Genomic DNA, 52881 nt, shown 5'->3' on the forward strand with positions numbered 1-52881 from the left:
GCCGCCGTCAGTGCCATCAACATGAATCAGAGCATCAGCATCAAGGGTTTTGAGCTTGCTGGGTTTCTTGGCTGAAAACTCCAGCACCTCCTCACCATGGTCGTGGTCGTGACCGTGATGGTCGTGGTCGTACTCTTTTGCCATGACGAAGGATAGTCGTGCTGAGTTTATACTAAAAATTAGAAGTATTTATAGCCGAAACATATCTGGCGCTAGCATTACATACCTCCAGTGATCCAATTGCCAATTACGACTGCCAGTAACGTTGTGTCAAGCGGAAAAAATTCGCGAGACCTATGAAATTCTGGTGATAACGCGCAAAGCGGGAATCTGCTTAATCACACAACGGAGATTTAATTTTATTCTGATGTTCAAGAGTAATGGCTTTCAGAAATGCCGATGTCCATCAAAAGCTGGTTGTTATTCTACCCTTAATGCGCTTACTTTATGAGAAGTTTAATTGCCGAGGTGACTATATGTAATCATTGTTAAATAACCATTTCAAGGCAAGCATCCCTCAAAAGGTTTGATTTTTTGGCGGGTTATTTATATATTTGAGTAAATCCAATGGTTTAATATTCTAGATTGGAAGTAGATCAAGATGATCTCCCTCTTGAAGTCCCATTTTTTCGATTGTCCCTTCGCGAAACTCCAGCCAATGATCTACCTTTTCAGAAGATTGGTAGGACTGGCATAGATCTGAATCAGTTTCTAAACAAATTGGCGTTTTTTCAAATAGGTCGATAATTGTTCCCTTCTTCAAGAAGACGATATCCAATGGTGCCAAACAATTATACATATATACAGATGCCTTATCGACTTTTTTGAGGGGAAACATCATCCCTCTTTTGTTGGGTAGTGATTCTCTTTGCATCATACCAAGTGATCGCTGGAATGGAGTCGTAGCCGACTCAAGCTTGATTTTTTTACCGTTCTCAAAAACAACTTTAAAAGTGGGCTTTAATCTCTGTTGTGAATGTAGGGAAACCTCGCTTGGGCTAACTGTTTCAATTGTCGTGTGGATATTCCGCTGCACTGTTGTTAATAACGTTCCTCCATTGTAAGGAAATCTGATGATATCATCATGTGTTGCGTGAACAATCTGATCACCTTCATTCGGATTGAAATCAGCAATAACATCATTCCCTTTGCTGATAATAAAATAATCGGCCCCTGCTCCCCCCGTTAAAGTATCGTCACCATCTTTTCCATCTAAAATGTCACTTCCGTGGCCACCCAGCAGCTTGTTGTTATTTTTGCTGCCGATCAAATAATCAGGAGAATTGCTTCCTCTGAGTGTCGTTTTTTGCCCCGACTTAACACGCGTGCGCTTGGACTGCCAAGAAGCTTTTGCCATGAAAATATCAGTATTAACTAATTCTAGCCCATCAAGATGAACATAGGCGGTTCGCAAGCATTCGACATTCTTCTATGGCTACAAGCCAACGACCTTTGCTTGTCACAAATCCCTGCTACAACGAATCGGTCACGATCTGCTGCAACGACCTAGATTGTTTTGGGGTCTTCACTTCGATTAGCTATGTCGGATGGATATTATTGCGGTTACAAAGTTTTTTAGCCCAGTGAACTTTGAACGTGTTCTCCAAAGGACAGAAAAAAAAGGTATGTACCCTATCTTTAATTGCAACTATCCTTCGACGGGCGGTGGTGAGATCAGTTTCAAGTATCCAGCGGAGCAATAAGCTGCAAGACGCCCACTAATTGATCTTGTTCGACTATGACGCGCAACGCCAACCTGCGCTTGAAGAAACCGATGCAGTTTTGCTGCTTCATTACCTCAGTGGTGAACAAGGACTCACTAGTAGTTAAACTCTATTGAAAATAATCAAATTTACCCTCTGATTCTAAAGAATTAATCCGCCATAGAGTTTTCGTCATATCACGCACCTTCGTCGTTTGAATTATCCCTGTCATTTTTTGTTTATTATGTTTCCTCTAAATATTGATCTTTTCTGTCCGTCATAATCTCATTGATGGTTGCTATCTTGCCCTTAATGACTCTGTCTTTGGTGTCATCTCAAGCGAATAAATGATTTTCTTGGTTGTGAATCGTACCTTAATTATGATTCCTTTTGAGCGTGGTGTTCAGGCTACCAACCTTCTTCTTGCTCCGACCTTTTGTTTTGCCACGGGTATGACGATTTCTCTTATCTTTCATTCTTTCGGCAGCCACGTAATTTGCAGATTTTGAGCTTGCCCAACAGCAGCAGCAACGCAATTTTCCATTGATGTCGGTTCTTTGCGATGAACCTGTCAAATGAACAATGATTCTTAGATTGTTTCTTCAGTTTTTCCATTTGCAGCTTTGACACTGGTATTGTTACTGTATTGATCTCAATCTTTGTTGTCTGTTTACTTCAATGATTCTCTAAGTTAATTCCGTTGGTTTATTAGTCTATGGACATATTTTTATACAGTGGTATCCAATCGTTGCTTGCTTACTGAATCCCTGTGACTGCATCCCTTTATGCTATTTTTGCTGGCATAGGCTAATTCCCGTTTCTAATTTAGCTTATTATTTCTCTGCTATCCGCTTCTCAAGGAGTTGGAAGGCTCTAGACTTTGTTGGCAGCCTTGCCATGAAATACTTGCATTAGTGCGAGAATCACTAGCTCGCTTGGTTTCAAGATAATTCTCTAATCTCTGTCTTGTTGAGTCACGATAATCACCATGTTCGTCAATGTTGTCCAATTACTAATGCGTTTGGTTTCAGCCCTTGGATCAAACTTGATCAAAATACTGGAAGTAATTCTCCAATTCAATCCAACTATCGCAAACTGGCTTGAATTTTTGGGTCATCAAACGATGTAGACGTTGATTTGTGGGATGAGAGATGAAGCAACCTGCTTTTACTGGTGAACCAGTTTGATGGATGTTGGATGATTCGTCATAGTGTTTAAAATGCGCTGACCGCATTACATCACAAAGAAGCGCTAAAGGTGCGCCCGTTGATTCCCAGCCAGGGTCAACCCATAGTTTTCCGTAGCGCAGCATATCCTGTGATATGTAGTGGCATATTAACCATCCAACAATTTGCCCATTTGATTTTAGAACTCTGCTGTATTTTATAGACGGTTTCCAATTGATAGAATCGTCTGCTGGATTCCATGGTATACCGTAATCGTTCTGCTCAGAATATTTAATTCGTTCTTCCCATTGATCAAATTCGTTCATGCTGTAAGGTTCGATTGTCCATTTCACTGGCTGAAGCATTCGTTCTGTAGATCTTTCCAGTCTTTTTAACAGAGGGCCTACTTTCTTGAGGTTTGAAAGCGTAACAACAATTTTCCCGGGGTACTTCATCCAATGACCTGTATTTCCGGTTAGCAAACGAATGAATTGACTATACGAACCTGAATTTGGACACCCAATATGAAAACCATCCCATGACATGGTTTTGCTGAAATTGGTTATATGTTTCAAAAAAATCAAACCAATTTCATATTTATTGTATTCACCGCTAATGGAGATGCATAAAATACTAAGAAGAGTTCTTTTTTTTCCTTCAGGGCTGCAGGATGTGATTATTTTTGCAAGTAGTACACCGCCATCGCTCGAAGTCCTTTGGTTACCTTTTCTTTGAAGATTGAGAGACCAGCCGATCACATCCCCTTCGGTGTATGTCGGCCCTGGGGCAAGTTTGTCCAGATAATTGCGAAGTAGCGGTGATAGAAGGCCTGCACACTGGTGGGCCGTCTTGGAATGAATCATCTCAATATTTGTTGAATGCTTACTCATTTCTGGTTCATCTGTTGTTCGTGAATGTTATCAAGATCAGTCTTGTACAACAACATCAGGTTGGGCGAGACTGCCAGAAGCTTCGACGGGTATGCGGTTGAAATAATTATATGGTTCTGAAATGAATTTGACCGCTGACGGTGAAACAGACTTCTTCATTTTTGAGGCCATCGGCGTAGTCTAGCAAGCAAATAATTGATTGGATTCGAATTGTGTATCATTTTTTGATGCTATAACATTGCAAATTGTCGGTTCCGTTGCCCAGACAGCAATCTTTTTCCCGCTCATGCCGCCAATCATTAAATTACCCAAGTATTCTGGCCTATAGGCTGATGCATTGATCATTTGTTTCCGGCATTGCTTGCCTTTATCAGAAAACGTCTGAAGGTGAGGTTGATGCGTGATGTTGAAATTTTTCGACGGGTCGGTACGCCATGCATCCAGGCCTGCTGACACCCTGGATGCATGATCAGAAGATCACCATCGTTCAAATGCAACGTGTGTTTTTCTTTTGCTTCTTGTTTGAGGCGTAGGCAAAAATCCCTGCTGGCGCCAAGTGAAAGTGAGGCGATCGGTTCCGCCTGGTTGATCTCGGGCTCGTCGTCGGCATGCCAACCCATGCGGTCGTCACCGCTGCGATACAGGTTGAGAAGGCATCCGTTGAACCTGGTCCCGCTGGCTGCGCTCACCTTCAACAGCAGAGGGATGAACCACTCTGGCCAACCCGTGCCCTGATGCACCGTGCCGCTGTAGCGGTAACTCAGTCCATCGGCCGCCAGGAACGCTGTCATTCGCGGGACTGGGTGTCGTCGCCCGTACAGCGTCACGATCGGTTGCTGCCAGTCGATCTGTTCCATCAATCGGATCCGCCACCATCTGGCTTCATCGGCTGGCAACCACGACATCTGAAGGGTCCATGGTTGCCCCCCTGATTGAGCAGACTGTGTCACGACGCAATTGATCTGCTGTGACGTCCACTCTCGTGATTCTTGGGGCGAGCCTTATGGATGCCGGCAATATTGCTGGTCTGGCCCCCGTGATCGGACGCGAGCCTTTTGTTGACTCGATCTATGACAAAGGGGGAAACGTTCGCGCCTCCGACGGCTCTGTGCTGGGTGAGCATTTCGTGCGGCGTATGGGTGGCGACCCGATGAATCGTCAGCTGTTTGATGTGCTCTCGATTGAGCCTGCGCAATCCGTCGATGTTCACAACTACGCCCATGGTGGAGCTCAGTCTGATGGAGAACCCAGTCAGTCGTTGTTTGGTCTCCGCGTGGGGATTGGTTTGGCCGATCAAGTTCAGTCCATGCAACAACGTGCTGACTTCTATCAATCGCATTCTGATGTGGATGTTTTGATTTCCTCCGGCGGCAATGATCTTCTCAACACCCTTGGTGACCTGAAACCTTTTGAACGGGTTTTATCAACAGAGAAAAACAATGACGACAGACGTTTCATGCGTTCCATTAGTCGTCCCATCAGCCGCAACATCATCCGTGCCGTTGATGACATCACAGGTCTCGTTGATGAGATGGTTGTGATTGGTACGCTGCCAATCAGCGAGACACCGCGGGCCCGCAGACGTGCTTCAAAAGTGAAAGGCGCACGACAGGAGGATGTTCTTGAACTGCTCGACGCCATCAGTCTTGATCTTCAACGACGGCTCGGCAAAGCCTTTGATTCACGCCCTGACGTGGCCTTGCTCGATGGCCGCTCCCTTTGGACGCAGTTGGACAATCCCGTTTTTTTGGATGATGAACATCCGAACAGTCGCACAAGCAAGCGATTCGCGACCCTTGCCGTTCCACTTGCCGCTGAGCAGTTGCAGAGCTTTGGATTCGATGCATGAATCACCAACGCTCCATGACGACCAGTGAAGCGTGTGGTGGGTTGCGGTGAGAAGCCTCATAGAGTTCTGCAATGGGCGCACGAATCACAAAAGCTGAGTTTCTCAAGCGCGCGAAGCAACGCTTCGGCGATCAGTACGACTACTCCGCCATTCGCTGGCGCAGTTTCAAAAGCCCGGTGAAGATTCGATGTCGGAACCACCCAGTGCAGGTGATCTCGATCACCCCTGAAAAGCACCTGCAGACCCTTGGAGGCTGTCGTCACTGTCTGCGAGAGCGTCGGATTGCTTCTCTGGAGCGCGAACTGAACCGCAAGCCTGTCGACCGTTGCCTGGTGAACGCCCCCTCGCCGTCAGGCGCTGAGACTCACGCGCTGATAACAGAACCAGAGCCACTGCTGGAACAGCAGATTCCTGTGTGATCTCCACAACGTCTGGGCCTGGTCTGGATTGAAATTCTCGGGAGGGGGCACATCACCCCGTGCCTTGTCACGCTCCATCTCCGTACGCAGGCGTCCCACGCTGTATTCGGGGTGACCGAGATGCATCAGTTGCCGCTGGTCAGGCGTTTCGAAGATGGTATATCCCACCCGCTCGCCATGGGCGAGCAAGCGCAGGCGGCCCTGACGCTGAGCGGATTCCATGGCGGCATCCTCAAGGCCGGCATGGCGGCTTTGTGGGCAGACGAAGCGGTCGTCCTGGGTGCCCATCAGTGAGTGGCCAGGCACCAGGCTGCGCAGTGGATAAATCCCAAACAGCTTGCGGTCAAAGGAAACCTTGTCCACGCCTGCCAGATAGGCGAGGGCAAACCCAGCCCAGCAAAGTCCGAGGGTGCTCGCGCAGTTGCGGCGCGCCTCCTCGATCAGTTCCACCAACTCCCGCCAGTAGCTCACCTGCTCGAAGGCGAGATGTTCCACAGGGGCACCAGTGATGATCAATCCGTCCAGTGGGCCTCTGGCCATCGCCTCTTCCCAGCTGATGTACAGCTCATCGAGGTGGCCCTGATCCCAGCTTTTGTAGGCGTGGGAATTGAGACGGATCCAGATCGGTTCGATCTGGAGCACCGACAGGCCGAGGGGGTGCAGCAGGTTGAATTCGTACTGCTTGCCCAGCGGCATGATGTTCAGGATGCCGATCCGCAGTGCGCGGATGTCCTGGCGTTCCGCCTGTTCCGGCTCAATCCAGGAGATCCGGTTGCGTTCGACCGACTCGATCTTGTGGTAACTGCGGGGAAGGATCAGCGCCATGACGGCTGGGTTGGCGTTTAGGTCAGAACAGCGAGGGCTTGCTCGAAGTCGGCTTTGATGTCGTCGATGTGCTCCAGTCCCACGGACACCCTCACCATCGTCGGCGTCACCCCTGCAGAGGCCTGTTCCTCCTCGCTGAGCTGTTGATGGGTGGTGGAGGCCGGATGGATCACAAGGGTTTTGGCATCGCCAACGTTGGCCAGATGGCTCGCCAGCTTGAGACTGTCAATGAACCGCACGGCATCGTCATAGCCACCGGTGAGGGAGAACATCAGCATGCAGCCCATGCCTCGACCGGTCAGGTACTCCTTGGCCCGGCTGTTGTATGGATCTCCAGCCAGCCCCGGGTAGCTGACATTGGCTACCTTCGGATGCCCCTGAAGCCAGCTCGCGAGGGCCATGGCGTTGTCGGTGTGACGTTCCACCCGAAGACTCAACGTCTCCAATCCCTGGAGGAGCAAAAAGCTGTTGAACGGGCTAATCGCCGGGCCCCAGTCCCGCAGACTCTCCACGCGAGCACGCAAAGCGAAGGCGACGTTGCGGTTGTCCGGAACGCCCAGCATCTTGCAGATCTCGCTGCCGAATCCGAAGGCATCCCAGTGGACGAGGCCGTGGTAAGCGGGACTCGGCTGGCTCATCAGTGGAAACTTGCCGTTGCCCCAGTCGAAGGTGCCGGCATCAACGATGACGCCACCAAGGCTGGTTCCATGACCTCCGATCCATTTCGTGGCACTTTCCACCACCACATCGGCACCATGGTCAATCGGCTTCATCAAAGCCCCGCAGGCACCCAGAGTGTTGTCCACGATCAGTGGGATGCCGCGTTCCTTCGCCAGTGATGAGAGTCCTTTGAAATCGGGAATGTTGAAACGAGGGTTGCCCATCGCCTCGACGTAGATCCCTTTTGTGTTGTCGTCGATCTTGGCGGCAAAGCTCTCCACTTCATCGCCATCGGCGAAGCGAACGTCGATGCCGAGGCGCGGGAACTGCACCTTGAACTGGTTGTAGGTTCCGCCGTAGAGAAATGATGTGGAAACAAAGTTGTCTCCAGCCTGCATGCAGTTGGTGATCGCCAGGAACTGTGCGGACTGTCCGGAGGCCGTTGCCACCGCTGCCATACCACCTTCCAGCGCCGCGACCCGTTTTTCGAAGACATCGGTCGTGGGGTTCATCAGACGGGTGTAGATGTTCCCGAATTCCTTCAGCCCGAAAAGATTGGCTCCATGTTCAGCGTCGTTGAACACATAGGAGCTTGTTTGGTAGATCGGCACCGCCCGTGCATTGGTGGCGGGATCAGGGGATTGGCCGGCGTGTAGCTGAAGAGTTTCGAAACGCAGGGACATCTGGCCGTGACGGTGTGCTTCTTTCTCTGTTCTAGACGTCGGAGAGGTTTCTAGGCCTCGGTGAGTTCCTCCTTGTCCGTCTCGGCCAGAGATGGGAACTGGCTGCGCATCACAGCCTGAATGTCCCGCAAAGCATTGCTACGGAATTCTGCTGCTGTGTCGGCATTCAGCACGGGGTAAACCTGGTCGCTCACCTCGTCACCCCGCAGGTGGCGCCACCGGCTCGATTCCTTCTCTTTCAAGGCATTGAGCGCGGCCTGAAAGTCGTAGTTGCGAGTGGATCCCAGGGCTGCCGCCTGACCGGCCAGTGTTTCGCGCACCGGCCCGAGGGCCTTTGCCTTCAGGGTGTCGGGCAGGCCGAGTACGGGTTGATAGTGATCGAGCAGCTGAAGCTCAACATTCAGCAGAATCGGCCAGGCCCCCTGCTCTCCCTCTGCGGTTTCCATCGCTGCTTCAGCGGCCTGCATGGCTTCGAGGTGGAAGACCAGCCAGCGGTAGTAGGTCTTGTCCTTGGTGGATTTCTTGGTGGAGCCCCGTCCTTTGACGATGGCTGGCAGCACGTGTTCAGCCTTGCGCAGAAACAGTCGGTCGTCCCGCTCCAGGTTCATGGCTCCCCAGCGCTGCCTGTACTCCCAGAGTTCGACGTAGCGGTTCACATCCGGCTCGCCCCAACCGAGGGCTTTCAGCTCATCACCGCGATGGGAGGTTTCCTTCGGCACCCGTTGGATCATTCACGCCAGTTCTCAGCGTAGAAGGCAGCCTTCTGGGGATCGACTTGGGGGACTCACTGCGGGGCCCTGCTGGACGGGTGCCGCCGCAGATAGTCCTGAACGCTGATCGGTGTGCGTTGGATGTATCCAACCGGGAGCCAGAGATCGCCTGTATCGGCATTGAAGTGAATCTCCCAGTGATAGAGGCCGGTGTAAGCGCTCGGGTCCTCTTCGATCAGCGAGGCGTACAGCATCACCGCCTTGCCGTAGTAATCACTGTTGTTGTAGCCCCAGAGGCCGCGGCGGATGTCCTGGAGACCACCGCGTCGCACCAAATAACGCGCTGCTGCCTGGATCGCGTCGTGGGGATCGCGGATATCCCCTTGTCCGATTCCTGCTTCAGCCCAGGTGGTGGGCAGGAACTGCATAGGCCCCTGGGCATTCGCCACCGACACACCATCGATCCGCCCCATGCCCGTCTCCACGAGATTCACCGCAGCCAGCACTTCCCAGGCAATGCCGGTGGCTGCTTCCGCTTTCTTGTAGTGAGAGATCAGCTGCTCGGCGGGTTCCGGTTCAATGATTCGCCAGGCCGGCAGTACCGAGGGGCGTCGTCCCCGGCTCATGCGCAGGAACTCTCTACGTGCTGCCAGGTGCCGTTCAGCCACACTTCGCCAGCGCTGGGGCAGTGCGGCAAGAACCAGCTGGGAGTGCGGAACATCGGCCGACAGCACCCGATAGATGACCTGCTGTTGGTGGCCAAGGTCCGGCAGCTGCTGCTGCGGTGTGGTCGGATCGCGAAGAGCTGTTTCCACTTCCGCCAGCAGGGTTGCCGTGCTTGTCGGGTCGGAGGGGACAACGGGGTAACGGCGTTGAACCGGATCTGCCTGAACAGGTGCAGCTGCCACGGACTCGACGGCTGTTGCGCTCCGCTGTTGACTGTGCAGAACAGCCATCGAGACTCCCAGAACAGTGATGAGGGAGGGGATCAGCACGATCGGACGGATCCGCATGGCAGCTGCTTGACGACGTTCGAACTTAAAGCCGCTCAGGGCTTAAGGAAGGTGCTGCGGCGGTGGAAATCGGCCTTGTCCTGGTCGTGGCGCAGCGCCCAGTGGCTCACCCCCAGGGTCTTCTCCTCCAACACAGCGGTGAGCGACATGTCTGGGCACAGCCCTGCTGGCCACCAGGAGCTCAAGGGCAGGCGGGCATCGAGTCTGAGTTGATGATGACGACGTTTCAGCCGGATGACGGGAGGACTGTCGAGCTCCTGATTGCGTTGTCCGTCGCGATAGCGATCGAAGCGGTAAACAGCCCAGTCTCCATTTGGAGACAGGTTGATTTCCCAGTAGTTCTCATCTCCTGGAATTGCCAGAAAGGCTTCACAGCAGGTGGTTTCCCAGAGATGATCCCGACGCTGCCCAGCGGGCTGCACACCGTCGATCAGGCCATCGGGAAGAACAAGGTCGCCGATGCCTCCAGAGGCCGGCATCAAAATGCCGTAACTGAGCTCAATCCATCCGTCTGAGCTCCAGATCAGTTCAGCGCTGAGCCGCACCTTCTCAGGCAGCTGCTGTTCAAAGGCCACGAGGCTCGACGCCTGGCGCAGCATGACTGCGGGACGAGCCACGTCAGGGATGCCCGGCTTCAGGTTTGGTCAGATCGTCCACCAGGCTGCGGATCGCAGGCAGCTGGGCTTCGATGCTTTTGGTGAGCTGAAATTGCACGGCGGCTCTGCGGAGGTTGTGGCCCGGGTCATCGGTATGAAAGTAGACGTCACCCTCCAGGTGATCGGTGAGAAAACGCAAACCCAGTTCAAGAGGAATCAGACGGATGCAGTCCGGCAGGTAATGCAGATCCCAATCGCTGAGAAAACCACGCGCCACGCTGAGATATCCCGCCAGGATCGCCTCACAGAGAGATAGGTCGAAATGTGCATCCTCTGGGTTGTCCGCTTCTTCTCCCGCTGGATTGCAGCAGGAGCGCAAACAATCCCCGATGTCGTAGTGGATCAGGCCTGGCTTCACCGTGTCGAGATCAATCAGGCCGACGGCCTGACCGGTGGATTCATCAATCATCACGTTGTTGATCTTGGGATCTCCATGGATCGGCCGGTGCTGCAGTTCACCGCGTGCCAGGGCGCTTTCCAAAATGTCGATTCCGAGTCGGCGCGTCTCGATGAAGCCGCAGGCCTGGTTCAGCAAGGCATCGCCAGGATCAGGGGGTTGCATGCTGACCACCTGATCGTAACGATCTAAATACGTTGGCGTTACGTGGAAGTTCTCCAGCGTGTCGGCGAGGTTGTTTGCAGGGAGGTCGCTGATCAGGCTGTGGAACATGCCGAGGCCATAGCCCACTTCGCGGGCGTGCTCACGGCCCCGGATCACATCGGTGGTGGTGGCTGCACCGATGTAGGAAATCGAACGCCAGAACTGGCCATTGTGTTCAACCCAGAGAAACTGTTGGCGACAGGGCACAACTCTGGGAACCTCCCAGCGCCTACCTCTCAGTTCCGGAGGGGGTACAGCCAGCCGCCTCTGGACGTGGTCGCCGAGAGCGACCAGGTTGCGCATCACGAGATCGGGTCGCTCGAACACATTGGTGTTCAGACGTTGCATCACGAAAGCGCCGTTCTGTCCGCCCTTGTAAGTGCCCTCATGGGTCACCAGGAAGGTTTCGTTGACGTTGCCGGAGCCAAGGGCTCGGATCTCAGTGATCCGTTCGCGCGGATGGAAGCGGTCAGCAATGGCTTCCAGGGCTTCGGACATCCTTGGTCGCAACGGTCTCAAAGAAGAACCATCGCGTCATTCCAGGGAGCGACCAGGGTTTGGTGTGCAGAACAGCAGCCGACTCAACGGTTTTCAAGACTCTTGGGGTGTGGGTGTTGCTGAGCTTTCGTTGGAACTGCTGATATGAGCAATGCACCAAGTATTGGAAGGAACTTCATTGGGTGCATTGTTTGAATTTTGTTGCCCAGGCATGCTGAAGCGCCTAATCAGAAATCTTATCTATGTACCGATCCTTTTACGCTTTTAAACAGGCAGTTCCGGAACTGATAAATTCGATTGATCCTGGCTTCTGAAGGGTCCTCTTATCTTCAATCGATACTTCGTCAACAGCTTTGAACGTGTGATTAATGTGGCCAATAAATTTCTGGCAATTGGTTTGACTTGTAAATTGGTGTTTAGAGGTTTTTGTGTAATGGGTAACGAATGGGAAATTGTTCTGAATGATTTTAATTTTGTTGCATTGATCGGGCCCAGAGCATCCACCTCTACACCACCCTCGATCGTTGCAGATTAGTTGAGGAGATCACGATTGGGCCAGTGAAGATGTTGTGGAGAGAAGAAACAAGCCGATGAGTGGCAAGAGTTTCATCGGTTGCATCGTTGCGTTGATCGGCTTCAGGTTTGATAGCAATTCGCTATGGATCACTGATGTTCATTTCAAGCAAAAATCGCTAGCGCTGGTGTTATTTTTTGTCGGTAGACGTTTGAAATTGCAAGCCGTTGTCTATCAGTAATGGCTAAGCTATTAACTGCTCCTACTGATGATCTAGCGACGTCTCGATGACATCCATTAATTTAAGATAAGCGGGAATTCCAGACTCTCCAGCTTCCTCTAGATCCACATCACGCCGCATGGCACTTCGGGCATTGTCGGCAATCACGGCATTCACCACCAGATCCAGAGCTTCAGGAACCTCCAGGTTTTGCAGGGCTTCCGCATAACGACGGCTGTGAATCGGCCGCACAGATTCCTGGCAGTAGTTCGAGAGCTCGCGGCTTTCCGTCATCACCTGGAAAGCTGTTTCCTTGACTGCAGGGCGTCCGTAGATCGCCATGTACAGCAGGTTCACCATGGAGCAGTCGTTGACGGGAATGGCATACCGACGGGCGATCTGAGGCCAGAAACGCAACGACTTCAGTCCTTCGAGGGCCCCACGCCTGAGACCCGAAGCCTCACACCAACCCTCCAGTTCCTCCATTGAGGCTGGGCAGCGACCCTGCTCTCGCATCTGCTGGGCCATGATCTGACCCGCTTGGAAGTTACGGGTGGGTTGGCCTGAAACAGGCAGCATCATGCTGCCGCGCACATCGGCCACCATCGCTGTTAGCTGGGTGAAGGTGTGGTCGCGCACCTTCTCGAAGTCCCCATCGCGCACAAGGGTGGCTTCGATGCGTGGAACGGCGTAACCGAGTTCGGTGAGCGGGATCGGCTGGCGGTGATAGAGCCTTTGACGATCGCTGCGAGCCATCGACACAGTGGCGGCCTGGTCGAGGCACTGATCCAGCAACAGGGTGAGCAGCGTTGGCAGCACACCGGGATTGTCCTGATGAAACCCATATCCAAACCCCGCGAACACCGAGGCCATGTTTTTAGCGGCTTTGATGTATTGCCCTTCAACGTTGTGAACCCCAGGTGAAACCTGAATGTTGGGAGAGAGGCGGTCCAGCAGCTGCGCCCCGAGCATCGCGGTCAGGGCATTGGGGTGGCAGAAGTTCGCTGTGAAGCTGTCAAAGGGGTTCCGCAGAGCACCGTGACGGTGGAACCCTGAGAAAAAGGCCAGGTTGGGCTGTTTCTCACACAGCACATAGGCACTGTTGCTGATCGGGTCATGGTTGAAAGATCCCGCCAGGCAAGCCAGAACGACCTGCTCGCGTCCGAATTCCTCTCTCAGTCGACAGGCTTCCAGCAGGTCTTCCTCGACATAGCTGCTGTTTGCACTCAGCACGACCAGGTCGCAACGCTGAATCAGATCGGCAAGTGTGTTGGGGATGCGTTCGCCGTTGACGCGATGACTGCCCATGTCGAGCACCGTCTCGACATGGCCGGCATCCATGCTGTCGGTTGCCTCCTGGGAGAAGGCCCCCAGCAGTTCTCGACCTGGCCTCACCGCCAAAAGCAGTCTTCCGGCCTCGTTCTGCATGGCGCAGTTGTACGCAAGCGAGGCTGGGTAGAGCCCAACGCTGTAAAAGCCAACCTTCGCGTTGTCTAACTCCAGGACCCGTTCCCGAATCGAACGGGCGTCCAGGCTGCGATCGAAGAAGGAATTCCGCATTCGTGGAGCCTACGAGGGCCCTGTTGGTGAGACTGGTTCTGCGCTCCCATTCCATGATGACGCTCACCCTCTACGGAGCCCCGCAGACCAGGGTGTCGATGCCGCGCTGGTATCTCGAAGAGAAGGGCATTCCCTATGAGCTGACGATGCTGGATCTTGCAGGTCAAGAGCATCGAAAGCCGGACTACCTGGCCATCAATCCCTTCGGCAAGCTGCCCGCGCTTGTTGATTCCGGCATGGCCGGGGGCGATGGTCAGCCGTTGTCTCTTTTTGAATCGGGAGCGATCCTGCAACATCTCGAGGATCACTACAGCGGCGAGCAGAGGTCTGCCGTGGAGCGATCGCTCACAACCCAATGGCTGCTGTTTGCGAATGCCACCCTGGCCATTGCTTTGTTTGTTCCCAGCAACCGGGAACGGGAGTTTCCCCGCCTCATGCAGGAGCTCAATCGGCAGCTGGCATCTGGTCGGCCGCTTGTGGGTGAGTCCTGGGGGGCTGCGGACTGTGCGGTGACGGCCTATCTCGCCTACCTACCGATTTTCTTCCCGCAAGAAGATCTTTCTCCATATCCAGCGATTCAGCAATTGATCGCTCAAACGCGTCAGCGTCCGGCTTATCGCAAGGTGATGGGCATGGACTGACGAGCGCGGTGTATTGCGGTTCAATGCATCGGTGCGATGTCCCGCGATCGCTCTGAGTTGCTACAGGTCTTCAGCATCGTTCTGGCGAGTGCTGCCTTGTGTATCGCTTGGCTTGCGATGCGGCTTCTCAGTCAACCAATTCCGATTCGGATCGAAGGAGGGTTGGATGTCGATCGACTTGTGATGCCAGCCAGCCTCACGATTGAGGCGAAACAGCCCTTGCCGGTGGTGGGCGTGGTGGACGTCAAAGATGAGGTTCGCATCGCCGATGATCCCCTCCTGTCGATTCGTGGTCCTGTCACCGTGCGCGAGATCAAGGCTCCACTACAGGTGAACGCTCAGGCCAGTGTTGAGGGGGCCGTGCAGATTTCCAGTCCAGACCCCATCTCGGTTGACGGTGATGTTTCCGTGGACGGGGTCGTTTTGATCGAGGGCAAAGTCGATGCTTAGGTGCGTCCCAAGCTGCTGCCCTGACCGACAAAGAACTGACCGTCCCAGCTCGGGTGTCTCAGCATGGGAGTCAGGGAAAGATGGGGATCTTCTGCCTAACGCGTGATGACGGGTTCGCAGCAGCAGCAACAGAATCCAGGCCCAGTGGTCGACTTTCGACCCACCACCCGTTTGCAATGGCTGTTCGCCTGTCGCTGGCCCTTGGCCGTGGTGATATCCAGTTTGATTCTTGCTGGTGCGTTGCTGCGGATTCTCAGTCAACCCATTCCGATCCGCATCGATGGGGGTGGTATCAACGTGGATCGTCTCGTGATGCCATCCTCCGTCACGATTCGGGCTGATGGGCCACTACCTGTGACCGCCGACGTCACTGTGGATGGGGACAGCAGACGTGATGGTGATCAGCCGATTCAGATCAGTGGCCCTGTGAGTGTCGATCGCATCGCATCACCGGTGGCCATCCAGGGCGATGTCGGTGCCCGTCTTAAAGGCACTGTTCAAACCACTGTCGATTCCATTCAGGCTCCGATCAGGCTCAAATCGCCAGTCTCGATCGCCACGGAGGAACCAATTCAAGTCAAAGGCGGAGTTACTGTTGATGAGCCTGTCGTTGTGGATGGAGCGGTTGATGTCAACGGTGAAGTTGACGTCTCAGGCGCTGTTGGCATTGATGGCAAGGTTAGAACGCGAATCGGGTTCTGATTTGGTTTCGGTCTACGACATCTTGTTGCGAGGTGCCTGGCCATCTCCAACGGTGAGACCCTTCTGCCAGCTGGCGGTTTGCTTCAGCAGAACAGCCATCAGTACAGCTATTGACAGTGCTGGCCATAACCAACCATCCCAGCTGATCAATGCTGCAGACGTCCACAAGCCTCCCCACAGCCAAGGTCTGATCGCTTGAATCCGTCGCAAGGCGGTTGCACAGCTGCGGCAGTTCACCGTGTGACTGTGATAGCGATCCATCAGGACGTCAGTCCCCTGTCTTGGAGGTAGTGGTTGACCCGCAAATGGCTCGCCACCATTGCCATTGATCCAGCGATGGAGAGCAGCCACATAGACATCGGCTCTTGTAGGCAGAAAAAAGGCGCGTTCGCTGGCTGCGCTGCCACCGTTCCGCTCAAGAACACGCTCCTGCCAATGCAGGAAGACCTGGTCGTCCTCGAGAACCTTGTGGTTTCCGATGTGCTGGAGCCATCGGGGCCGCAGGCCGATCAGCAGTTTCGGGGCAGCGGCCTGAAACTGGAAGGGAAAACGTGCAAACAGTCGGCATTCCCCCCGGCGGATCGGGACGGCGTAAACAACGGTGAGGATGCGTGCGAATCCCTTGGCCGTGAGGTCATGCCACATCAGCTGGGGTGCCATGAATTGGGTGGCCTGTGAACCGAGTGTTCCGCGACGTGGGCCCTCCTCCCAGTAGGCCTCGAATCCATGAGCGTCCTCTCGGGTGATCGTGGCCAGAACCGGAGATGCGTTCTCGCGTTTGCCCACGGTTTTGTGGTGTGTGAAGGGAACGTGGCTCACATCCAGGACGTTCTCCAGCAGGGTGACGGCATCCATTGGGAGATCGCGAAAAGTGTCCTGAATCGTCCAGCTCTCGGGCTGTTCCTCGAGGACCGGTACCAGTGGCAAGGAGGTGAGATCAGCCGCATCCGGAGAGCCCATCCAGACAAACAACAATCCCTGTCCGCTCGCGGTCGGCAAACTGGCGCAACGGGATCGTCGGCCCTCTGATTTGGTCCCCTCCTCCGCCTGAGGGATGGTTTTGCACTGGCCGTCTCCATCAAAACTCCAGCCGTGATAAGGGCATTCCAGTTGCCCCTCTGCGTTGAGCCGGCCTTCGCTGAGGGGAACCAGACGGTGAGGGCAGACATCCGGGAACACCCTCCAGCTTTCTCCAGCGCTGTCCCACCAGATCACGAGATCACGTTCCAGCAACGTGAAGCGACTGGGTTTTTTCGGATCAAGATCCTGCAGGTAGGACACGGGCCACCATTGCTCGGTCCAGGTGGGATGCATGACGTCCACAACGGAGGAGGATCATGATCGCGAAATGTCCTCCCAACCGACTTGAGGCATCAGCAGATTGCATTCGTGTTCTGTTGCTGAGCTTGTTGGGAGGCTGGCGTCGGGTTCCTGATGCTCAAATTGTGTATTCGCTTGGACTGTTCAGTTCTTCCAGGAGACTTGTCGATCCCAGGCAACTCAAGAGCAACAGGAAGACGCGCTCAGTCGAAATATCATGCAGATCAGACAGGTGATCGATTCCAATGGCTGCTCATCATGTGCATCCCCACTCCGGCAATGATGGGCAGCTCAAGCAACAGGCAGTGACGACCAACCCGGATGCTTTGCCTCTTGGCTTTCCCTGCAGCTTGCAGACGGATCTTTTACAGTGGAACGAACAGGTTGTTCAAAAAGATCAATTTGGAAAATGGAAGCTGATTCTTCTCAATGCTGAAAAGTTTCATGCTGGCAATGTTGCCATTCTCAAGCGTGGAAAGGATGTTGTTCTGATTGATAGCGGTTGCGCAAAAAACTATGAAAAGCTCGTCAAAAAGATCACCAAGCAGGATTTCGCGCCCTTCTTCCTGGTGAATACCCATGCGCATCCTGATCACACTGGCGCCAATGATGAAATGGTTGATCAAGGCGCCATTGTTCTGGCCCATCGCAACGCTCGCGAGCATATGGTTGGCTACGGAGTGCCAGGAGAATCTGGTCTTCCCGTTGTCACGTTTGGTCGCAGCATGTCGATCTATGCCGGTGATCAACGCATGCGCTTGATTGGTCTGGCACCAGGGCATGCCGATGGTGATTTGGCTGTGTGGGTACCGGATTTGAATATTCTTCATACCGGAGATATTTTTATGAGCAGCGACTATCCCCTGATTGACGCCAATAGTGGAGGCACAATCCTTGGCCTCATAAGATCAATCAATAGAGTGGTTCGTATTTCAGATAAGGATACAGTTGTGATTCCCGGGCATGGAGATCTGGCAGGGCGCAAGCAGCTTTTTCAGTATCAAAAAATGTTGAAAAACATCAGCGAGGATGTTCGAGAATATAAAGATAAGGGTCTTGATGTTGAGGCAGTCAAGGATCTTGATTTAACCAAAAAATATGATAAAAAGTGGGGGTCAAGGTGATTTGATCTCGGGTCGGCAATTTGTTGGGTTTGTCTACAATACATTGCCTGAGAAAAAAGCATCGTCATCGGAAAGGCTCGTTTCTTACAATAGCTTCAACAAGCAAGATAATGAGAATGCTGCTGCTGAGTTCGTCAGTTTGTTTGCAAAGAATGCAGCTCTTGTGCCCGGCGACAAAGGTCAGGCCTTGCTGAGCCTGGATCTCAATCAAATCGTTGATAAGACTCTCGATTCTGTTGGAATTGATGGTCTTACGGGCATATCATTACGCGACCATTCCCCAGGCAAAGATTTGATTAACTCAGCAGATCTATGCTCGCAAGTGCAGCTTGATTTTGAGTTGAAAAAAGCTTCGGCCGAAGAGAGTAGTGATGTCCTGGAGGGTCGTCTTGAGGGTGTGAATGTTCGCAAGAAGGTGGTTGAGCTTGAGTTTGTTTTTGATGCAGCTGACCTCAGTGATGAGCGTTATCTTGGTTTGGCTCAGACTGAATCCATTGAGCTTGAGGCTGTTCGTATTGGTCAGACTTATGCCTGCTCTGAAGCGGTTGTTTGAGCCTGTGGGGTAGGACTCAACTTTAGTCGTATTTTAACTTTTAAGCCGTAGGTTATATTGAGTCTGATTCTGGAAAGTCTCGATCAAAAATTAATTTAATCCCCTTAATGAAAAGCTTAATGAAAAGACTTTCACCTGAGCGTTTACACGACGAACTTGCTGATGTTGATGACCTGCTGATCGTGCAGGATCTGGACGGCGTCTGCATGCAGCTGGTCAAGGATCCGCTGACTCGGCAGATGGATCCCCAGTACGTCGAAGCGGCAGCACGCCTGCGTGGCAGCTTCATGGTGCTCACCAATGGAGAGCATGAGCGGCGCCGAGGGGTGAATCGACTGGTGGAGAGAGCACTGGGAAGCAAGGATCGCCCTGGTCGAGATGGGTTGTACCTTCCGGGATTGGCAGCAGGTGGCGTGCAGTTTCAGGATCGATTCGGCGACATGAGTCATCCCGGCGTGAGTGTCGCTGAAATGGATTTTCTCGCAGCAGCTCCACAACGGATGGAGTCGCTTCTGCTCGAGCGCTTGCCTGCCCTGCTGCCTGAGGTCGATCCAACCCAATTGGCGCAACTCGCGCATCAGGCCGTGTTGGACACCGAGGTGTCCCCAACGGTGAATCTCAATGGTTTATTTGGGCTGATCCCCAATGATCTGGAACGGCAGAGACAACTTCAAGGTTTGCTGGAAGCGCTGATGGAGCAACTGCTTCAAGAAGCGACGCAGCAGGGTCTGGACGGCTCATTTTTCTTACACGCAGCCCCGAATCTCGGCTGGGATGCCACCGGTCGTGAACGGATGAAACCGTCTGTGGCAGGTGATGTTGGCACCACGGATATTCAGTTCATGCTCACCGGTTCTCTCAAGGAAGCTGGTTTGCTGGTGCTGATCAATCGCCACATCGCAACGCGCTGGGGCGAGGCACCTCTCGGCAAGGATTTCAACGTGCGAACGGCGCCACGCACCCATCAAGCTCTGATGGACCTGGCCAGAGCAAAGATTCCACAAGAAAAGATGCCACGGTTGGTGGGTGTGGGAGACACGGTGACCTCCACTCCTGCGCCCGACGGGCAGGGGTGGCTGCGTGGCGGCAGCGACCGTGGCTTCCTCACCCTGTTGAAGGATCTTGGCCAATGGTGTGGTCAGAGCAACCGCGTGATTCTTGTGGACAGCAGTCACGGAGAGGTGGATCGCCCCGGCTTGGCTGATGAAACGCTGGCCGGGATCAGTGACCCTGAGGATCCTTTGCATCTCGATGTGCTGATGCCGTCTGGGCCGGAGGGCTACATCCAATGGTTTATTCACCTATCAGAGCGTCGCTCGCAGCGGGCTGCTGATTGATCCATTCCGTTGACGGGGTGACCTTCAGTAGAAATGGCATCTGGGTGATCGATGGTTTGCCGCCGCTCACCCAAACAGCCTGCTCCTCACTCCAGAGACGGGTGCCTGGAATGATCAGGCGGGACTTGGAGGCATGGTCTGGCAGGTAGGCGGCCAGAAAACCTTTCTGTTTCACAAATTGCTCCAGATCCGGGAAGTAGACCCCATCGGCCGTTTCCACGAGTTCCAGCTTTCCATCGGGGCGGAGGCCGTAAATGATCCGCACGTCGGCGAGCTTCATTTCCCCATAAACGCCTTCGTAAGACTCCGGAGGTTCACGTGTGGTGTTTGTAAACGCATGAAGTCCACCAATGAACAGTTGCAGCTCCTGCTCGAGCTCTGAAGTCAGGGGTCCATAGCCAAACTCCAGCTCTCCGTCCTTGGTGATTCCCATCCAAGCCCGTTCGCGTGCGGCCGTGAGGTTTCCGGCCCGCCAGGTGCCATTGGCCAGCATCAAGTCGCCATGCAGAACCATTCCGAGTTCACCGTTGCCCTGTCCACGCGCAAAGGTGGGGCCTGAGGTGAACAGCAACGCCTGCACATCTTCGTTTGCTTCCATTTCACGGTTCCAGCCGCCGAAGAAGTCGATCGAGATCCAACGCGGATCAAGCACGGCGCTGTGATAGCCGATCTCGACCCGCGTTCCGTCTGTTCGCAGCAGTTCAAGGCTTTGATCCTGCTTAAACACCACCAGTTCGTCCCGCGTGGGTGGCGGCGGCGGTGGCGGTTCAGGTTCCGGCAACAGTTCACTGATCACAGGTGAAACGCCTTGATCCAGTCCTCCCTGTGGATGCAACAGGACGGCAGTCAGGATTCCGAGCAACCCTGAGGCCAAGCACAGCAACACCAGGGGTAAGGGACGCACGAAGGGTGTGGAGACAACGCTGGAAAACAGGACCAGTTTGAATCGTTAAGAGAATCGAAGCAACGTTGGGGATTGTCTTTTTCTGGAAGGCAATGGCTTGCCGTTGTCTGTTCATGACGCGACATTCAGGCACTTCACTTGGAGATCCCCTTGATGAATCAGGCTCACCACGACACTGGTAAAGAGGGTTCTGTCGTTCCTGTCTTCAGGCTGAAAATCTCAGAACGACATATCCTCAAAACATTGAAAGATGCATCGCCAATGCTTCTCTTCTGATCGTCCGGGATTCATTCTTCCGGCAATTTCCTGCTGGTTTGAGGTTGATCAGTGAAGGTCATTGGATCGAGCCATCTCGCCCGTTGCAAGGTTGATCTAAATGAATGTCAAATAGATCGACTCAATGGGTTGGTTATCAGGGGGGCGATGGATCTTGATGACAACCAGCCTTGGCGTTCAGAGATTGATCTGAAAAAATAGGGTCCTCTTGTGTATTTCCTTTCTGTGGTGGCTGCTGCTCCTGCGTTTCCACCATTGCAACGCACGCGCCTGCGCACCTTGCAGTTGAATCTGGGTTACCGCTGCAACCAGAGCTGTTCCCACTGCCACGTGAATGCTGGGCCGGGTCGGACGGAGCGGATGGACGAGTCGCTGTTGGACCTGATTCCGACTGTGGTGCAACGACACGGCATCACCTGTGTGGATCTCACAGGCGGCGCTCCGGAGCTGCATTCCGGGTTCCGCGATCTTGTTCGGGCTCTCAGGGGCCTTGGCGTTGAGGTGATCGATCGCTGCAATCTCACGATTCTCTCGGAACCTGGCCAGGAGGATCTGGCCGATTTCCTGGCCAGTGAAGGCGTCACGGTGATCGCATCGTTGCCCTGCTACAGCGCCGACAACGTGGATCGTCAGCGAGGGGATGGGGTGTTCACACGCAGCGTTGCGGGCCTGCGTCAGCTCAATGCTCTCGGCTATGGAACCGAACCCCTGCCTTTGCATCTCGTCTACAACCCACAGAATCCCGTGCTGCCGCCACCGCAGTCCGGCCTTGAGGCTGATTACCGGCGGGAGCTTGCCGTGCTCGGCCTTCGTTTCAGCAGTTTGCTGACCCTGGCCAACATGCCGATTCAGCGCTTTGCCAGGGATCTGGAGCGGCAGGGGCAGCTGGAGAGCTATCAACTGCTGCTGGAACAGGCCCACAATCCCGACAACCTGGCCGCCGTGATGTGCCGGGAGTTGATCAGCGTTGACTGGCAGGGCAATCTCTACGACTGCGATTTCAATCAGCAGCTGGGGATGGAGCTGCAGGGACCACTGCGTCATCTACAGGACCTGATGACAGGAGAGCCCAGTCCGGAGGGGTTGCCGATTCGCACCGCCAGCCACTGCTTTGGATGCACTGCAGGAGCTGGTTCCAGTTGTGGCGGAGCACTTCAGGGCTGAGGGCTGTCGCTGTCGTCATCTGACGTCAGCCATTGCAGTCGCACGGACCCCGGAGAAAACAGCAGAACGTTTTCACCCACCCGCTGCTGTTTCCCATCGAGGGCGTGCACACCTCCAGAGACAAAATCGGCGGTGCGCTGGGCCAGATCGGGCGGCATGCGACTGAGATTGAGCAGCACGGTTTGCTGCTCCCGAACCGCCAGAACGGCCTCGAGCCCTTCTTCGAAGCGCTCGGGGGTGAACACGATTACATCGTGCCAGCCGTCCTGGGACGTGGTTTTCATGTGGCCATGATGGTGGGATTCTTCTGATCCGGGATGATCAAGATCACAGTTATCGCTGCTTTGGTTCTGATCGGATTTTCAGCAGCGTGTTCGAACGCTGGTTCAGGAGCGGGCGACCCGCAGCCGAAGCAGGCCATGTTCAAGACCCGTGAGGAGGCGGAGGCGGCGGCCGGGGGCTTCGGATGCAAGGGCGCCCACAAGATGGGGGACATGTGGATGGTGTGCGAGAAGCACGGTGAGGTCAAACCCAACCATGGGAATAACTGAAGATGGGTGAAACCGGCGGACACTGCGGCAGCAAGCCAAAACGCATTGCCATTGGTGTGGCTCCTCTGGCCACGATTTCGATCGGCATCGTGCCGATGGGCGTGATCTGCATCGGTGTGGTCCCGATGGGTGTGGTGTCGATTGGCGTCGTGGCGATGGGCGTCATCAATATCGCCATTGTCGGAATGGGGCTTCTGGCCGTCGGCGTCAACACGATGGGCGTGATCACGGCCGGGCCGATGAGCATGGGGCTGATCCAGATCCGTTCCACCACCAATCCCCGCTATCTCGCCTACCCCTCAAAAGAGCAGGCGGAAGAGCAGGCCGAGAAAATTGGCTGCAGCGGAGTGCATCGCATGGGTGATGTTTATTGGATGCCATGTGCTGAGCATCCTCAATAAACAGATCCCCATTCAGCCCTGGCAAGCCGGGCAGATCGCCCGGACGTTCAGGGTGGTTTCGATCAACTTGAACCCAAATCCCTTGGCCGCCTTCTCGCCAGCAGCCAGCACCGGTTCGCTTTCAAACTCTTCTGTGCGCCCGCAGCGGATGCACACCACATGGTGATGGTCGCGGTGGTCGTCAGCCGCCAGCTCAAAGCGTCTGCCCCCTTCACTGAGCTCCAGCTCCTGCAGAAATCCCATGTCTGCCAGTAACCGCAAGGTGCGGTACACCGTGGCCAGGGACACCTTCATCTGCAGTTGGGCCAACTGTTGATGAACGTCTTCTGCGCTGAGGTGATTGCCGGTGCCAAGACGCTCGAACAGTTCAAGCACGCGCTTGCGCTGCGGCGTCAAACGTCGACCGTCCTGGTGAAGTCCCTTCTGAAGGACGCCGTTCTCGGTGACTGTGGAGGGAGGAAGCGTCACCGGTTCAGAACCATGTCTTCTCAACAGTACCCACTAATGAGAGTCATGAACAGCGTCAATCGCCACTGTCGATACCATCCGTTGAATAGTCGTTCCGATCTTGGATCTCAACCTTCATCCCCATGGAGATCGCGCCCTTCTCAAGGAAGTTGAGGCGTTGTTGGCTGGCTCCTCGATCGTCGCCTGCATAGGAGATCGACTCACCCTCGCCAGTTTCGCCATGGCGGTTCCGATCTGGAGCCATCTTCTGGGCGCCGTCACCACCGCCGGAGAAGCGCTTGAGCGGGTGCGTGAGCACAAACCTGATCTCCTGATCGCCACGGAAGATCTCGAGCAGGGATACGGCATTGCCCTCGTTGAAGCGGTGGAGAGGCTCCATCCACCGACACGAACCCTCATCTTTCTCAAGCGTGAGAACCCTTTGGTGGTGAATGAGGCTCTCGAGGCAGGAGCGGATGACGTGATGTTCATCTCCTCGATTGGGCAGACGCGCGGGGACTTTCTCAAGGCCCTGGAGTGCACCCGCGATGGCGGTGTTTATTACCCCGAGGCGGTGAGGGAGATGGCCCGGGAGAGCAGCCCGGAAGACGCTGAAACCCAGACGTTGCTGAAGGATCTCTCCGAACGGGAACTGGATGTGCTCAAAGCCTTGACCACTGGTCTGTCCAACCGGGAAATCGCTGAAACCCTTTTCGTCTCTTCTGAAACCGTCAAAAGCCACGTCAGCGCCATCATCGGCAAGCTTGGTGTGCGGGACCGCACCCAGGCCGCCATCCTGGCCATTCGTCATGGCGGCGGACTGATCCCCTCAAGCTGAGGTCGTGTTGATGAGCTGGCACCCTGCCAAAGCTTGGACCAGCCGCCTGCCAGTGGATGGATACCGCCATTTCGAGCGTGTGATGCAGGGCGGCCGAGGCCCCCAGCGTTGGGTGGAACTCGCTCCCGTGCTGGCGCCGGGGCAACGCAGGCGTGTGGCCTGGGCAGAGCTCAGAAACCCTGATCTCTGGGAGAGTGGCTGGAAGCAGATTCCGGAGAGCGATGCGGCTTCTGCAGCTGAGTGATCCGCACCTTGTGGCCTCCGATCAGGCCTTGGTGAGGGATCGCCCGGCGCTGGCTCTCTGGAACCAGGCACTGGAGCAGGTGGACCGGCTTCAGCCCGATGCTCTCGTGATCACAGGAGATCTTGCCCAGGATGAAAGCTGGGGTGCTTACAGGCGTCTTCGGGATTCTCTGGCTCGCCTTGTGAGCTGTCCGGTGGCCTTGTTGCCTGGGAACCACGACCGCCCTTGCCTGATCGATGCCGTTCTGGGCCGCGCTCACCTCACAGCACCAGGGGAGCTGATGCTGAGCACTGGGCGGCTGATCATCCTGAACAGTCATTGGTGCGGGCATCCCGCCGGCCGTTTGGGGCCTCGGCAGCTGGCCTGGCTGGAGCAGCGGCTGCAGGCCATCGCGGCAGATCCAATGCCTTTAGTGGTGGCTCTTCATCACCCCCCGATGGCGATTGGGCATCCTGTGCTGGACGCGATGAGTCTTGTGGATCACGCCTCACTGCGCAGTCTGCTGACCCCCATCCCCTCACTTCGGGCGGTGTTGTTCGGCCACATTCACCAGCACTGGCAGGGGTGCTGGCCGGAACGCCCGGATCTGCTGCTGCTTGGCTGCCCTTCCACGCTGAAGAGCATGCAACATGTGCAGCCCTGTCCGATCAAACGGTCAGTTGATCCCGGTGGACGCTTGCTGGAGATCAACGCCCTCGGGGGCCTCGAGCAGCGGGTGCTGCGCTGGTCCAATCCCTGAGATCAGCGGTCCCTGGCCTGGGATTCCCGGAACGCTTTCAACTTGTCCATGTCCTTCTCCTCGTCGATGGTGTAATCCGTCAGGACGAGAGCCTTACCGATGGTGCCGAGTGCGTATTCCATTCGGTCGAGATCTTTTCTCCCCTCCTCGCTGCGGCGAGCGGCTCGGATCACATTTGGCGTGAGCCGGTTGGAGGCCTGCTCGATCACGGCGGCGATGCTGCTCGCCTCTTGAAGAAGGTCGCTGGGATCCAATGGCGGTGCAGGGTGCGGGTCAAAGAACTCTGCCAGGCCGGCTCGGCAGCAACAGCTAAAACCCTTTCGCCGACTTTCGTTGCGAGGACAGGGAGACGTTCCCGGACGGCGCCACTCCTGCCTTGTCCATGTCGACTTGAACCATCCCCGGTTGAACGGGGCTGGTGGCCTGCGGCTGGCCAGGGACGGCCACCACGTTGAAGGCCAGGGACCAGCGCTCCCCATCCCCCCGGAAGGGCATCACCGAGTGGGGTTGCCAGGCGGGGAACACAAAGAACTGCCCGGGGACCGGCATCACGTACTCCGCCATGCCGGTCCGGAACGATTGCATCTGCCATTCCTCTGGCCCGTGAAAGCAGAGCTGTCCATCGAAGCTGGCTGCGTTGATCTGAGGAGGAACCTTGAGGAAGATCACTCCCGAAAAACTGCCGCCATGGGTGTGCATGGGGTTGTAATCGCCGGCTCGCTGACAGTTCAACCAGAGATCGATCATCTGAAGGCGATAGCGACCGGGCACCCAGGGACCTCGGCCCTGCGGTGGCTGACGATCCACAACGTGGCGGATCCAGCGCTCACAAGCTGGGATCAGGTGCCCTGAGCAGAGATCCTGCACGCCGGGTTGCTGGGGCAGCAGTTCCCGCTGCTGACTCAGCTGTCCCGCGAGTTTGGCCGAGGCATCAGGGTGCTGATTTGGATCATGCAACACGCTTTCCGAGAGCTGAAGCAAACGCTTCAGCAACTCGTCCGGCAGGTTGCCTTTCAAGATTGATCGCGGGAACAGGTCGAGGACTTCCAAGCGTCCATGCCGGAGCTGCAAAGCATCGTGCCAGCGCCAGAGTGATGGCGACGTCCGCTGTGATCAGCCATGTCAGGTCCACTGTGGCTCGGGTTGTCCGTGCTGCTCAGCGGTTGCGCGCTTCAGCAGCTCAGCGTCCGACCAGAGGCTGTTGAGCTGGCTCAGGTTCAGGATCAGTCCCAGGCGGTTGTCCAGACCGTTGCGGCATCTCCGGCCCCGCCACAGCCAAAGCCAATGCCACCGCTGCCCGGTCAGGATGGTCCGACAGCGGAGTTGCTGCAGGGAGGGGATCTGCGCCTCACCCCCCGCCGCTCGGAGCAAACCTTTCCCGATGGCAATCGCATCTGGATGGTGGAGTTGCACCGTGGCGACAGGTTGCTTGCGCGCTGGAAGGCTGCCAGCGGAATTGCCCAGCGGCAGGATGCCGATCGGCTCTGGAGCCCAGGCAATGCGGCTCCTCTGCCTGCCGGTCGTTACAGCCTGGGACGGCCGGAGCCCTGGGGTGAGGACCTCTGGTTTGACCTGCAGCCCCGCTTCGAGACCAGCCGCAGTGCTTTGGGAATTCACCGTTGCTATCCAGGCACTGGTTGCATTTGCATTCCCAGCCGTGCCGAGATTGATGCTTTGGCGGCGTGGGTGCGTGCGGCGAATCTTCAGACGCTCTCAGTTGTGAACTGAAAGGTTCTGGACTTAAGCGCGGTGCGCTGGATCACCTGCAAGATTGCCGACCATTCCTAAAACAAAACGAACCCACCACCGACTTCGGCTTCATGGGCGATGTGAACATTTGGATGATCGTCGGCTTCCTCCTGGCGGCGTATTCCGTAGTGGCCAACGACTCGCTGCAGACGTTGGGCACGTACATCTCATCCAACAAGACCCGCACGCCAAAGGTGGTGCAGATGATTTTCATCTGCAACATCACCATCGCCGTACTGATGCTGGGCTTCTTCCTCAACGACGGTGATCCCGCCTGGGGCCGTCTCTAGAAGTTCGAGCTGCCGGAGACCTTTGGCTGGGTTTACATCATCCCGCCGATCGCTGTGTTGGCCCTCACCCAGTGGGGCGCTCCGGTGAGCACCTCCTTTCTGGTGCTCTCTTCGTTCAAGCCTGCCAACATCGGCAAGCTTCTGGGTAGCTCCCTGAGCGGCTATTTCCTTGCCTTTGCTCTTGGATTGGCCGGTTACGGCCTCGGAATGTGGCTGTTGGAGCGCTGGGTGTTCCGTCGCACCCAGGAAGGCAAGGATTTCAACAAGGTCTGGTATGGCCTGCAGTGGTTCTCCACCGGTTTCCTTTGGAGCATGTGGCTGGTGCAGGACCTGGCCAACATCTTTGTGTTCCTGCCCCGCAAGCTGGACGTCTTCCCGATGGCCATCTGCACCCTGGTGCTTTGTGTGGGTCTGTGCTTCCTGGTGGCCAGCGGTGGTGGTCCGATTCAGGCGGTGCTGCGCTCCAAGACCAACACCTCCGACCTGCGCTCGGCCACGGTGATCGACTTCTTCTTCGGTCTCTGTCTGCTTTACAAAGCCTTCCTCTCTACCTTCCCGCTCAGCACCACCTGGGTGTTCCTCGGCTTGCTGGGTGGTCGTGAGATCGCCCTGCGCATCAAGGAGCAGGAGTTCGAGTACACATTCACCAACCGTGAGAGTGGCAACCTCGGCAAGGTGATCGGCAGCGATCTCTGGAAGGCCTTCATCGGTGTTGTGGTGAGCCTGGTGATTGCCTTGGGCATTCAGCCCCTGCTTGCAGTCGGCTGAGCGGAACAGCCCCACAAACGACGGGATAGTCTCAGCAACGGGAAGCGACTGGCAACAGCCGATTAGGAGCAGCCGACTCGCTTCACTCCGGCGAATGATCTGAATTTCCTTTTAAAACACTGCCTAGTTCAACTCCCCATTCCCGTGACGCCGGTGGCCGTTTCCGCTCGAGTGGAGAGCCCAAGGCCAAGCCTGTTCAGATATGGCTGAAGCCCGATGTTCTGCAACGCCTTGATGCCTATTGCGCCCTGTATGGAATCGGTCGTGGGCGCGCCATCGGCCACCTGTTGAAAGGCGCCCTGCCTGATCCGAATTGGCTGCCCACAAGCCCTGAGTTGTTGGACAGCGATGGTTTGATGCCTGATCCCGCTGAGAGCGAGACGGTAAGTCACCAGCGGATGGCCAGCCAGGACGTGAATGGGCCTGAGCAGCTTGCTCCGAGCACCGGTTCGCGCCCTGCACCATGTTTTCGTGAGGGAGACAGCGTGACGAACAACAGCGGCACGCGCTGCGGCCTGATCGGAGACGAGCCGCCGCGTTGGGTTGCAGCCTCTCGTCTCGACTCCGGCGAGCTGCTAGCAGGGCATTGGAGCTACGCGGTTGCCTGGGATGGCCAGATGGGTTTCACGATCAACTACGCCGAGGATCTCCTGCGTCACGCCGATGCCAAGACCGACCAGGGAGAGGTTGGCTGAGCGTGGCCTGAACCCGTATTCGTGGCTAAGGCTGAGATAGCCAAGTCCAGTTATGGGACATCTTGTTGCTGCGATGGCTGCCGCCCCGATCCTCAGCCTGGCGGTCGCTGTCGTGCATGCCGGTGATCGGCTGCAGTTAACACCGCGACAGACGATTCTGGAAGCCGATCGACATCTGCTCGCGGACGGCTGGATTCCCGCTCCTCAGCAGACTCCCTCGGCGCGGGAGCGGCAGTGGGCCTCGGTGTCGCTGCGAAGCCTTTCGTCCTGCGCTGGAACGGGAGTTGGTTATTGCCGTTTCGATTACCAGCGCGCAAAACAACGCCTTTCGGTGGTCACCGTTCCCTCTGAACCGGGGCAACCATCCGTGGGCCGTGTGGATCGTTGGTGGTGATCAGGGGTTGAGGCGTTGAGATTTCCAGGTGTCTTCCAGACACCAGAGGGTTCGCTGATGGGGGTGCTGATTGAGATCCAACAACTCCACCCTGTGAAGGTTTAATCGCAGCACAAGAAAGTGAGGCGGTGTCGGTTCTGCCGCAGCAACCGCCTCTGGAAAAAAGGCGTCTGCTTCAAAGGGCCGGCCTGGGCGGGGCCAGTGCCAGAGACAGCGACCGCCGTCCGTGAGCGAACTCCAGGCCTGATTCGCTTGTTTCGGATCGCTCTCGACCGAGAGCATTTGGATAACACCTCTGAAGCGGTATTGCTGGCGTGCCTTCGGCAGCAACCAGCAGACTTCAACGTTCGGCTGGATGCTCAGCTCTTCGGCTTTGCTGCTGCGACTGTCGCTGTATAGATCGAGTTGGTCATCTCCTGCCCAGCCGCGAAAAACGACGGTCCGCACGCGGGGGTGTCCGTCCGCAGCAACCGTGGCCAGTTGAACCCACCGTGCGGCGGCTGCGCGTCCCTCCCGTTGGCGAGCGCCGCGGAGAAGTTGCCGCCAGGCTGGAATTGTCATGGCCGTAGAAAAATTCGGACTGTCAGCATGGGACTTATGACGACATCACCGTGCTCATGGCCGTCGAACTCAAAGATCGCGTGATTGATGATCTGCGGGCCTGCCGCAGTTCCGCTGAACTCGTCGCACTCGACGAAAGGATGACCGTTGATCATCGCGACAAGCCTCTGCATCGCGTGATCTGTGAAGCCTTGCGTGATCGCACCATCGCACCAGTTGAGGCTGCTCGTTGGTTGGCAGCCTTGATGGACCATCGCAATCAACAGCTCACGGCCTGTCTCAATCTCACCTGTCAGGTTTGAGTGCCGTCAGTCCCGCCGAAAGTAGGTCGATCTGGAGCCGGATCGAATCGTGCTTTCCCGCAGTGTTTCCTCAACGCCGATGAACACTGGTTTCAGCAACAGTGCGATGAGGCATCCGCCGAGGATCAGCAATGGGGCGAAGCGCATGACGTCGAATTCTTCGTCCTGAAACGACCTTAGAGACCGTGTAACCGAGCTTGCTCCAAGGCGGCTCTGAAGACCAGGGCGTGCCGCTTCACCAGTGGGGAGAGTTCGTCATATCCGCCGCCGATCACAGTTGCCACAGGGATGTTGCGTCTCAGGCAGGCATCCAGCACAAGGTGATCACGCATCAGCAATCCCTGATCACTGAGGCACAGGCGTCCGAGGCGATCATCCCGATGGGGGTCAACTCCGGCGTTGTATATCACCAGATTCGGCTGAACCTTGTCGAGCAGCTCTGGCAGCCGGTCGCCGATGGTTTGCAGGTAGTCGTGGTCGCTGGTTCCGTCTTCCATTGGAATGTCCACATCGCTGCTCACTTTGCGCAATGGAAAGTTGCTGGCAGCGTGGACCGAAAGGGTGAAGACCCTGGCTTCATCTGCGAAACAAGCGGCGCTGCCATCTCCTTGATGGACATCCAGATCCAGAAGCATCAGTTGTTCGACATCGCCCTGGTCCAGCAGCACCCTCGCGGCCACAGCGCAATCGTTGAAAATGCAAAATCCACTGCCGAATCCTGGATGAGCGTGGTGGGTGCCTCCGGCCAGATGGGATGCCACTCCGTGCTTCAGAGCCAAGCGTGCGGTGAGCAAGGTGCCGCCGACGGCCAGCCAGGTGCGCTGCACCAGAGGTTTGGTTGCGGGCAGACCGATCCGTCGCTGTTCAGGACGCGTGAGGTTGTCAGAGCTGAAAGCTTGGTGGTAGCTGCGTTGATGAATGCGTTCAAGATCCAGCCTGGACACGCTGAGTGGTTGATGAATTTGGTTCTCCCGGATCAGGTCCCGACTCAGCAGCAGCTCCCGTAACAGGCGGAATTTGGCCATCGGGAAGCGATGACTGGATGGCAGTGGAGCGGAGTAGAGGGGGTGGTAGATGACCGGGATCGACACGCTGTAACTGAGTCCGGCCTCCTGAGGGCAAGGAGCACCGAGCAAGATTCATCGTGAGGTTAGGAACTTGCCACCCCGGATCCGCGTCACTGGGTGCTGGAGAAGGTGCCCGTAACAACAGCATGTCCCGACGATCCAGCTTGTGATGAGAGTCGAATGCACGTGAATGGATGACCAGCGAAGTGATCAGGCTTTTGCTGACTGTTTGTATTGGATCAACATTTATGGTCTCGATACTCCGATTTATGTGGGACGACGCGATGAAAATCGACAAACTCCGATCTCACCGGTGAGATTTAACGGTAGCGGTGAATACTCAGCATGATTACCTATCTCTTTTAAACCGTAGTGTTGGTTTCAGTCGATTCAGTAAACAGATACTAAAACGAAGCTAATCGCTGATGACCAGTGACCATGAAGCTTGTCTCTCCGAATCGAACCAAGCAGTCGTTGCTAATTGAATCAGCTTCCGCTGAGCCCAAGCCGGTCCCCAAGCTCAAGCCACGTCCAGTTCGACCATTGAAAGGGATCGTCGAGACTCGTTGGAATGAGTATCGCTACGATTATTTCGGTTTGTATTAAATAAATGGTGGAAGTCTAGGTTTCTGTGCTGATAAAGGTTTAAAAAACGACTTAACATGCGATGAACCTATGTTGATGTGAAAATTTTTTGATCTGTGAAATCACTCCTTCCGTATGTTGTATCAATAACAATTTAATAGAGGGTTTGACTGAAGGGCTTGTTTGAGCATACATTTCAACCATGGCGCGCTGGAGTTGTGTTCAACGGTTCCTGCTGTTCCATCGCTGGACGAGTCCACCTGAAGATCAGCAAAATCGCAGCGGGCCTGCAACAGTGGGCCCATTGTTCTCTAGGAAAATCTTGTGAGCGACAAAACCTTGAATCAGAAGGATAAAGAGGCCTGGCGTGATTTTTTGCTTCAGGAGGTGGTTGATTATCTGCAAAGCAATAAGGACGAGATCATGAGCCGCTACTTCGATGGAGGCCAGTCCAAATTGACGCTTGCAGAGATTGAAGAGTTTCAATTAATGGACTTTGATGTGTCGATTACGTTGCATTGTGATAAGCATTCCTCTTTTGGGCTTGGCTTCGGCTTTTTCAAAGCCAATATCATTCGTTAAGTGTTGTTGGTTGCGTTGGGAAGTTTTTCGTTGTACAACCCATAGCATAAGTTGTTATCAAGTTGTGCATGGATACGCAATCCATTCTCACCATCGCCGCTCCATTTCTGGTCTTCGGAGCTGTTTTTCTTACTCTTGTCGTCGTCTGGGATAAACGCTTTCCCAAGGACGAGGGTTGATCAGGTCAACCGTCGCTCCAGCAGCCATTGATTGAACCCGCTGTTCTCCAATTCAGCGATGCAGTCCTGAATCTTGCGCAAGTGGCTGCGTTTGACACGGGTGAGTCGGCTTCGTTCCTGCTCCTCCAGCCCCTCCTGGAGCCGCTGCTGGTTCAGAACAGCCATCTCATGGTCAAGGTGTTCCATCAGCTTCAGGAGGGAATAACCGTGTTGGATCTGTTGCTGATCAAGCGTGGCTTCAAAACGCCCCATCACCGCTTCTTAAGCATCGCTTTAACTCTCTCACGGTGAGTCTCTCCCATCGCGCCTTCCCGGTGGTGTTGGCAAAAAAAAAGGCCCCCGACTGGGTCGAGAGCCTTACGTCCGTGTGTGAGGGGTGTCTCAAGCCCCTGCGTTCATTCTGACCTGTCATCGGCCCGAGGGGGTATCTGGGATGTGGAAGACCGTGTCTATTTGTGACTAATGCGGATCACAGGGCGAGTTCAGGCAGCTTGATCTCCAGTCTGGGTGAGCTGATCGTGGTGCCGTCTTGGCTGCTGCGAACGATCAGTCCGTAGACGAAATCATCGGGTAGTCCAATACGAACGTTGCAGCTTCGCGTTGTGATGCCCTCCTTGCGACGGTCCGTACAGCGCCCGCGTCGTTGAACCTCAATCGTGCGGTTGTCCTCGAGGCGCAGGGTGAGATCGTCACCGGACACCTCCACGCGGCAGAGACGCTGCTGGCCGTTGAACAGGCAGGAGGTGGTGTCTTCGGCTCGGCTTTCAATGGCGATGAAGGACTGCAGTGAGATGCCGATCAGCAGGCCAACGATTTTGTTGGTGGATGTCATTTGGAAATGAAGCGGTCTGTCACGACACAACGAGCCCAGGCGCTTTTCGGGAGGTTTGGATTGTCGCGATCCGCGATCTTGTAAATGAGCTTGAAACGACAGAATCCTCTGTTGTCCTGCAAAGGCGGGACCTCAACTCTGACTTCAGGCAGCTCAAGACGGAATTGATCTGATTGCTTGGGCTTGGAATAGAAGGTGGTGCCCGGTTGAACGGTGAAGATTGCAGCACTCGCAGGAGCGGCGGCTGCACCTAACAACATCAGGACAGCCAGAAACGAACGCATTTTGCGCTGGAAAGTCGTGGAACCGTAGGCATGGCGACCAAGGGAGTCAATTCCCGGCCACTGCTTTGCGGTGTCGCCCCTTGATCTGTCCACGCCATATTTGGCGCACAAAAAAACCCTATGCATCGCACAGGGCCGGGTGATGGGGACATTTCTATTCTGCATGACCTGGTCAACACCAGATCTGGTGGTTTATCAGTGGCTGGCACCAAACATGCAGGTCAAAAATCCATAGGCAACCAGGCTGATCATTCCTAGAGTGTTAAGGCTGGGCGATGGGGATCGTTCGACTGTGACAGGAGGACTTCAGTCATTGTCCTCAGATAAGGTGAATTGGGTGTTCGCAGGACTGGTAATTTTTTAATTTTTTGAAGGTATTGAAAGCCTCAGAAGCTGGTTCGTGATCTTCAGGACACTTCATCCACGACAACGACGACTATGACTGCAAGGATTGCTCACACGCCGCTTGGCCACACAATCGATGTGATGGACAACGGCCACTACTGGGTCTGTGACCAGGATCAGAACTGCCGCGAGATTTCAGGTCTCTGGGAGGCGGAGGAGTACATCCGCGAGCGCGAGGTGGGTATTCGTGACGTTTAAAGCGTCAGGGCAGAGGCTTCTATCAATCAGAATGCTTCAACCCTGATTGATCAAGACCTCATCAAAAAACCCCTCTGCTGAGCAGAAGGGTTGAACTGGAGTCTCGGCGTGACGTTGAAACTACTTAAAGCCAGTTGTCTCGCATCGCCTGGTGGGAGACGTCATGGCGATAGGCCGAGGCAGGAATGGAACTGCTGAATAGGCGATCGACGGATCCTTCAGATCGAGCCATCAGGAAGCGTGCAGCCTGAAGCCGTTGTTGCTTTTGGAGGCTGCGCTGAACTTGGACGAGAGGGGACATGGCAATCCTCTACAGCGGACCAGTCCCCGTTGCCTGACTGGACTCTGACTGCAGCCCGAATTTCGAGCTCAACGTTTTTAAATATTAAACGATGAGAGCCAAACCTGTGAGGCGATGGCGGTGGTGCCAATCCATTGATTCATCGACTGTCAAAGACAGCCTTGTGACATTCACCATTTGGGATCGATCAGAGGGCTGTTCTTACAAGGGGCTGTTTTTACAGAGGGCTGTTCTTGATCGAGTCTTTGCAAAGGCCATCATTGGAAGCAGATTTTTTTGGCGTTGTTGATTGTTTTGGGGGGACTGATTGAGAGCCGTGCCGGTTTCACCATGTCCATGCCTGATTCAAGCCCTTGCTCGGTTTACGATTGTTGAACGTAGGGATCCTTGATGAACGTCTCCCCATTGTTGATTGCCATATCGTTCCTGTTCGCTCCTGTTGCGGCCCGTGCTGAAGAGCAGTTCGAAGAAGCTTATCTTTCTGGGCTCAATGCTGGAATTCTGATGGGGGGATGTATTCTCTATACAAATCAACGGCTTGCTCGCGAGGATCTTGATTGGCTCTATCAAGATATACGGTCGAGCAATGCCGGTAAAAAGTATAAGGAATCTGTTGACCAGGCTGTCGTCGCCTGCAAGAAAAATGGTGTCTCATTCTCAGAATGAGGAGTCAACAGTTACGCCTTATGAACGCTTCAATTTTCTATGCATAGCGTCCATAAAAGCCCTTGCCGACGCCTGGACGAAGAGAAGCGCCTCGTTAGGACACATTGGACATAGGGACAGTGGATCTTTCCTTCTTTATTTGGATTCGGAAGAACAAATATAACTGTGCTTTTTGTAAGCAAGGCTTGATGTATGAAAATAATGGTGATCGAGTCAGCAGTGAAGATGAAAGTTTTTTCCGCTGCGTATGATTCAGTTGCAGCTCAATTCAAGTCCTTCAGCGGATGGGAGTCTCTAAAAATTATTCAACATTTGAGATCAAGGTGACGACGCATTTAATTTTGAAGATGCATCTTGAAGCATTAGATCAATCAGTCGTACCGCAACCAATTGTTTCTCTCTGCGAATTGACCGGAGAAGCACAGCATATTTGTGTTGGTGTAAGAGAGATGGCTCTCCAATATCAATCCACCTCTTGGAAATGAGACTGTTTAAACGTTGGCGAGGAGATTGTTCCAAGAATGAATAAACTTTCCTTCATTCAAGCCACCTGAGTAGAGCTCGTCTAGGCACGCTCAACACTTATGGACTGAAGATATCCTGAAAAACAAAGAGAAGTGGAAGGCGTTAGCTGTACGCCTTTGCCATCAATGGCCCGGCTTCTTCGTCCGTCAGGACTGGGGTTACCTCCCAGTTCAGGCATTCAGCCCATTCGGCGGCATGCTCATAACAGGCATCAGCACGATCGGCTTCCACCAGAATCCAGCCTTCTACAGAACCGGGAGCATGGAATCGTTTCATCGACGTGCATTGCGGGAAGGGAGCTCCAGTCGCCAGAAACTTTCTGGCGGCAATTTCGTGATACCCGGTCTTGAATGTCCAGTGCATTAAAAAGGTCATAGCCCTTTGAATCAGAGAATGATTGCACTCTTGCATGAATGACCTTGCTTTAATGTTCAAATGTTTCATTTCGAGCGGAATGCTGATTGCCAACCTCCTAGTGATTAATACAACAAAAGTGCTGGGAAGTTGCTATGAATAGACATTGAATTGTTTTCAGGGAGGTTTATGTTTGCGTGATATGACCTGACGAAGGATCAGTTCTTGTAACAGCCTCTCAAAGGTTTGAATATTGTGTTTCCGTTTTTAGTGTTTTTCATTGATATGTTTCCCTGTAGATGTACGTTGAATTTCCAGATTCCACCTCGTTTGTCTACGTAAGTTCTATTTGTACCATGGTCGCCCTCAGAAATCAGTTGATAGGATTCTCTGAGTCCGTCAGACCATTCAATTGTCAACCCATGATCTGACATGTGGAATTGGCAGTCTGCGGTTCTTTTGTCATTGTATTCGCAACAACTTATTTTTTCTGGGGGGCTTGGGGTTACTGGATCAGCTGCGGCAATGGAATGCGTGATCACGATGGATATGGCGGTAACCAATAGATGTCGCATTGATCAGCGTTGTTGAATTGCATTCGATATCTGATGGCTAGCTTCAATTCTTTGTTGCCGCCTAGAACGCATGAAAATCTTTATCCTCAGTGGATTTCTTTGCCAGGTCCCTGGCTCCCGTTTGCCAGTGGTTGTCTGTGAGTCAAAGAAGAATGATCGCTAGCCCCTGGTTGATCGCTTGGGGTGACTTGACGCGACTTTGGGTTGATGGCAACAGTCTTGAAGTCTTGACCAAGCTCAGATATTGTGAGCTTGATTTACTTAAACAGTGGGACGTTTGAAACTGAACATCATCTTTTCAACTGTAGGCTTATTGATGGCTGCGATGCCGGCCAGTTCTGCGCTTGTTCAGTGGCAATGCAGCGTTGCAGGTACTGGAGCTTCCAAGCTCGTGACCTTGGATGAAGACAATGCACAGGTTGTATGGGAAATCAAGTCATCAGAAAAGAGATGGGAGTTCACTGAAACAGCGTCTTTCAGTGCTGATTGGGTTGAGTGGTCTTTTCTCCTTCCAGCAACGACGGTAACGATGTACCACCGATTGGATCAGAGGAGCGGAGAGTTATCGGTCACGCAGGGAGACTCAGGAAAAGTGAGGCGCTGGCTTTGTACTGTTGTTGCCGCAGCAAGCTCTAGCTTGCGATCCGAGCAAATATTTTTGTTTGCAAATGCTGAACGATGACAAATCAGGAGCCCAATCCGGTCTGATTGGTAGATTTGTTGTGAGTGACTTAAATTTGTAAAAGTGAGCTGATTGTTTTGGCCAGCATCAACGGAAACTTTAGAACTGGGAACTGGCTGCCGGATCAGCCAGGGCATGACTGGGATGCAAAACCAAAGCCCTTCAAAGGCGTTTCTTCCAAGCCTGGCAATGAGCGGACCATCTCTCTTGAAGACTTGAAAAGGAACAACAAACCTGAGTTCCAGGTTCCCAATCAAGGTACTGCCCCAAATTTTTAACCCGCCTCAGGAGCCCAGCCCATTTCTTTCTGCCAGGTGGGTGCCCAGAGTTGGCACGTCTTGGTGAGGTGATCTCCCTGCTGAAGACGTCGTTGTCGAATCGTGCAGCCCAGCAGTGTATGGCAGTGCTGATCGACGCCGTAAGCGAAGTGTTGGCAAGTCATGCAGATGCAGCCTCCCTTCCAGCCCCGCAGCTCTCGCTCGTCTACAAAATCCCATTCCTCCATGGCCAGCACGTAAGTGCATCTGTACTACTACGGATTTGGTCTTCTATGCAACCGATATCCCGAAAGCCCCTCAGGGTCTGACCTTGCCAATGCAAAAGCTAGATCACGTCTGCCCGTACAACTGCATCAGTGGTTTTCTTTGCTTTTGCTGAAGTATGTCCTCGGGATCTAGCGTCTCGGCATTCGTCTGGATCAAGTTCAGTTTTGGTTTGAGCAAGGCTTTGAAGCACAGAGATGGGTTATGGCATGAAAGATCTGCAAGAGGATGGACGGTGCTTTTTTTGATTTGATATGAATGACCTTGATGAAAATAAACTTGTATCTGCAGCATTTGTTTCAAGGCAAGCAAAATTTGAGCGCGGAGAGTTCGTTTTTATTGATTATGTTTCTGCGATAGCCCAATGCTTTGTCAGTGAACCCCGCAGGCATTAAATGATTTACACATACCAATGACGGCGTTTGTTTACATGATCTGTTGGACTCAGAACGATGGGCTCACAACCTTTGGGATGACGGGAGATCCACAGAATCGAAAAGAGTGGGAGCGATGGGCACGATCCGAATACAGGCCTGAATTGCGGAAATGGGGAAAGTGGAGCCGCGCTTATACCGTGCCAATGCAGACCATCAGTGAAGCCCAAGATTGGGAAATTCTCATGGGTCAGATGGCAAAATTGAGAGATTTGAATAGGAAGCACCCTTGGCGATACGGCGACAAAGAGAACGGTCAATATGGCGAATGGTGCGTATCACAAGACGAAACAGTGAATTGCTTTAATCAAGCCCTGCAGCAGCTCGAAAATCCAGGAAACCCTCTCCTGTGATTGCACTTGCGACAGTCGCCTCGGATTGAATCGGGTTATTTCGCCCAACGAAGAGATCGTTGACGCCTTCCTCAGCTCTGCTGCGATCAAATGCTGACCTTGGCAGGAAAACGTGCAATGTCCACCATTTGATTTGTTCAAAGACGCTTTCAGCGACAACGGATTTCAGTGACAACCGTTAGCTTCTACTAACTACTGGAGCAGTTGCTATGAATCGGAGTCCGTTCATCGCTTTCGCTGGAGGCACCATCGTCATTGCCGTGATGGTGCTTGCCGCCTTCGCCAACCTGGCGAATGCTGCAGAACCAACCTGTCCACGCGGCCAGAGCAAGGCAACCACAGAGCAGACGAAGGAAGTCAAGTCCTGATGAAGAATCCCATTCTTCAAAGACCCACGGCCGATACAAATGGCCTTGAACCGGGTTTGGAGAAGAGCCCGATTCTTCAAAAGATCTGGAAGGTGGTGACCTGGCGCTGGCGGATGCAGCTGGCGCTGAATGCTCCTTTTGGACTCCTGTGGGTTGCAGATAAAACCAATCCAGCTGTTCATGCTTTCGACATGTCTGTGCTTTCCGCACTTCATGCCGAATGGCTTGCTCCAATGATGGGTATCGCCTGAGTCGCTTTAAGCGATGGTCGCCTCCAGCTTCCGGTGAACTAACAACTCAAATGAAGACGGGGAGACGGGAGTCGTTCGTTTGTTCAGCTTGCTGTTGAGTTCTTCAATCCTTTAACTGAAGGTTGGGAGTTCTTAAGGATTGCTGCCCACTGTTTTACCGTTAGGCACTCCAGAGATGTTCTACAGGAGGAGCAAGAAGAGAACGATCCAGGAGCTTCCGATGAGGAAAACTTTGTCTGTCCCTTTATGAATGTCGAATAGCTCGTATGGCTCTGGAATCATTGTGTCAGGCATGAACCAAGAGACTATAGCCAGAAAAACTGATGCGATGAAAGGATGCAGCTCAGCATCATCAAGCAATGGCCTATCTCGACCTTCTTGATTCCGGGATTAAGTGAGTTGCTCGGAAGCAATGGCTGATGATATAGAGATTGGGACCACTCAGCGACATGGTTGGTTCTATTCAATGTTCGAATCAATGTTCGAAGTTCATGGTTCGAGTGTGAGTGTCTACAGTGTTCACTGAGTTTTGATCAATCTTTCCGCAATCTGATTGCATGTGGATGCGCGAAGGGGAATGATCGTATCGATGTTGATTGTCGAATGGCAGAAGCATTTATAGAATAACTGCTCGAGAGGAGATCAGTTGTTGTGTCGTTCAAACCGATATCAAAGCGAACATGCAAGAAGTGTTGTAAAAACAGGGATAGTCGTTTATAATGGTAAAAATTTTATTCCAAATGTCTAAAAAGCTCAACAAAAAAATAAAAAAGTCAAACAAAATCGTTGAGAAGGATTTGCTTGGCAATCAGGGGGAAGTTTATTTTTCGCCAGATCTCGACGAGAAAACTGTTTACTTTGAAGGGTTTGACTCTTTGACTGGAACCATTGTGACGGGTTCTTATGATTTCAATAAAAAGGGCGGCGTTACATCATATGGGCTGTCCCTTGGAGATTCCGATGGAATTGCCTTGACTCATTTGTTCACGATGGAAAACAATAAAAGCTTTAAAAAGAGTGCCAAGCATTTTCGTGAGATTCTCAATGAAGACACAACATATGCAGGTATTTTGTCCAATGCAATGTCTACGGGAGACTGTCAAGCACTTGCCAATTATATGGATGGACTGAGTGGAGTCGCTGACGGAATAATGTCGACAGGTGCCTCTGTTGGCAACGGAGATCTTTGTTATTCATAGGCATGCTTTTAATGGATAAAAGTAATAGTTAAGGGCCACATAGATGACATTAAATCTTGAAAATCAATTGCTGATCATTTTCTTTGCTGTCAGCTTACCGATGCAGTTGAGAGGTTCGACTTGGTGCATCTTTAATCAACGATGTAGGGTATTCGCGCATCCTTCCTTAAGTCCAACTTTCAGCTGAGAGTTTTGCTTAGAGATTCTCAGTCCTCTTAGAGGAAATTGTTCAGTGCGAGTCTGGCCTCAACAGCTGTTCCAACAGCCATAGCCAATAATCCTCCAAGGCCGATCAATTTGTTTGGATGTCCTGGGCACCCTCTTCTTCTTTCCCAATGACTCCCCCCGAGTAAGAATCGACTGGAGCAGGAGTTGGCCCTGAATAAAGATGCATGGGGAGCCAATCACCATCAGCGGTCTTTCTGGCGCTGCGCTCCACGGTGCAAATCGAATGCGCCGGACGGGTGATCGGGGCGAATTCCATGATCTTTCTGGATGAGTTTTAGTCCGATCAGTGCACCTTCGATGTGAGCCGTCAATGGCATGTTGGCGACTGGACGCTCATGATTTGGATAGATGCTAGGGACTGTGCAAGCGCAATGGCCTGGATCTAAGAGAACTTCCCCTCAGACAACGCTTTGCTGATCAACGCAAGCGGTTTGTTTGTGGTTTTGTCTCTGCACCGAATCAACGTGTGGCCGGGTGGGCATTGATGACGCCGCTGATCGATCAGATACTCGCTATCTGGAATCGATGGTTCAAGGCACAAATCGGTGGTCGGGCATCGTGTTTACTGATCAAAGAGGCTCCGATGCTCAAACAATTTTTGTGTCTCGTGTCAAGAAACGCTGGTGCAGACATTGTTTATTGCTCATGTCGTGCGCTAAAACACTAAAATATTGCTGATGTCATCTAATGACGAAACAGATGTGGAAAATCCAGCGTCTTATGACTCCTCTCTTGCCATTGTCAATCGTAATGACAGGATTGATCACTCCCTCAAAGTTGCTGGCAGATAACCACGGAGAATGGGTGACTGCCCCGGACTTAAAGCCTGGCTATATACTTGTTGGCGTTAATGCCGAAACTCTGACACATCATCAAATCAAAATTAAAAAGAGGAAGGGGAGTCGCGTTAAAATTATATGGATTATGACTGATTTTGATAAGAAGCCTTGGGATGTGATGTCCTTCGAGAATCAGTTTGAATGTAAAAAAAATAAATCACGTTTCCGCCTCCTTTCAGAAGATGAATGGAGGGATTGGCAGCCGATTAAGGAAGGAACCTACGATGAAATAGCAAAAGAAAAAGCTTGTCAGATTTTCCCTGATTGACTTTTGAAATAGTGATTCTCTATAGACCCCTATCCATTTGAATCGATTGCTCGACATTCTCAGCGATGGCTTGTCACCATCTTGATCAGGCAGATGTGTTGGAGTTTGCGCTAAGACTGCTCTAAATCGATCGGCGCTGCTTTTCAAAATTTAGTGCTGTTAGGGGATCTTGCTTGTCTGAAACCCGGCTCTCAACGTAGATGCGATATCAAACCGCACCGCTTCCATGAACCCCCTTTCACCATGCTGTTAGCCCATGTCCAGCAGGTAGTGCACAACTGCCGCATGGTGATCGGCGTGGATTCCGGTTGCGTTGATGACGCCGCAGATTTCGTCCGGCACGCGATGGATGCGCGACAGGCATTTCATTTCGTAGGTCTCCCCTGCGGTGGGCCCCAGATCGCGACTGCGGTTCCATACCTGTGTGGCATCGCCGCGATACAGCCCCACGATCTGGCCAAGGTGGGCAAACGTGTTGGTGCCGCAGCGGCAGACCACGATCGCCAGACAGGCATCAAATTCTTCCGATGACAAATGGTTGGCATCGTCTCGGACGGCATGCTCCTCCATACCAAGAACGATGTTCTCCAGAGCGAAGTCTCCGCTGTAGCTCCAGCAGCGGATGTTGATAGCAATCAGGTTCATGGCTGCGATTTAATCATGCTTTCACCAGGCCGAGGGCCAAGGGGGCAGCACTGTGTGAGGAACCATCGGACCAAAGACAGGGCACACGGGTCAGAATTCCGGTTGAGTTATTGCTAGACAATGGGTTGCACCATCGGATCCTGCTTTGTCTAGGCGCTCAGAGATTTCCTCTGCACCCATCACTAGTTCGCGTATTGATATAGATGCGGTCGTATAAAAAATATTTTGTATTTATAACTAGATTGTCATCCATCAATAGCTCCTCCACCGCAGGCTTCCCAAGGTCTTGAACCCCGCCACAAAGTCAACGCTTGAAGGTGTCGGGGTTGTTAGCCCTTAGTGCTGAGACGAGTTCACTCAGCAGGAACAGAGCAAGAAGGGATTCTTCAGTCAAGAATTATTGTCATTAGATCACCCCATCCGCAAGCGTGAAGCGAAAGTGGGTCTTTTGGTATCTTACCCAACAGATTTGAAACAACTCGTCGAGGAAGGGAATTCCTTCATGGGGGCTAGAATTTAAACCCACTCTTGAATTCTGTGCCAAGAATCTTCTATCTTTTAAATGGATTATTTCTCATTTTAGGTTGTTTTGGAATCCAGCTAGGCCGCCACGTCCAAGCTGCGCCAAAAAGGGGCACTACAGTTGTAGAATGTGTATTTGTTGATGGTTTTTTCAAGGGCAATGGCTACATCTACGAAATAAATAAAAGCCAAACAAAAGTTCGGTTATTGAAAGCATTTGAAACATCAGAAAGTGGCATCAGAAGCAGCTTCGATGAAAACGCGGATATGTTCTTAGTGTCCAGCGAAAATGAGGTGCTCACTTTTGTCGATACACGCCTTGAGGATGAGCAAGGTATCGTCTATGAGGAGACACTTGATTTAAATGCGTTGACATCAACTACGCTGACCATCGAAATGGTTGAGGGTTTAGGTCAAATCGTTGAAACACATTCATCGAAATGTAGAAATATATAATCGTGAATAGTCGAATTGGTTGGTTTCAGGGGCGTGATCATAAATGCTGTTTATAGCCGATTAGGCGGCTCATTTGGCAATAGCTAGACACTTAGTCGAAGGTCATCGTTTATACGTGACTGTCTGAAGCGTTCCCCTATTTGCTTAGGTAAAGAGAAACCCCGCCATTGCTGACGGGGAATGCCTTGAAAGAGTTGAATTAGACAGCTACAAATATCAGCATTGATTTCTTACCCATTCAATCGGCCTGGTAACCCCTAGATCTACCGCTTTTTTCCTGTCCCTACAGGCACCCTTCAGGTCACCCACTATTTCTAAAACAACTCCACGGTTGGTGTAGGCTTTAGCATAATTGGAATTGATTTGAATTGCCTTTGTGTAATCAGATATAGCTCCCTGATAATCCTTTAATTTACTCTTGGTTATACCACGATTGAAGTAGTAGTCCGGATCTTTAGGGTCGATTTCTATTGCCTTTGTGAAATCAACAATAGCTTCTTGGTAATCCTTTAATTTAACCTTGACCATACCACGATTACTGTAGGCAAAAGCATAATCAGGGTTGTACTGGATTGCTTTTGTGTAATCAGCAATAGCGCCTCTAAAATCGCCTAATTCATCTCTCGCAAGTCCACGGCTGTAATAGGCGGGTGCATATCGAGGATAAATCTCGATTGCCTTAGTATAATCAGCTATTGCCCCATGATAATCTCCTAATTCATACTTAGCAAGACCACGATTGTTGTAGGGTACTGCATATCGAGGATCAATCTCGATTGCCTTAGTCCAATCCGCAATAGCTCCTTTTAGATTTCCACTTTTTGCTTTATCAAGCCCTGAATCAAACCAGTCTTGAGCACTCTTTGCATAGGCTGTCTGGGTTGACAGCAACCCTGCGCCAATTCCAACGGCAGGAGTCAGCCCAAATAGCAACGGGCGTCCTATTGGCAAGAACAGGGCTAAGGCAGCAGCAAAGCCAGTTGTGACACGAGGCATCCTTTGCAGCATGTGACTACTCCATCTCTAGCCTTCATCAATAAGCACTGTCTGCATCTGATCTGCAAATAGAAAAACCCCGCCATTGCTCCAGGAGGGCGTCTATCCGTGTTAAAATGAATTTTTTAATAAAATGTCTAGAAAGCTTAATAAGAATTTGCGCAAAAATAACAAAATTATAGAAAAAGATTTATTCGCCAGTAATGCAGACATTGAGTTTGAGAACTCTGATTTTGAAAATACAAGCTATTTCAATTCTTACGATGATATTACTGGGGCAATTACGATAGGTTCTTACGAATACGACAAGAAGGGCCGTGTAGATAGCTATAGCTTACGTATAACCCTTGATGATTCATCGCTCTTTCATGGATTTGAGATGAAAAATAGCAAAAGCTTTAAAAAACATGCGTCACATTTGAGCTATATATTAAATTATGACACCACCTATAGTTCACTCCTAAGCGATGCAGTTGCCAATGGGGACTGCCAGACTCTGACTAATTACTTAGATCAACTCAACGGTATCGGTAAAGGTGTTACTTCAACAGCTTCAAGCATCAATGGAGGGATAATGTGCTTTGCCTAATCATTGCCAGCATTGAATCTCGGGCGTTTGTCGGATGAAGGCATTGATTTGAACTCGCTATTCCATTCTGGCAAGTCAAAAACCCCGCCTTGCGACTGGGCTAAGTGTGAATCAAGCCAGCGGAATCAGAAGATTTCACTGCAGGGTTGTGTACCAACGCCCATGGAACCATCAGGGCAGGTTGTTTCGAACCAAAACGCCTGATCTGCACGAATTGCTTGATCCAAACCGCGCGCATCACTCAGGTCCGCAAACCTCAGGTTCGCATCACGCAGGTCCGCAAAACTCAGGTCCGCAGCACTCAGGTTCGCAAATCTCAGGTCCGCATCACGCAGGTTCGCACCAAACAGGACCGCACCAAGCAGGTTCGCAAACATGAGGTTCGCATTACTCAGGTCCGCAAAACTCAGGTCCGCACCACTCAGGAACCTTCTACGCCCATTCGGCATCCAATCAGGACGCCAACGGGTGCGTTCTGTTGAATACACAGTACTTTCGGTCTGCGTTTCACTTTCAATTCCCGTAATCTTGTCAGCTTGCTTTTTATTCTTAGGCGTAATATCATAAACTAGCTTGTTTGACTTCTTCTTATATTTGACATCGGTAATTGTGAACTTGCACTTCTTCTTTGACCCATCAACAAGGGTAAACGTCTTATAGGCGCTTACCTCAGCGTTTCGCCGTAATAGTTGTCATAGTTCTTGGCATACTTCTTTGCACTGTAATAACCCTCCTCGGTATCAGGAATTTCCTCTTCATCAACCTGCTCTTCTTCCCAGTGAACCCTCTCAACGTCTTCCATCACCAGCTTGTAGCTGCCGTCCTTGCGTTGCTTGATCGTGCTGCTCTCGCTTTGCACGTCAAACAGAACAGGTGCGTCAGAAGGCGGCTTTGCCAAAGCTGAGTTGGAGCACTAACTCAGTTGATAGCAATAACAGTCCTTTGCTGACGTTCCTAAGAGCACACTCTACTTCTGTAATAAAAAACCCCGCCATTGCTGACGGGAAGGTGTGTGTGACGTTTGGTCGTGAGATAGATCAGGCGCAGCCAAAAATTATTGGCGTAGATGTCGGGAATTGTCGCCTTACGTATGTAACCCTTCCCACAGCGAAGAACCACATCAGTGCTAATTGCAACATGATCTCAGTACCTAAATGTCACCCGCTGTCATCTGTTTGTCAGTGGGCGCTTGGAACAGCTCCGTGGTGAGTGCTGATTGGTGGTGTGCCTTACCACACCCTCACCAGACAGTCGCATGCTGGCAACAAAAAACCGCCTCTTGGGGGGCGGAGAAGATTCCAGTTTGGGTCTGGCTTTTGACGCATCGGGGAGACAGGATTCGAACCTGCGGCATCTTGCTCCCAAAGCAGCATGGCTCTCTAGTGCTGGCCTAGGTTTCTCTAGTCAGTGACTCAGTTCTAGCAGTGTTTTTGCGTTATCAGATGTCAGGAGGTGTCAGCAGGTGCTTGACAGCTTTCGCACGCCTTTCGCACAATGGGCATAGCAATATGCCTCTGCTGAATTGCCACGCGTTAGCCAGACAGAACCCTGGATCAAGCCCTTCAGGAAGCAGATCGCAGAGACCTGCGGTGAGAGTTGGTACGTCCGCAACAACCGTGGTCGGATTCGACTGGAGGTTCGTGGTGCTGGGACCGTTTCACTTCCCTACGAATGGACAGCGCGTGGATCAGGACTTGCCTTGCCCCGCATCCTGCAGATCTTTAAGCGGTGGAACGGTGGTCAGGTCACCCTCGCTGTGGCCGCACAGAACTCCGATACCTCCAGCAGCCATCAGCAACTGAATTTCGGCCAGTTGATTGATAAATACCGAGCGTTTGTGCCTAACGCTGGCGACACCACCTGGAAGACGTTTTATCTGCCGGTGCTGCGCAATTGCGCCAAAGCATTTGAGGGCCGACCACCGGTGGACGGTGAAGCCTTAGCGATGCAATGCCTTGCGCAATGGGAACAGGGTTCACGGATGCGGCAGACCAGCCGTCAGAAGCTTTATGGCTTCCTGAACTGGGCGGTGCAACGTGGATACCTCAAGCCCATTTACAGCCCTCCTGCCTCGCTTCCTGAGGTGCTGAAAGCCAAGCGCATTGGCTATCCCCTCAGCGATGTTCAAATTCTGCAGTTGCTCGACAACCTGCCTGAGGGTGAGGTGCATGACCGCTGGCGGTTCGCCATTCAGTTGTGTGCCGTCTATGGACTGCGCCCCGAGGAATTGCGGCACCTGCGGATTAAGGACGGGGCAAGTGGAACAGAACTCTGGACCATTTATCAGAAGTCGATGGGCGGCACCAAGGGAGCCAAGACAGAGCCACGGCGACTCCACCCGCTGCTGCTGCGTGATGCCGATGGTTCCGCCATTGATTGGAAGCTCCAGGCACGGTTACAGGTGGGCGAGAAACTGCCGCCGTTGAACCGTGAGGGTGACGGGGGGCAGGCTTTGAATCAATACCTGCGCAGACGCAAGGTTTGGATAGCGCTGCGGGATGAAGCCGACCATCAGGGTGAACAGCTCACGCCGTATTCCTTTCGTCATCGCTATGCCAAGCAATCTCATGCGGCACCACGGCTCGCCGTTGCAGAGATCGCTGAGGCAATGGGCCACACCATCGAGGTGCATTTAAAGAGCTACGCAAGGTTCAAGCCTGATGCGACAGCTGCTAACTACGCGGCTGTGAATGTCTGATTACTTCTGCGAGTAAAGCCAGAGCTGATAAACGGCGTCTGATCCATAGCCCTCATCAACCAGCTGCCTGCACGCCTGACGGGCAGCCCCCCTTTTTATTGGCCGAACAAGGACGGATGCAGCTTCCGATATGCAGCATGCCGACGGTTAGATCGGCTGATGTCTTTTTTCTTGAAAGCAGTGACTGCCTCCTCTGTAACCAGCCCTAAGGCTTCAGCAATCCGCTTACGGTGCTGATTGAAAACAGGGGAGGAGCTGCTGACGAAGTACGGGGTCATGATCGAGTTCCAAATGTCACCCATCAGCCAGTTGTCCTTCAGGATCCAGATCGGCTTGGTATGGGCGCAGAACTCATAAAGCCGCTCGATAAATGCGTTGAATTCAGATAGGACGCCCTTGCTCTTCGTGTTGATGATTTCCGATGAGCCACCCCAGCCCCAGACCTTGATAGGGACTTCTTTGGGTTGAAATTTGAGGCGTAGCCAACTGATTGCCGCAGCTTCAAAAGCATCTGCCTGATCACCAGATACTGGGACCGAGGCAAGAACCTTTTTGTAAGCGACTGGATCGCGCTCCAGCGGGTTGGAGTTGAAGGTCAAGCCGACTTTGTGGACCCGGTGTCTCTCGACTTCAGCCTCCACCAGATACAGGTATGCGCGACCGCGACGTGCCTTCGCCATGCGCCTTTTGTATCGCTGGTCATTAACAAAGCACGGGACCTGCAGGAAATCGATCTGAAGCCGTAATAACTCCACGGCCTCATCAGGCGTCCAGAACGTGAAATCGGGTGAGGCCTTCATTCGATCAGCTTGCTTTAGCTGGGTTGGTGGCACATCCCCCATCCGGGTGAATGTCCCCGTTGCGGGGGACATTATTCCGCCTCGCAATAACCGCCAAAATCGCACCGGTATTCATTCCCGTCTTGGTCGCGGATGTAATTCGACCGGTAAGGGTGATCGTGATAATCGCCGTGGTTGTAGCTGCTGCCAGGACCGTAAAGTGATGGCCCTGTGCGCTGCAGGTAATCGTCATAGGCATTGGCAGGAACGCCAAAGCAACAAGTAACAACAGCGATGGAAGCGAAAAAAAGTTTCATGATTCAGAAAGGATTTCTCCAGTAGTGGTATTGCGTTGGTTTACAAGGAAGGCACGGACCAGCCGGACGAGAGCGATCCGGAGCGCAGCCACCATTCCGATGCGCTCGGTTACTGCGCACTGGGAGCGATGAAGCCGCTGATTCCAAAGAAACTGAAAACCAGGTCCAGTTCAACGATCACTATCTGGTGATGCAGAAGTCAGGCGGGTGGAAGCAGTGCCCAATACATATTGGGAGTCACGACTGAGTTTTTTTCTCCTGAGTGCTCACAATCAGGGCCGTAACCCCGACGATCTGCAGCTGCCAAAGCATCGGCCCGACGAACAGACCGACGATTGTCCAGGCCAACACGTTGCGCCCGAACCATTCGAACGCCATTGGAGCGACGAACGCTCCCAGAGGGCCGCCGGAAACGAGGCCAACCCAGCCCTTGCCGTCCTGCTGCTTCTGGTACTCCTCAGCGCCGAGATTGCAAAGGCCGTTTGCCTTGCTCTGGAAGTCATTACTGGCACCCGTTACGGCCCGTGCTTGCGCTGCGACTTCTAGACACTGAAGCTCGAACCGTTCGCCGTAGCTCATGCGCTCTGAGCCACCCCAATAACTTTTGGCCTCGACCGATGCAGGGAAGAACGCAGCTGCACCCAGAAGACCGCCAACAGCAGAACCGATAACAACACTTCCGAAATTTTTCATTGATCAGACCTCCGCTTCTGTTGGTTTTTCGCTCAGCCAATACACGCCTTTGAACTTCTTTTCAGCCAGCCGCTGAAACGCTGACATTTCAATGTGGATGGTGGCTTTGAACTCAACGTTCAACTCACCATCAGCGGCAGTTCTGACTGTCGTGACCATCTCTCGTCCGTCGAGATCTTCCGGACTGATCGAAAAATGCCCTGGAGCGCATCTGGCCATGGGTGGTTTGCAACTGCATTCACCATTGCTGAAAGAAGTTGTGAGTACATCCCTCGATCGATTGATTGTTCTGCCCAATTTCAGGGGGTCGCATCCCCCATCCGAGGGATTCATGCCAATGCCTCCAGCTCCAGCTGCTGGGCCGTCTGACCCAGCCCCAGAACAGATGCTCTGTCATCAGAAATATGGCTCAGTTGAGGGATGCGCCCACCTTTGGGGTCCAAGGATGGTGGTAATGAGGTCAAAAATTGAAAAATGAATCTATTCACCAAAGGACTGACAACTGGTATCGCTGTCGGACTTGGGGCAGCTCTTGCAATCCCCGCCATACGACAGGCTTGAGACAACAATTCAATTTGTTTCGGAGTCATCTTTTGCGGGGATTCAGTGCCCCTAACGACCCTCTAATTTTACTTGCTACAAATCATCGACTTCTCAGTAAAAACCCCGCCATTGCTGACAAGGCTAAGTGTGAATCAAGCCAGGTTTAGTTGATCTGCTGTGCAGGGTGATTGCAGTAATAGTTGCTCGTCTGTACAAGGTTTAAGAAAGGCGTGCTTTGTTCCGTCTGGGCAAATTGAATCGATTTCCCAATCAACGGCATTAAGCTTTGCGTCCTTGAAGTTTGCGCCAGTTAGATTAACTTGATTTAGTTTGGCGCCATGTAAATTAGCACCTGTTAGGTTTGCACCAGTCAGATTCGTTTTAACCATTATTGAATCCCTCAAATTTGCCCCCACAAGTTTCGCGTCAGTAAAATTTCCATAAACAAGATTTGTGCCTTGGAACTGCATCCCACTTAAATCTTCACCACGACAGTCAGGAAAACAAGGGGGTCTTGGATATATTCTATTTCTAAAATCAATGGACACTGAATCAATAAATAAGGAGATGTCACTCATTTCCATGTTTTTAAGACCTGTAATCTTGTCTTTACTTGAATCGCTAAGTGGTTTGACACCAAACACCATCTTCCCTGATTCCATTTTTGGCTTGAGCATCTCAAATGTGAACAACTCTCTCTGGTCTTCAACCTCAACCGTTGCTTGAGCATTGGGTTCACTACTGGCGAATAACTTATCCCATTTGCGAAGCAGCTTCTGCGGCTTCCAGGTGCCCTCGACACGGTCAGGCCGGTCGGTGAACCAATCAATCTCATCAACGCCCTTCAGCACCATCTGATAGCTGCCGTTCTTGCGTTGCTTGATGTGACCTGAGTCGGCCAGGGCACCGAACAGAAGGGATGAACCAGCAGGAGGTTTCGCCACGGGTGAGATTAAGTTGCCCTACGGATAGCAAGGAATTCACTGAAAAACCCCGCCATTGCTGACGGGGTGGTGTGTGTGAGGCTTGTCGGGTAATAGATGTAACTTTGCCCTACCACCTTAGAGTAGATAGTCGAAAGCGAGAAATAGTTGAACTAAAGTCGGGAGCCTCCACGGTGTGACCAGATAGATGGTGTTTCTATTTTTTCTACCAGCCCTCGGAGTGGCTTTAGGCCTTTTCATTTTTGCTCTTATTTGGAGTATTAAGTCTCTCACTCGATCCTCTAAGGTTGGCGGCACTGCCGCAGTCATCACCCATGTATTACTAGGGAGCGCTATTTTGGTGATTTCTTTTGACATATATGGCGACTATTTCTACCACTGGAGTTGCAGCAAGGGTTTCATCGGTTACTGTTATTTAGAAGCCTCTATGATGTTTATCTTGATGGGACTTCTTCCTTGTGGATTCCCAATCACTGGTCACATCCTTAGGTCGGTATGGCGCAGTAAGCATTAGCGTGATATCAGAGGGACCAGCTACGCCGCCTCTTTCTTCAGGGGGGATCAAAAGAGCAATTCGCTTGAAGAGGTCAGGGTCGTTGGCTCGTAATGCTGCGACAAGTTGTTCAAGCAGGCAGAGGGCAATGAGTGTGTCGAAGGACATTGATCAGATGTGACTGCCTGAAGTGTTCCCCGCTCTGCTCAAGTAATGAAAAAACCCCGCCATTGCTGACGGGGGGATGCTTTGGAAGCGTTGAAATCAGGCGATGCCAGATGTCAGCAGTGCTTTCTTACCCATTCAATCGGTTTGGTATCCCCTAGATCTACCGCTTTTTTCCAGTCTCTACAGGCGTCTTTCAGATTACCTATTAGATCTAAAGTAATGCCGCGGTTTGTGTAAGGCTGATAAAGTTCGGGATTGAGTTCAATTGCTTTTGTGTAATCATCAATAGCTCCTTGATAATCCTGTAATTCATGCTTGACAAAGCCACGATTGTAGTAGGCATAGGTAAATCGAGGATAAATCTCGATTGCCTTAGTCCAATCAGCAATAGCCCCTTCTAAGTTTCCACTTTCTGCTTTATCAATCCCTGAATTGTACAGATCTTTAGCATTCTTATTCTGTGCATAGGCTACCTGCGCCGTCAGCAACCCTGCGCCAATTCCAACGGCAGGTGTAAGCCCAACCAGCAACGGGCGTCCTATTGGCATGAACAGGGCTAAGGCAGCAGCAAAGGCAGTTGTGACACGAGGCATCCTGAGGGCTGCATGGCTAGTCCATCTCTAGCCTTTATTGACGATCCCTGTCTGTATCTGATCTGCAAACAGAAAACCCCGCCATTGCGACGGGGGCTAAATGCAAAATATTGCCAGGTATTAAAGGCTGATTTATGGGCTGAATGTCCCAGATATACCCCTTAATTCTGACAGGTCATTTTTGCCGTCCCTTTATCTATCTCTTCAACGTATTGGCATTGGCTTGTACGTCCGTACGCCTCCTACATATCGTCTCCGCTTCTCTTCATTGATCCACATCAGCGGATGCGCTCCACTTCGCTGTGATTGCC

71 protein-coding genes and 1 pseudogene (1 of these 72 cut by a window edge) are annotated in these 52881 nt (G+C 52.8%); 34 read left to right on the forward strand and 38 right to left on the reverse strand.

Annotation, left to right across the window (positions count from 1 at the left end):
- Window positions 1-580 precede the first annotated feature (580 nt).
- The 4 genes from SYN9616_RS0102405 to SYN9616_RS0102415 form a co-directional block, all read right to left on the reverse strand.
- Window positions 581-1357 (reverse strand): DUF192 domain-containing protein, encoded by a 777-nt coding sequence (locus SYN9616_RS0102405; RefSeq protein WP_037990608.1) that lies wholly within the window; start codon window positions 1355-1357, stop codon window positions 581-583.
- A 323-nt stretch (window positions 1358-1680) separates the two neighbouring features.
- Complete coding sequence (locus tag SYN9616_RS18055; RefSeq protein WP_255326785.1) at window positions 1681-1812, reverse strand: hypothetical protein; 132 nt, start codon at window positions 1810-1812, stop codon at window positions 1681-1683.
- Between the two features lie 930 nt (window positions 1813-2742).
- Window positions 2743-3759: a hypothetical protein gene (locus SYN9616_RS16995; protein WP_156918632.1), complete on the reverse strand. Its 1017-nt coding sequence runs from the start codon at window positions 3757-3759 to the stop codon at window positions 2743-2745.
- A gap of 341 nt (window positions 3760-4100) precedes the next feature.
- Window positions 4101-4709 (reverse strand): alpha-ketoglutarate-dependent dioxygenase AlkB, encoded by a 609-nt coding sequence (locus SYN9616_RS0102415; RefSeq protein ID WP_028951708.1) that lies wholly within the window; start codon window positions 4707-4709, stop codon window positions 4101-4103.
- A 17-nt stretch (window positions 4710-4726) separates the two neighbouring features.
- Between SYN9616_RS0102415 and SYN9616_RS0102420 the strand changes: the two genes are divergently transcribed.
- Together SYN9616_RS0102420 and SYN9616_RS0102425 are read left to right on the forward strand one after the other, a co-directional pair.
- A complete protein-coding gene (locus SYN9616_RS0102420) occupies window positions 4727-5608 on the forward strand; it encodes an SGNH/GDSL hydrolase family protein (protein WP_156918633.1) in 882 nt (293 codons plus the stop codon).
- Between the two features lie 71 nt (window positions 5609-5679).
- On the forward strand, window positions 5680-6027 hold the full coding sequence (locus tag SYN9616_RS0102425; RefSeq protein ID WP_028951710.1) for a hypothetical protein: 348 nt from the start codon (window positions 5680-5682) through the stop codon (window positions 6025-6027).
- On the opposite strand, the gene SYN9616_RS0102430 is transcribed toward SYN9616_RS0102425, so the two are convergent.
- The 7 genes from SYN9616_RS0102430 to SYN9616_RS0102465 all read right to left on the reverse strand — a co-directional run bounded on the left by SYN9616_RS0102430 (window position 5959) and on the right by SYN9616_RS0102465 (window position 13967).
- Complete coding sequence (locus SYN9616_RS0102430; protein ID WP_028951711.1) at window positions 5959-6852, reverse strand: homoserine O-succinyltransferase; 894 nt, start codon at window positions 6850-6852, stop codon at window positions 5959-5961. The genes SYN9616_RS0102425 and SYN9616_RS0102430 overlap by 69 nt on opposite strands.
- Before the next feature lie 17 nt (window positions 6853-6869).
- Complete coding sequence (locus tag SYN9616_RS0102435; RefSeq protein WP_028951712.1) at window positions 6870-8195, reverse strand: O-acetylhomoserine aminocarboxypropyltransferase/cysteine synthase family protein; 1326 nt, start codon at window positions 8193-8195, stop codon at window positions 6870-6872.
- A gap of 50 nt (window positions 8196-8245) precedes the next feature.
- Window positions 8246-8914 carry a hypothetical protein gene (locus SYN9616_RS0102440; protein WP_028951713.1) on the reverse strand — a complete coding sequence of 223 codons (669 nt, stop codon included), beginning with the start codon at window positions 8912-8914 and terminating at the stop codon, window positions 8246-8248.
- 65 nt (window positions 8915-8979) lie between these two features.
- Complete coding sequence (locus SYN9616_RS0102445) at window positions 8980-9918, reverse strand: transglycosylase SLT domain-containing protein (protein ID WP_028951714.1); 939 nt, start codon at window positions 9916-9918, stop codon at window positions 8980-8982.
- 35 nt (window positions 9919-9953) lie between these two features.
- A complete protein-coding gene (locus tag SYN9616_RS0102450; protein WP_028951715.1) occupies window positions 9954-10535 on the reverse strand; it encodes a DOMON-like domain-containing protein in 582 nt (193 codons plus the stop codon).
- A 1-nt stretch (window position 10536) separates the two neighbouring features.
- The gene (locus SYN9616_RS0102455) at window positions 10537-11673 is read right to left on the reverse strand and encodes a phosphotransferase enzyme family protein (RefSeq protein WP_028951716.1); all 1137 of its coding nucleotides are present in this window, start codon (window positions 11671-11673) and stop codon (window positions 10537-10539) included.
- Window positions 11674-12449: 776 nt separating this feature from the next.
- Window positions 12450-13967: a hypothetical protein gene (locus tag SYN9616_RS0102465; RefSeq protein ID WP_028951717.1), complete on the reverse strand. Its 1518-nt coding sequence runs from the start codon at window positions 13965-13967 to the stop codon at window positions 12450-12452.
- A gap of 56 nt (window positions 13968-14023) precedes the next feature.
- Here SYN9616_RS0102465 and SYN9616_RS0102470 point away from each other — a divergent pair, with 56 nt between their 5' ends.
- The 3 genes from SYN9616_RS0102470 (at window position 14024) to SYN9616_RS0102480 (ending at window position 15760) form a co-directional block, all read left to right on the forward strand.
- Window positions 14024-14608 (forward strand): glutathione S-transferase family protein, encoded by a 585-nt coding sequence (locus SYN9616_RS0102470; RefSeq protein ID WP_028951718.1) that lies wholly within the window; start codon window positions 14024-14026, stop codon window positions 14606-14608.
- Between the two features lie 36 nt (window positions 14609-14644).
- Window positions 14645-15058, forward strand: coding sequence for a hypothetical protein (locus tag SYN9616_RS0102475; RefSeq protein WP_028951719.1), 414 nt, complete (start codon window positions 14645-14647; stop codon window positions 15056-15058).
- Window positions 15059-15163: 105 nt separating this feature from the next.
- A complete protein-coding gene (locus SYN9616_RS0102480) occupies window positions 15164-15760 on the forward strand; it encodes a hypothetical protein (RefSeq protein ID WP_051410919.1) in 597 nt (198 codons plus the stop codon).
- Between the two features lie 12 nt (window positions 15761-15772).
- Here SYN9616_RS0102480 and SYN9616_RS0102485 read toward each other — a convergent pair whose 3' ends face one another.
- Window positions 15773-17074, reverse strand: a complete 1302-nt coding sequence (locus tag SYN9616_RS0102485; RefSeq protein ID WP_028951721.1) for a Rieske 2Fe-2S domain-containing protein — start codon at window positions 17072-17074, stop codon at window positions 15773-15775.
- 251 nt (window positions 17075-17325) lie between these two features.
- Here SYN9616_RS0102485 and SYN9616_RS0102490 point away from each other — a divergent pair, with 251 nt between their 5' ends.
- From SYN9616_RS0102490 to stpA, 3 genes are all read left to right on the forward strand, one after another.
- Window positions 17326-18204 (forward strand): MBL fold metallo-hydrolase, encoded by an 879-nt coding sequence (locus SYN9616_RS0102490; protein ID WP_028951722.1) that lies wholly within the window; start codon window positions 17326-17328, stop codon window positions 18202-18204.
- Between the two features lies 1 nt (window position 18205).
- On the forward strand, window positions 18206-18757 hold the full coding sequence (locus tag SYN9616_RS0102495; RefSeq protein ID WP_028951723.1) for a hypothetical protein: 552 nt from the start codon (window positions 18206-18208) through the stop codon (window positions 18755-18757).
- A gap of 119 nt (window positions 18758-18876) precedes the next feature.
- Window positions 18877-20094 (forward strand): glucosylglycerol 3-phosphatase, encoded by a 1218-nt coding sequence (gene stpA, locus SYN9616_RS0102500; RefSeq protein ID WP_028951724.1) that lies wholly within the window; start codon window positions 18877-18879, stop codon window positions 20092-20094.
- On the opposite strand, the gene SYN9616_RS0102505 is transcribed toward stpA, so the two are convergent.
- Entirely contained in the window at window positions 20051-20998 is a 948-nt protein-coding gene (locus SYN9616_RS0102505; RefSeq protein WP_028951725.1) for a hypothetical protein, read from the reverse strand. The two genes, stpA and SYN9616_RS0102505, sit on opposite strands and share 44 nt — an antisense overlap.
- 486 nt (window positions 20999-21484) lie before the next feature.
- Between SYN9616_RS0102505 and arsS the strand changes: the two genes are divergently transcribed.
- Window positions 21485-22438 carry an arsenosugar biosynthesis radical SAM (seleno)protein ArsS gene (gene arsS / locus SYN9616_RS0102510; RefSeq protein ID WP_232199907.1) on the forward strand — a complete coding sequence of 318 codons (954 nt, stop codon included), beginning with the start codon at window positions 21485-21487 and terminating at the stop codon, window positions 22436-22438.
- Here the strand turns inward: arsS and SYN9616_RS15005 are convergent.
- Window positions 22429-22722 (reverse strand): cell division protein SepF, encoded by a 294-nt coding sequence (locus SYN9616_RS15005; RefSeq protein WP_037990614.1) that lies wholly within the window; start codon window positions 22720-22722, stop codon window positions 22429-22431. The genes arsS and SYN9616_RS15005 overlap by 10 nt on opposite strands.
- A 33-nt stretch (window positions 22723-22755) precedes the next feature.
- On the opposite strand from SYN9616_RS15005, the gene SYN9616_RS0102520 reads away from it, so the two are divergent.
- Together SYN9616_RS0102520 and SYN9616_RS0102525 are read left to right on the forward strand one after the other, a co-directional pair.
- Window positions 22756-22989: a DUF3721 domain-containing protein gene (locus SYN9616_RS0102520; protein WP_028951727.1), complete on the forward strand. Its 234-nt coding sequence runs from the start codon at window positions 22756-22758 to the stop codon at window positions 22987-22989.
- A 2-nt stretch (window positions 22990-22991) separates the two neighbouring features.
- Window positions 22992-23390: a hypothetical protein gene (locus SYN9616_RS0102525; protein ID WP_028951728.1), complete on the forward strand. Its 399-nt coding sequence runs from the start codon at window positions 22992-22994 to the stop codon at window positions 23388-23390.
- 12 nt (window positions 23391-23402) lie between these two features.
- Here the strand turns inward: SYN9616_RS0102525 and SYN9616_RS0102530 are convergent, their stop codons facing one another.
- On the reverse strand, window positions 23403-23858 hold the full coding sequence (locus tag SYN9616_RS0102530) for a Fur family transcriptional regulator (protein WP_028951729.1): 456 nt from the start codon (window positions 23856-23858) through the stop codon (window positions 23403-23405).
- Window positions 23859-23958: 100 nt separating this feature from the next.
- Between SYN9616_RS0102530 and SYN9616_RS0102535 the strand changes: the two genes are divergently transcribed.
- From SYN9616_RS0102535 to SYN9616_RS0102545, 3 genes are read left to right on the forward strand one after another with little or no spacing between them, the layout of a single operon-like run.
- Window positions 23959-24675, forward strand: coding sequence for a response regulator transcription factor (locus tag SYN9616_RS0102535; protein ID WP_028951730.1), 717 nt, complete (start codon window positions 23959-23961; stop codon window positions 24673-24675).
- 10 nt (window positions 24676-24685) lie between these two features.
- A complete protein-coding gene (locus tag SYN9616_RS0102540; protein WP_028951731.1) occupies window positions 24686-24919 on the forward strand; it encodes a TIGR02450 family Trp-rich protein in 234 nt (77 codons plus the stop codon).
- Window positions 24897-25658 carry a metallophosphoesterase gene (locus SYN9616_RS0102545; RefSeq protein ID WP_028951732.1) on the forward strand — a complete coding sequence of 254 codons (762 nt, stop codon included), beginning with the start codon at window positions 24897-24899 and terminating at the stop codon, window positions 25656-25658. Before SYN9616_RS0102540 ends, SYN9616_RS0102545 begins: the two co-directional genes overlap by 23 nt.
- A gap of 2 nt (window positions 25659-25660) precedes the next feature.
- Here the strand turns inward: SYN9616_RS0102545 and SYN9616_RS0102550 are convergent, their stop codons facing one another.
- Window positions 25661-25912, reverse strand: coding sequence for a hypothetical protein (locus tag SYN9616_RS0102550; RefSeq protein ID WP_028951733.1), 252 nt, complete (start codon window positions 25910-25912; stop codon window positions 25661-25663).
- Window positions 25913-25967: 55 nt separating this feature from the next.
- Entirely contained in the window at window positions 25968-26708 is a 741-nt protein-coding gene (locus tag SYN9616_RS0102555) for a putative 2OG-Fe(II) oxygenase (RefSeq protein ID WP_037991201.1), read from the reverse strand.
- Between the two features lie 69 nt (window positions 26709-26777).
- Between SYN9616_RS0102555 and SYN9616_RS0102560 the strand changes: the two genes are divergently transcribed.
- Entirely contained in the window at window positions 26778-27386 is a 609-nt protein-coding gene (locus SYN9616_RS0102560; RefSeq protein ID WP_028951735.1) for a hypothetical protein, read from the forward strand.
- Between the two features lie 92 nt (window positions 27387-27478).
- A pseudogene (locus SYN9616_RS15010) lies at window positions 27479-28465 on the forward strand (hypothetical protein).
- Window positions 28466-28593: 128 nt separating this feature from the next.
- Here the strand turns inward: SYN9616_RS15010 and SYN9616_RS17825 are convergent.
- Window positions 28594-28857 carry a hypothetical protein gene (locus SYN9616_RS17825; RefSeq protein ID WP_232199914.1) on the reverse strand — a complete coding sequence of 88 codons (264 nt, stop codon included), beginning with the start codon at window positions 28855-28857 and terminating at the stop codon, window positions 28594-28596.
- Window positions 28858-28863: 6 nt separating this feature from the next.
- On the opposite strand from SYN9616_RS17825, the gene SYN9616_RS0102575 reads away from it, so the two are divergent.
- Together SYN9616_RS0102575 and SYN9616_RS0102580 are read left to right on the forward strand one after the other, a co-directional pair.
- Window positions 28864-29160 (forward strand): hypothetical protein, encoded by a 297-nt coding sequence (locus tag SYN9616_RS0102575; protein WP_232199918.1) that lies wholly within the window; start codon window positions 28864-28866, stop codon window positions 29158-29160.
- Between the two features lie 73 nt (window positions 29161-29233).
- Window positions 29234-29554 carry a hypothetical protein gene (locus SYN9616_RS0102580; protein WP_071991497.1) on the forward strand — a complete coding sequence of 107 codons (321 nt, stop codon included), beginning with the start codon at window positions 29234-29236 and terminating at the stop codon, window positions 29552-29554.
- Here the strand turns inward: SYN9616_RS0102580 and SYN9616_RS0102585 are convergent, their stop codons facing one another.
- Window positions 29555-30115 carry a pyridoxamine 5'-phosphate oxidase family protein gene (locus SYN9616_RS0102585; RefSeq protein ID WP_028951738.1) on the reverse strand — a complete coding sequence of 187 codons (561 nt, stop codon included), beginning with the start codon at window positions 30113-30115 and terminating at the stop codon, window positions 29555-29557.
- Window positions 30116-30171: 56 nt separating this feature from the next.
- On the opposite strand from SYN9616_RS0102585, the gene SYN9616_RS0102590 reads away from it, so the two are divergent.
- Entirely contained in the window at window positions 30172-30417 is a 246-nt protein-coding gene (locus tag SYN9616_RS0102590; protein ID WP_028951739.1) for a hypothetical protein, read from the forward strand.
- Between the two features lie 6 nt (window positions 30418-30423).
- Here SYN9616_RS0102590 and SYN9616_RS17000 read toward each other — a convergent pair whose 3' ends face one another.
- Both SYN9616_RS17000 and SYN9616_RS0102600 read right to left on the reverse strand, forming a co-directional pair.
- Window positions 30424-30564: a hypothetical protein gene (locus SYN9616_RS17000; protein ID WP_156918636.1), complete on the reverse strand. Its 141-nt coding sequence runs from the start codon at window positions 30562-30564 to the stop codon at window positions 30424-30426.
- A 29-nt stretch (window positions 30565-30593) separates the two neighbouring features.
- Window positions 30594-31508, reverse strand: coding sequence for a histone deacetylase (locus SYN9616_RS0102600; RefSeq protein ID WP_028951740.1), 915 nt, complete (start codon window positions 31506-31508; stop codon window positions 30594-30596).
- Between the two features lie 885 nt (window positions 31509-32393).
- On the opposite strand from SYN9616_RS0102600, the gene SYN9616_RS0102605 reads away from it, so the two are divergent.
- Entirely contained in the window at window positions 32394-32651 is a 258-nt protein-coding gene (locus SYN9616_RS0102605; protein ID WP_028951741.1) for a hypothetical protein, read from the forward strand.
- A gap of 179 nt (window positions 32652-32830) precedes the next feature.
- On the opposite strand, the gene SYN9616_RS0102615 is transcribed toward SYN9616_RS0102605, so the two are convergent.
- From SYN9616_RS0102615 to SYN9616_RS0102625, 3 genes are all read right to left on the reverse strand, one after another.
- Window positions 32831-33082: a hypothetical protein gene (locus tag SYN9616_RS0102615; RefSeq protein WP_028951742.1), complete on the reverse strand. Its 252-nt coding sequence runs from the start codon at window positions 33080-33082 to the stop codon at window positions 32831-32833.
- Window positions 33083-33299: 217 nt separating this feature from the next.
- A complete protein-coding gene (locus tag SYN9616_RS0102620) occupies window positions 33300-33662 on the reverse strand; it encodes a hypothetical protein (protein WP_028951743.1) in 363 nt (120 codons plus the stop codon).
- Entirely contained in the window at window positions 33659-33946 is a 288-nt protein-coding gene (locus SYN9616_RS0102625; protein ID WP_028951744.1) for a hypothetical protein, read from the reverse strand. The genes SYN9616_RS0102620 and SYN9616_RS0102625 overlap by 4 nt, the downstream gene beginning before the upstream one ends.
- A gap of 438 nt (window positions 33947-34384) precedes the next feature.
- Here SYN9616_RS0102625 and SYN9616_RS17565 point away from each other — a divergent pair, with 438 nt between their 5' ends.
- Entirely contained in the window at window positions 34385-34549 is a 165-nt protein-coding gene (locus tag SYN9616_RS17565; protein WP_198015123.1) for a hypothetical protein, read from the forward strand.
- 124 nt (window positions 34550-34673) lie between these two features.
- Here SYN9616_RS17565 and SYN9616_RS17005 read toward each other — a convergent pair whose 3' ends face one another.
- Window positions 34674-34850, reverse strand: a complete 177-nt coding sequence (locus SYN9616_RS17005) for a hypothetical protein (RefSeq protein WP_156918637.1) — start codon at window positions 34848-34850, stop codon at window positions 34674-34676.
- Window positions 34851-35240: 390 nt separating this feature from the next.
- On the opposite strand from SYN9616_RS17005, the gene SYN9616_RS0102640 reads away from it, so the two are divergent.
- Together SYN9616_RS0102640 and SYN9616_RS17010 are read left to right on the forward strand one after the other, a co-directional pair.
- Complete coding sequence (locus SYN9616_RS0102640) at window positions 35241-35516, forward strand: hypothetical protein (protein WP_028951745.1); 276 nt, start codon at window positions 35241-35243, stop codon at window positions 35514-35516.
- Window positions 35517-35800: 284 nt separating this feature from the next.
- Window positions 35801-36001, forward strand: a complete 201-nt coding sequence (locus SYN9616_RS17010) for a hypothetical protein (protein WP_156918638.1) — start codon at window positions 35801-35803, stop codon at window positions 35999-36001.
- A 142-nt stretch (window positions 36002-36143) separates the two neighbouring features.
- On the opposite strand, the gene SYN9616_RS0102645 is transcribed toward SYN9616_RS17010, so the two are convergent.
- On the reverse strand, window positions 36144-36416 hold the full coding sequence (locus SYN9616_RS0102645) for a DUF3303 domain-containing protein (protein WP_028951746.1): 273 nt from the start codon (window positions 36414-36416) through the stop codon (window positions 36144-36146).
- Window positions 36417-37247: 831 nt separating this feature from the next.
- On the opposite strand from SYN9616_RS0102645, the gene SYN9616_RS0102650 reads away from it, so the two are divergent.
- Both SYN9616_RS0102650 and SYN9616_RS0102655 read left to right on the forward strand, forming a co-directional pair.
- On the forward strand, window positions 37248-37652 hold the full coding sequence (locus tag SYN9616_RS0102650; RefSeq protein ID WP_037990616.1) for a hypothetical protein: 405 nt from the start codon (window positions 37248-37250) through the stop codon (window positions 37650-37652).
- Window positions 37653-37729: 77 nt separating this feature from the next.
- Window positions 37730-37930: a hypothetical protein gene (locus SYN9616_RS0102655; RefSeq protein ID WP_028951748.1), complete on the forward strand. Its 201-nt coding sequence runs from the start codon at window positions 37730-37732 to the stop codon at window positions 37928-37930.
- Here SYN9616_RS0102655 and SYN9616_RS0102660 read toward each other — a convergent pair.
- Window positions 37927-38157 (reverse strand): hypothetical protein, encoded by a 231-nt coding sequence (locus SYN9616_RS0102660; RefSeq protein WP_028951749.1) that lies wholly within the window; start codon window positions 38155-38157, stop codon window positions 37927-37929. The genes SYN9616_RS0102655 and SYN9616_RS0102660 overlap by 4 nt on opposite strands.
- A 617-nt stretch (window positions 38158-38774) precedes the next feature.
- Between SYN9616_RS0102660 and SYN9616_RS0102670 the strand changes: the two genes are divergently transcribed.
- The 4 genes from SYN9616_RS0102670 (at window position 38775) to SYN9616_RS0102690 (ending at window position 40799) form a co-directional block, all read left to right on the forward strand.
- On the forward strand, window positions 38775-38981 hold the full coding sequence (locus tag SYN9616_RS0102670) for a hypothetical protein (protein WP_232199922.1): 207 nt from the start codon (window positions 38775-38777) through the stop codon (window positions 38979-38981).
- Between the two features lie 209 nt (window positions 38982-39190).
- A complete protein-coding gene (locus tag SYN9616_RS17570) occupies window positions 39191-39349 on the forward strand; it encodes a hypothetical protein (protein WP_198015124.1) in 159 nt (52 codons plus the stop codon).
- Between the two features lie 95 nt (window positions 39350-39444).
- Complete coding sequence (locus SYN9616_RS0102680) at window positions 39445-39600, forward strand: hypothetical protein (protein ID WP_232199923.1); 156 nt, start codon at window positions 39445-39447, stop codon at window positions 39598-39600.
- Window positions 39601-40340: 740 nt separating this feature from the next.
- Window positions 40341-40799: a hypothetical protein gene (locus tag SYN9616_RS0102690; protein WP_232199926.1), complete on the forward strand. Its 459-nt coding sequence runs from the start codon at window positions 40341-40343 to the stop codon at window positions 40797-40799.
- 410 nt (window positions 40800-41209) lie between these two features.
- Here SYN9616_RS0102690 and SYN9616_RS18060 read toward each other — a convergent pair whose 3' ends face one another.
- Entirely contained in the window at window positions 41210-41344 is a 135-nt protein-coding gene (locus SYN9616_RS18060; protein ID WP_255326786.1) for a hypothetical protein, read from the reverse strand.
- A 370-nt stretch (window positions 41345-41714) separates the two neighbouring features.
- Here SYN9616_RS18060 and SYN9616_RS0102700 point away from each other — a divergent pair, with 370 nt between their 5' ends.
- Window positions 41715-42134: a hypothetical protein gene (locus SYN9616_RS0102700; RefSeq protein ID WP_028951754.1), complete on the forward strand. Its 420-nt coding sequence runs from the start codon at window positions 41715-41717 to the stop codon at window positions 42132-42134.
- Window positions 42135-42383: 249 nt separating this feature from the next.
- Here the strand turns inward: SYN9616_RS0102700 and SYN9616_RS0102705 are convergent, their stop codons facing one another.
- On the reverse strand, window positions 42384-42779 hold the full coding sequence (locus SYN9616_RS0102705; RefSeq protein ID WP_028951755.1) for a hypothetical protein: 396 nt from the start codon (window positions 42777-42779) through the stop codon (window positions 42384-42386).
- Window positions 42780-43307: 528 nt separating this feature from the next.
- On the opposite strand from SYN9616_RS0102705, the gene SYN9616_RS0102710 reads away from it, so the two are divergent.
- On the forward strand, window positions 43308-43757 hold the full coding sequence (locus SYN9616_RS0102710; protein WP_156918640.1) for a hypothetical protein: 450 nt from the start codon (window positions 43308-43310) through the stop codon (window positions 43755-43757).
- Between the two features lie 216 nt (window positions 43758-43973).
- Here the strand turns inward: SYN9616_RS0102710 and SYN9616_RS15015 are convergent, their stop codons facing one another.
- Complete coding sequence (locus SYN9616_RS15015) at window positions 43974-44753, reverse strand: tetratricopeptide repeat protein (protein ID WP_071991498.1); 780 nt, start codon at window positions 44751-44753, stop codon at window positions 43974-43976.
- Window positions 44754-44886: 133 nt separating this feature from the next.
- Between SYN9616_RS15015 and SYN9616_RS0102720 the strand changes: the two genes are divergently transcribed.
- On the forward strand, window positions 44887-45342 hold the full coding sequence (locus tag SYN9616_RS0102720; RefSeq protein WP_028951757.1) for a hypothetical protein: 456 nt from the start codon (window positions 44887-44889) through the stop codon (window positions 45340-45342).
- A gap of 125 nt (window positions 45343-45467) precedes the next feature.
- Here the strand turns inward: SYN9616_RS0102720 and SYN9616_RS15020 are convergent, their stop codons facing one another.
- Both SYN9616_RS15020 and SYN9616_RS0102730 read right to left on the reverse strand, forming a co-directional pair.
- Entirely contained in the window at window positions 45468-45791 is a 324-nt protein-coding gene (locus SYN9616_RS15020) for a pentapeptide repeat-containing protein (protein WP_084218380.1), read from the reverse strand.
- 215 nt (window positions 45792-46006) lie between these two features.
- Window positions 46007-46240 (reverse strand): hypothetical protein, encoded by a 234-nt coding sequence (locus SYN9616_RS0102730; RefSeq protein WP_028951758.1) that lies wholly within the window; start codon window positions 46238-46240, stop codon window positions 46007-46009.
- A 624-nt stretch (window positions 46241-46864) separates the two neighbouring features.
- On the opposite strand from SYN9616_RS0102730, the gene SYN9616_RS0102735 reads away from it, so the two are divergent.
- Window positions 46865-48040, forward strand: coding sequence for a site-specific integrase (locus SYN9616_RS0102735; protein WP_028951759.1), 1176 nt, complete (start codon window positions 46865-46867; stop codon window positions 48038-48040).
- A gap of 95 nt (window positions 48041-48135) precedes the next feature.
- Here SYN9616_RS0102735 and SYN9616_RS0102740 read toward each other — a convergent pair whose 3' ends face one another.
- Both SYN9616_RS0102740 and SYN9616_RS0102745 read right to left on the reverse strand, forming a co-directional pair.
- A complete protein-coding gene (locus SYN9616_RS0102740; protein WP_156918641.1) occupies window positions 48136-48882 on the reverse strand; it encodes a hypothetical protein in 747 nt (248 codons plus the stop codon).
- Between the two features lie 29 nt (window positions 48883-48911).
- Window positions 48912-49136, reverse strand: a complete 225-nt coding sequence (locus SYN9616_RS0102745) for a hypothetical protein (protein WP_028951761.1) — start codon at window positions 49134-49136, stop codon at window positions 48912-48914.
- A gap of 35 nt (window positions 49137-49171) precedes the next feature.
- Here SYN9616_RS0102745 and SYN9616_RS17575 point away from each other — a divergent pair, with 35 nt between their 5' ends.
- Window positions 49172-49327 (forward strand): hypothetical protein, encoded by a 156-nt coding sequence (locus SYN9616_RS17575; protein WP_198015126.1) that lies wholly within the window; start codon window positions 49172-49174, stop codon window positions 49325-49327.
- A 46-nt stretch (window positions 49328-49373) separates the two neighbouring features.
- Here the strand turns inward: SYN9616_RS17575 and SYN9616_RS0102755 are convergent, their stop codons facing one another.
- The 4 genes from SYN9616_RS0102755 to SYN9616_RS0102785 form a co-directional block, all read right to left on the reverse strand.
- Window positions 49374-49829: a hypothetical protein gene (locus SYN9616_RS0102755; RefSeq protein ID WP_028951762.1), complete on the reverse strand. Its 456-nt coding sequence runs from the start codon at window positions 49827-49829 to the stop codon at window positions 49374-49376.
- Between the two features lie 695 nt (window positions 49830-50524).
- Complete coding sequence (locus SYN9616_RS16035; protein ID WP_051410922.1) at window positions 50525-51316, reverse strand: pentapeptide repeat-containing protein; 792 nt, start codon at window positions 51314-51316, stop codon at window positions 50525-50527.
- A 774-nt stretch (window positions 51317-52090) separates the two neighbouring features.
- Complete coding sequence (locus tag SYN9616_RS15030; RefSeq protein ID WP_051410923.1) at window positions 52091-52570, reverse strand: tetratricopeptide repeat protein; 480 nt, start codon at window positions 52568-52570, stop codon at window positions 52091-52093.
- A gap of 204 nt (window positions 52571-52774) precedes the next feature.
- On the reverse strand, window positions 52775-52881 hold the end of the coding sequence (locus SYN9616_RS0102785; RefSeq protein WP_232199934.1) for a hypothetical protein. It continues 1402 nt past the right edge of the window; 107 of the gene's 1509 nt are visible here — the last part of the coding sequence; its start codon lies off the right edge, out of view; the stop codon is at window positions 52775-52777.

Source organism: Synechococcus sp. CC9616 (assembly GCF_000515235.1).
GTDB lineage: Bacteria > Cyanobacteriota > Cyanobacteriia > PCC-6307 > Cyanobiaceae > Parasynechococcus.

Bases quoted from the DNA above. Each gene is read 5' to 3' on its own strand.
- SYN9616_RS15030 (WP_051410923.1), bottom strand. From the start codon at position 52,570: ATGCCTCGTGTCACAACTGCCTTTGCTGCTGCCTTAGCCCTGTTCATG.
- SYN9616_RS18060 (WP_255326786.1), bottom strand. From the start codon at position 41,344: ATGCCATTGACGGCTCACATCGAAGGTGCACTGATCGGACTAAAACTC.
- SYN9616_RS0102590 (WP_028951739.1), top strand. From the start codon at position 30,172: ATGGCCGTCGAACTCAAAGATCGCGTGATTGATGATCTGCGGGCCTGC.
- SYN9616_RS17570 (WP_198015124.1), top strand. From the start codon at position 39,191: ATGAATCGGAGTCCGTTCATCGCTTTCGCTGGAGGCACCATCGTCATT.
- SYN9616_RS0102640 (WP_028951745.1), top strand. From the start codon at position 35,241: ATGAACGTCTCCCCATTGTTGATTGCCATATCGTTCCTGTTCGCTCCT.
- SYN9616_RS0102720 (WP_028951757.1), top strand. From the start codon at position 44,887: ATGTCTAGAAAGCTTAATAAGAATTTGCGCAAAAATAACAAAATTATA.
- SYN9616_RS0102545 (WP_028951732.1), top strand. From the start codon at position 24,897: ATGCGGCTTCTGCAGCTGAGTGATCCGCACCTTGTGGCCTCCGATCAG.
- SYN9616_RS17010 (WP_156918638.1), top strand. From the start codon at position 35,801: ATGGGAGTCTCTAAAAATTATTCAACATTTGAGATCAAGGTGACGACG.
- SYN9616_RS0102470 (WP_028951718.1), top strand. From the start codon at position 14,024: ATGACGCTCACCCTCTACGGAGCCCCGCAGACCAGGGTGTCGATGCCG.
- SYN9616_RS0102480 (WP_051410919.1), top strand. From the start codon at position 15,164: ATGACGGGTTCGCAGCAGCAGCAACAGAATCCAGGCCCAGTGGTCGAC.
- SYN9616_RS0102465 (WP_028951717.1), bottom strand. From the start codon at position 13,967: ATGCGGAATTCCTTCTTCGATCGCAGCCTGGACGCCCGTTCGATTCGG.
- SYN9616_RS17000 (WP_156918636.1), bottom strand. From the start codon at position 30,564: ATGCGCTTCGCCCCATTGCTGATCCTCGGCGGATGCCTCATCGCACTG.
- SYN9616_RS0102745 (WP_028951761.1), bottom strand. From the start codon at position 49,136: ATGAAACTTTTTTTCGCTTCCATCGCTGTTGTTACTTGTTGCTTTGGC.
- SYN9616_RS0102520 (WP_028951727.1), top strand. From the start codon at position 22,756: ATGATCAAGATCACAGTTATCGCTGCTTTGGTTCTGATCGGATTTTCA.
- SYN9616_RS0102475 (WP_028951719.1), top strand. From the start codon at position 14,645: ATGTCCCGCGATCGCTCTGAGTTGCTACAGGTCTTCAGCATCGTTCTG.
- SYN9616_RS0102405 (WP_037990608.1), bottom strand. From the start codon at position 1,357: ATGGCAAAAGCTTCTTGGCAGTCCAAGCGCACGCGTGTTAAGTCGGGG.
- SYN9616_RS0102625 (WP_028951744.1), bottom strand. From the start codon at position 33,946: ATGCGTTCGTTTCTGGCTGTCCTGATGTTGTTAGGTGCAGCCGCCGCT.
- SYN9616_RS0102455 (WP_028951716.1), bottom strand. From the start codon at position 11,673: ATGTCCGAAGCCCTGGAAGCCATTGCTGACCGCTTCCATCCGCGCGAA.
- SYN9616_RS16995 (WP_156918632.1), bottom strand. From the start codon at position 3,759: ATGAGTAAGCATTCAACAAATATTGAGATGATTCATTCCAAGACGGCC.
- SYN9616_RS17565 (WP_198015123.1), top strand. From the start codon at position 34,385: ATGACTGCAAGGATTGCTCACACGCCGCTTGGCCACACAATCGATGTG.
- SYN9616_RS0102660 (WP_028951749.1), bottom strand. From the start codon at position 38,157: ATGGAGGAATGGGATTTTGTAGACGAGCGAGAGCTGCGGGGCTGGAAG.
- SYN9616_RS0102690 (WP_232199926.1), top strand. From the start codon at position 40,341: ATGTCTAAAAAGCTCAACAAAAAAATAAAAAAGTCAAACAAAATCGTT.
- SYN9616_RS0102580 (WP_071991497.1), top strand. From the start codon at position 29,234: ATGGCTGCCGCCCCGATCCTCAGCCTGGCGGTCGCTGTCGTGCATGCC.
- SYN9616_RS0102560 (WP_028951735.1), top strand. From the start codon at position 26,778: ATGTCAGGTCCACTGTGGCTCGGGTTGTCCGTGCTGCTCAGCGGTTGC.
- SYN9616_RS0102445 (WP_028951714.1), bottom strand. From the start codon at position 9,918: ATGCGGATCCGTCCGATCGTGCTGATCCCCTCCCTCATCACTGTTCTG.
- SYN9616_RS0102430 (WP_028951711.1), bottom strand. From the start codon at position 6,852: ATGGCGCTGATCCTTCCCCGCAGTTACCACAAGATCGAGTCGGTCGAA.
- SYN9616_RS17005 (WP_156918637.1), bottom strand. From the start codon at position 34,850: ATGTCCCCTCTCGTCCAAGTTCAGCGCAGCCTCCAAAAGCAACAACGG.
- SYN9616_RS0102620 (WP_028951743.1), bottom strand. From the start codon at position 33,662: ATGACATCCACCAACAAAATCGTTGGCCTGCTGATCGGCATCTCACTG.
- SYN9616_RS0102645 (WP_028951746.1), bottom strand. From the start codon at position 36,416: ATGACCTTTTTAATGCACTGGACATTCAAGACCGGGTATCACGAAATT.
- SYN9616_RS0102485 (WP_028951721.1), bottom strand. From the start codon at position 17,074: ATGCATCCCACCTGGACCGAGCAATGGTGGCCCGTGTCCTACCTGCAG.
- SYN9616_RS0102700 (WP_028951754.1), top strand. From the start codon at position 41,715: ATGACGAAACAGATGTGGAAAATCCAGCGTCTTATGACTCCTCTCTTG.
- SYN9616_RS0102540 (WP_028951731.1), top strand. From the start codon at position 24,686: ATGAGCTGGCACCCTGCCAAAGCTTGGACCAGCCGCCTGCCAGTGGAT.
- SYN9616_RS0102435 (WP_028951712.1), bottom strand. From the start codon at position 8,195: ATGTCCCTGCGTTTCGAAACTCTTCAGCTACACGCCGGCCAATCCCCT.
- SYN9616_RS15015 (WP_071991498.1), bottom strand. From the start codon at position 44,753: ATGCCTCGTGTCACAACTGGCTTTGCTGCTGCCTTAGCCCTGTTCTTG.
- SYN9616_RS0102740 (WP_156918641.1), bottom strand. From the start codon at position 48,882: ATGGGGGATGTGCCACCAACCCAGCTAAAGCAAGCTGATCGAATGAAG.
- stpA (WP_028951724.1), top strand. From the start codon at position 18,877: ATGAAAAGACTTTCACCTGAGCGTTTACACGACGAACTTGCTGATGTT.
- SYN9616_RS15005 (WP_037990614.1), bottom strand. From the start codon at position 22,722: ATGAAAACCACGTCCCAGGACGGCTGGCACGATGTAATCGTGTTCACC.
- SYN9616_RS0102425 (WP_028951710.1), top strand. From the start codon at position 5,680: ATGGGCGCACGAATCACAAAAGCTGAGTTTCTCAAGCGCGCGAAGCAA.
- SYN9616_RS0102575 (WP_232199918.1), top strand. From the start codon at position 28,864: ATGGCCAGCCAGGACGTGAATGGGCCTGAGCAGCTTGCTCCGAGCACC.
- SYN9616_RS0102525 (WP_028951728.1), top strand. From the start codon at position 22,992: ATGGGTGAAACCGGCGGACACTGCGGCAGCAAGCCAAAACGCATTGCC.
- SYN9616_RS0102490 (WP_028951722.1), top strand. From the start codon at position 17,326: ATGGCTGCTCATCATGTGCATCCCCACTCCGGCAATGATGGGCAGCTC.
- SYN9616_RS0102755 (WP_028951762.1), bottom strand. From the start codon at position 49,829: ATGAAAAATTTCGGAAGTGTTGTTATCGGTTCTGCTGTTGGCGGTCTT.
- SYN9616_RS15020 (WP_084218380.1), bottom strand. From the start codon at position 45,791: ATGCCGAATGGGCGTAGAAGGTTCCTGAGTGGTGCGGACCTGAGTTTT.
- SYN9616_RS0102615 (WP_028951742.1), bottom strand. From the start codon at position 33,082: ATGGGGCGTTTTGAAGCCACGCTTGATCAGCAACAGATCCAACACGGT.
- SYN9616_RS0102670 (WP_232199922.1), top strand. From the start codon at position 38,775: ATGCAGACCATCAGTGAAGCCCAAGATTGGGAAATTCTCATGGGTCAG.
- SYN9616_RS0102705 (WP_028951755.1), bottom strand. From the start codon at position 42,779: ATGAACCTGATTGCTATCAACATCCGCTGCTGGAGCTACAGCGGAGAC.
- SYN9616_RS0102585 (WP_028951738.1), bottom strand. From the start codon at position 30,115: ATGACAATTCCAGCCTGGCGGCAACTTCTCCGCGGCGCTCGCCAACGG.